56 protein-coding genes and 1 tRNA gene (1 of these 57 running past the window's edge) are annotated in these 54,998 nt (G+C 69.5%); 33 read left to right on the plus strand and 24 right to left on the minus strand.

Going from position 1 to position 54,998, the window contains the following annotated elements; genetic code table 11:
- Positions 1-233: 233 nt before the first annotated feature.
- From WAE60_RS11385 to WAE60_RS11395, 3 genes are all read left to right on the plus strand, one after another.
- The gene (locus WAE60_RS11385; protein WP_029908252.1) at positions 234-548 is read left to right on the plus strand and encodes a hypothetical protein; all 315 of its coding nucleotides are present in this window, start codon (positions 234-236) and stop codon (positions 546-548) included.
- 261 nt (positions 549-809) lie between these two features.
- Positions 810-1,730: an intradiol ring-cleavage dioxygenase gene (locus WAE60_RS11390; protein ID WP_337686503.1), complete on the plus strand. Its 921-nt coding sequence runs from the start codon at positions 810-812 to the stop codon at positions 1,728-1,730.
- Positions 1,731-1,879: 149 nt separating this feature from the next.
- Positions 1,880-3,046, plus strand: coding sequence for a DUF3089 domain-containing protein (locus WAE60_RS11395; protein WP_337686504.1), 1,167 nt, complete (start codon positions 1,880-1,882; stop codon positions 3,044-3,046).
- 175 nt (positions 3,047-3,221) lie between these two features.
- Here WAE60_RS11395 and WAE60_RS11400 read toward each other — a convergent pair whose 3' ends face one another.
- A complete protein-coding gene (locus tag WAE60_RS11400; protein WP_029908246.1) occupies positions 3,222-3,401 on the minus strand; it encodes a DUF1328 domain-containing protein in 180 nt (59 codons plus the stop codon).
- Between the two features lie 138 nt (positions 3,402-3,539).
- Here WAE60_RS11400 and cobT point away from each other — a divergent pair, with 138 nt between their 5' ends.
- The gene (gene cobT / locus WAE60_RS11405) at positions 3,540-5,468 is read left to right on the plus strand and encodes a cobaltochelatase subunit CobT (protein WP_337686505.1); all 1,929 of its coding nucleotides are present in this window, start codon (positions 3,540-3,542) and stop codon (positions 5,466-5,468) included.
- Positions 5,465-6,523: an esterase-like activity of phytase family protein gene (locus WAE60_RS11410; RefSeq protein ID WP_337686506.1), complete on the plus strand. Its 1,059-nt coding sequence runs from the start codon at positions 5,465-5,467 to the stop codon at positions 6,521-6,523. Before cobT ends, WAE60_RS11410 begins: the two co-directional genes overlap by 4 nt.
- Before the next feature lie 276 nt (positions 6,524-6,799).
- Here the strand turns inward: WAE60_RS11410 and WAE60_RS11415 are convergent, their stop codons facing one another.
- A complete protein-coding gene (locus tag WAE60_RS11415) occupies positions 6,800-8,287 on the minus strand; it encodes a DUF1254 domain-containing protein (protein WP_337686508.1) in 1,488 nt (495 codons plus the stop codon).
- Between the two features lie 360 nt (positions 8,288-8,647).
- On the opposite strand from WAE60_RS11415, the gene WAE60_RS11420 reads away from it, so the two are divergent.
- The 3 genes from WAE60_RS11420 (at position 8,648) to WAE60_RS11430 (ending at position 12,023) form a co-directional block, all read left to right on the plus strand.
- The gene (locus WAE60_RS11420; protein WP_337686510.1) at positions 8,648-10,969 is read left to right on the plus strand and encodes an arylsulfatase; all 2,322 of its coding nucleotides are present in this window, start codon (positions 8,648-8,650) and stop codon (positions 10,967-10,969) included.
- A gap of 219 nt (positions 10,970-11,188) precedes the next feature.
- The gene (locus WAE60_RS11425) at positions 11,189-11,488 is read left to right on the plus strand and encodes a hypothetical protein (protein ID WP_337686512.1); all 300 of its coding nucleotides are present in this window, start codon (positions 11,189-11,191) and stop codon (positions 11,486-11,488) included.
- Between the two features lie 244 nt (positions 11,489-11,732).
- Positions 11,733-12,023 carry a hypothetical protein gene (locus WAE60_RS11430; protein WP_029908234.1) on the plus strand — a complete coding sequence of 97 codons (291 nt, stop codon included), beginning with the start codon at positions 11,733-11,735 and terminating at the stop codon, positions 12,021-12,023.
- A gap of 280 nt (positions 12,024-12,303) precedes the next feature.
- On the opposite strand, the gene WAE60_RS11435 is transcribed toward WAE60_RS11430, so the two are convergent.
- A complete protein-coding gene (locus WAE60_RS11435) occupies positions 12,304-12,849 on the minus strand; it encodes a hypothetical protein (RefSeq protein WP_337686513.1) in 546 nt (181 codons plus the stop codon).
- Between the two features lie 197 nt (positions 12,850-13,046).
- Positions 13,047-13,346, minus strand: coding sequence for a 50S ribosomal protein L28 (gene rpmB / locus WAE60_RS11440; protein ID WP_029908231.1), 300 nt, complete (start codon positions 13,344-13,346; stop codon positions 13,047-13,049).
- Between the two features lie 242 nt (positions 13,347-13,588).
- Here rpmB and WAE60_RS11445 point away from each other — a divergent pair, with 242 nt between their 5' ends.
- From WAE60_RS11445 to WAE60_RS11455, 3 genes are all read left to right on the plus strand, one after another.
- A complete protein-coding gene (locus WAE60_RS11445) occupies positions 13,589-14,041 on the plus strand; it encodes a DUF3617 family protein (protein ID WP_337686514.1) in 453 nt (150 codons plus the stop codon).
- A gap of 108 nt (positions 14,042-14,149) precedes the next feature.
- Positions 14,150-14,623 (plus strand): RebB family R body protein, encoded by a 474-nt coding sequence (locus WAE60_RS11450; protein WP_337686515.1) that lies wholly within the window; start codon positions 14,150-14,152, stop codon positions 14,621-14,623.
- A gap of 1 nt (position 14,624) precedes the next feature.
- The gene (locus WAE60_RS11455; RefSeq protein ID WP_337686517.1) at positions 14,625-14,903 is read left to right on the plus strand and encodes a hypothetical protein; all 279 of its coding nucleotides are present in this window, start codon (positions 14,625-14,627) and stop codon (positions 14,901-14,903) included.
- Positions 14,904-15,066: 163 nt separating this feature from the next.
- Here the strand turns inward: WAE60_RS11455 and WAE60_RS11460 are convergent, their stop codons facing one another.
- Positions 15,067-15,486 (minus strand): nuclear transport factor 2 family protein, encoded by a 420-nt coding sequence (locus tag WAE60_RS11460; RefSeq protein ID WP_337686518.1) that lies wholly within the window; start codon positions 15,484-15,486, stop codon positions 15,067-15,069.
- A 68-nt stretch (positions 15,487-15,554) separates the two neighbouring features.
- Between WAE60_RS11460 and WAE60_RS11465 the strand changes: the two genes are divergently transcribed.
- Positions 15,555-16,478: a LysR family transcriptional regulator gene (locus tag WAE60_RS11465; RefSeq protein WP_337686519.1), complete on the plus strand. Its 924-nt coding sequence runs from the start codon at positions 15,555-15,557 to the stop codon at positions 16,476-16,478.
- Positions 16,479-16,672: 194 nt separating this feature from the next.
- Here WAE60_RS11465 and WAE60_RS11470 read toward each other — a convergent pair whose 3' ends face one another.
- Positions 16,673-17,260, minus strand: a complete 588-nt coding sequence (locus WAE60_RS11470) for a methylated-DNA--[protein]-cysteine S-methyltransferase (protein ID WP_337686521.1) — start codon at positions 17,258-17,260, stop codon at positions 16,673-16,675.
- A gap of 78 nt (positions 17,261-17,338) precedes the next feature.
- On the minus strand, positions 17,339-17,629 hold the full coding sequence (locus WAE60_RS11475; RefSeq protein WP_337686523.1) for a DUF1330 domain-containing protein: 291 nt from the start codon (positions 17,627-17,629) through the stop codon (positions 17,339-17,341).
- A 131-nt stretch (positions 17,630-17,760) separates the two neighbouring features.
- On the opposite strand from WAE60_RS11475, the gene WAE60_RS11480 reads away from it, so the two are divergent.
- Entirely contained in the window at positions 17,761-19,392 is a 1,632-nt protein-coding gene (locus tag WAE60_RS11480) for an amidohydrolase (protein WP_337686525.1), read from the plus strand.
- A 136-nt stretch (positions 19,393-19,528) separates the two neighbouring features.
- On the opposite strand, the gene WAE60_RS11485 is transcribed toward WAE60_RS11480, so the two are convergent.
- The 3 genes from WAE60_RS11485 to WAE60_RS11495 all read right to left on the minus strand — a co-directional run bounded on the left by WAE60_RS11485 (position 19,529) and on the right by WAE60_RS11495 (position 21,242).
- Positions 19,529-19,957 (minus strand): nuclear transport factor 2 family protein, encoded by a 429-nt coding sequence (locus WAE60_RS11485; RefSeq protein ID WP_051695190.1) that lies wholly within the window; start codon positions 19,955-19,957, stop codon positions 19,529-19,531.
- 76 nt (positions 19,958-20,033) lie between these two features.
- The gene (locus WAE60_RS11490) at positions 20,034-20,639 is read right to left on the minus strand and encodes a hypothetical protein (RefSeq protein ID WP_337686528.1); all 606 of its coding nucleotides are present in this window, start codon (positions 20,637-20,639) and stop codon (positions 20,034-20,036) included.
- Positions 20,640-20,675: 36 nt separating this feature from the next.
- Positions 20,676-21,242 (minus strand): hypothetical protein, encoded by a 567-nt coding sequence (locus WAE60_RS11495; RefSeq protein ID WP_337686529.1) that lies wholly within the window; start codon positions 21,240-21,242, stop codon positions 20,676-20,678.
- A gap of 88 nt (positions 21,243-21,330) precedes the next feature.
- Here WAE60_RS11495 and WAE60_RS11500 point away from each other — a divergent pair, with 88 nt between their 5' ends.
- Positions 21,331-23,880 (plus strand): helicase-related protein, encoded by a 2,550-nt coding sequence (locus WAE60_RS11500; protein ID WP_337686530.1) that lies wholly within the window; start codon positions 21,331-21,333, stop codon positions 23,878-23,880.
- Positions 23,877-24,164, plus strand: a complete 288-nt coding sequence (locus WAE60_RS11505) for an RNA-binding S4 domain-containing protein (protein WP_029908213.1) — start codon at positions 23,877-23,879, stop codon at positions 24,162-24,164. Before WAE60_RS11500 ends, WAE60_RS11505 begins: the two co-directional genes overlap by 4 nt.
- 50 nt (positions 24,165-24,214) lie before the next feature.
- On the opposite strand, the gene WAE60_RS11510 is transcribed toward WAE60_RS11505, so the two are convergent.
- On the minus strand, positions 24,215-26,293 hold the full coding sequence (locus WAE60_RS11510) for an EAL domain-containing protein (RefSeq protein WP_337686532.1): 2,079 nt from the start codon (positions 26,291-26,293) through the stop codon (positions 24,215-24,217).
- Positions 26,294-26,536: 243 nt separating this feature from the next.
- Between WAE60_RS11510 and fdxA the strand changes: the two genes are divergently transcribed.
- The 7 genes from fdxA (at position 26,537) to WAE60_RS11545 (ending at position 34,320) form a co-directional block, all read left to right on the plus strand.
- Positions 26,537-26,878 (plus strand): ferredoxin FdxA, encoded by a 342-nt coding sequence (gene fdxA, locus WAE60_RS11515; protein ID WP_029908209.1) that lies wholly within the window; start codon positions 26,537-26,539, stop codon positions 26,876-26,878.
- Between the two features lie 458 nt (positions 26,879-27,336).
- The gene (locus WAE60_RS11520; protein WP_029908206.1) at positions 27,337-27,843 is read left to right on the plus strand and encodes a CarD family transcriptional regulator; all 507 of its coding nucleotides are present in this window, start codon (positions 27,337-27,339) and stop codon (positions 27,841-27,843) included.
- Positions 27,844-28,004: 161 nt separating this feature from the next.
- A complete protein-coding gene (locus tag WAE60_RS11525; protein ID WP_337686534.1) occupies positions 28,005-28,823 on the plus strand; it encodes a hypothetical protein in 819 nt (272 codons plus the stop codon).
- A gap of 148 nt (positions 28,824-28,971) precedes the next feature.
- Positions 28,972-30,528, plus strand: coding sequence for a retropepsin-like aspartic protease (locus WAE60_RS11530; protein WP_337686536.1), 1,557 nt, complete (start codon positions 28,972-28,974; stop codon positions 30,526-30,528).
- Between the two features lie 97 nt (positions 30,529-30,625).
- On the plus strand, positions 30,626-30,883 hold the full coding sequence (locus WAE60_RS11535; RefSeq protein ID WP_029908201.1) for a hypothetical protein: 258 nt from the start codon (positions 30,626-30,628) through the stop codon (positions 30,881-30,883).
- A gap of 57 nt (positions 30,884-30,940) precedes the next feature.
- Positions 30,941-32,182: an HlyD family efflux transporter periplasmic adaptor subunit gene (locus WAE60_RS11540; RefSeq protein ID WP_337686538.1), complete on the plus strand. Its 1,242-nt coding sequence runs from the start codon at positions 30,941-30,943 to the stop codon at positions 32,180-32,182.
- Complete coding sequence (locus WAE60_RS11545) at positions 32,179-34,320, plus strand: peptidase domain-containing ABC transporter (RefSeq protein ID WP_337686540.1); 2,142 nt, start codon at positions 32,179-32,181, stop codon at positions 34,318-34,320. Before WAE60_RS11540 ends, WAE60_RS11545 begins: the two co-directional genes overlap by 4 nt.
- A 21-nt stretch (positions 34,321-34,341) precedes the next feature.
- Here WAE60_RS11545 and WAE60_RS11550 read toward each other — a convergent pair whose 3' ends face one another.
- A complete protein-coding gene (locus WAE60_RS11550) occupies positions 34,342-34,734 on the minus strand; it encodes a response regulator (protein WP_029908189.1) in 393 nt (130 codons plus the stop codon).
- 77 nt (positions 34,735-34,811) lie between these two features.
- Positions 34,812-37,268 (minus strand): ATP-binding protein, encoded by a 2,457-nt coding sequence (locus tag WAE60_RS11555; protein ID WP_337686542.1) that lies wholly within the window; start codon positions 37,266-37,268, stop codon positions 34,812-34,814.
- 190 nt (positions 37,269-37,458) lie between these two features.
- Here WAE60_RS11555 and WAE60_RS11560 point away from each other — a divergent pair, with 190 nt between their 5' ends.
- From WAE60_RS11560 to WAE60_RS11575, 4 genes are all read left to right on the plus strand, one after another.
- Positions 37,459-37,833, plus strand: coding sequence for a GFA family protein (locus WAE60_RS11560; protein WP_337686543.1), 375 nt, complete (start codon positions 37,459-37,461; stop codon positions 37,831-37,833).
- 87 nt (positions 37,834-37,920) lie between these two features.
- Positions 37,921-40,902: a VIT domain-containing protein gene (locus WAE60_RS11565; RefSeq protein ID WP_337686546.1), complete on the plus strand. Its 2,982-nt coding sequence runs from the start codon at positions 37,921-37,923 to the stop codon at positions 40,900-40,902.
- Positions 40,903-41,072: 170 nt separating this feature from the next.
- Positions 41,073-43,415 (plus strand): TonB-dependent receptor, encoded by a 2,343-nt coding sequence (locus WAE60_RS11570; RefSeq protein WP_337686548.1) that lies wholly within the window; start codon positions 41,073-41,075, stop codon positions 43,413-43,415.
- A 79-nt stretch (positions 43,416-43,494) separates the two neighbouring features.
- Positions 43,495-44,997 (plus strand): esterase-like activity of phytase family protein, encoded by a 1,503-nt coding sequence (locus WAE60_RS11575; RefSeq protein ID WP_337686549.1) that lies wholly within the window; start codon positions 43,495-43,497, stop codon positions 44,995-44,997.
- Here the strand turns inward: WAE60_RS11575 and WAE60_RS11580 are convergent.
- The 3 genes from WAE60_RS11580 to WAE60_RS11590 form a co-directional block, all read right to left on the minus strand.
- A complete protein-coding gene (locus tag WAE60_RS11580; RefSeq protein WP_029908176.1) occupies positions 44,994-45,368 on the minus strand; it encodes a response regulator in 375 nt (124 codons plus the stop codon). The genes WAE60_RS11575 and WAE60_RS11580 overlap by 4 nt on opposite strands.
- Complete coding sequence (locus WAE60_RS11585) at positions 45,365-46,528, minus strand: HWE histidine kinase domain-containing protein (RefSeq protein WP_337686551.1); 1,164 nt, start codon at positions 46,526-46,528, stop codon at positions 45,365-45,367. Before WAE60_RS11585 ends, WAE60_RS11580 begins: the two co-directional genes overlap by 4 nt.
- Before the next feature lie 130 nt (positions 46,529-46,658).
- On the minus strand, positions 46,659-47,945 hold the full coding sequence (locus WAE60_RS11590; protein ID WP_337686706.1) for a dicarboxylate/amino acid:cation symporter: 1,287 nt from the start codon (positions 47,943-47,945) through the stop codon (positions 46,659-46,661).
- A gap of 124 nt (positions 47,946-48,069) precedes the next feature.
- On the opposite strand from WAE60_RS11590, the gene WAE60_RS11595 reads away from it, so the two are divergent.
- The 4 genes from WAE60_RS11595 (at position 48,070) to WAE60_RS11610 (ending at position 49,159) form a co-directional block, all read left to right on the plus strand.
- A tRNA-Arg gene (locus WAE60_RS11595) sits at positions 48,070-48,146 on the plus strand.
- 161 nt (positions 48,147-48,307) lie between these two features.
- Positions 48,308-48,553, plus strand: coding sequence for a hypothetical protein (locus tag WAE60_RS11600; protein WP_337686552.1), 246 nt, complete (start codon positions 48,308-48,310; stop codon positions 48,551-48,553).
- Between the two features lie 3 nt (positions 48,554-48,556).
- Positions 48,557-48,943, plus strand: a complete 387-nt coding sequence (locus WAE60_RS11605; RefSeq protein ID WP_337686554.1) for a hypothetical protein — start codon at positions 48,557-48,559, stop codon at positions 48,941-48,943.
- A gap of 3 nt (positions 48,944-48,946) precedes the next feature.
- Positions 48,947-49,159, plus strand: coding sequence for a hypothetical protein (locus WAE60_RS11610; RefSeq protein ID WP_337686556.1), 213 nt, complete (start codon positions 48,947-48,949; stop codon positions 49,157-49,159).
- A 152-nt stretch (positions 49,160-49,311) separates the two neighbouring features.
- Here the strand turns inward: WAE60_RS11610 and WAE60_RS11615 are convergent, their stop codons facing one another.
- Positions 49,312-49,872, minus strand: coding sequence for a metallophosphoesterase family protein (locus WAE60_RS11615; protein ID WP_337686557.1), 561 nt, complete (start codon positions 49,870-49,872; stop codon positions 49,312-49,314).
- An 87-nt stretch (positions 49,873-49,959) separates the two neighbouring features.
- Positions 49,960-50,232, minus strand: coding sequence for a hypothetical protein (locus WAE60_RS11620; protein ID WP_337686559.1), 273 nt, complete (start codon positions 50,230-50,232; stop codon positions 49,960-49,962).
- A 55-nt stretch (positions 50,233-50,287) separates the two neighbouring features.
- Between WAE60_RS11620 and WAE60_RS11625 the strand changes: the two genes are divergently transcribed.
- The gene (locus WAE60_RS11625) at positions 50,288-50,488 is read left to right on the plus strand and encodes a hypothetical protein (RefSeq protein ID WP_337686561.1); all 201 of its coding nucleotides are present in this window, start codon (positions 50,288-50,290) and stop codon (positions 50,486-50,488) included.
- Positions 50,489-50,542: 54 nt separating this feature from the next.
- The gene (locus WAE60_RS11630) at positions 50,543-50,722 is read left to right on the plus strand and encodes a DUF3606 domain-containing protein (RefSeq protein ID WP_337686563.1); all 180 of its coding nucleotides are present in this window, start codon (positions 50,543-50,545) and stop codon (positions 50,720-50,722) included.
- Here WAE60_RS11630 and WAE60_RS11635 read toward each other — a convergent pair.
- A complete protein-coding gene (locus WAE60_RS11635) occupies positions 50,719-51,006 on the minus strand; it encodes a hypothetical protein (RefSeq protein WP_337686565.1) in 288 nt (95 codons plus the stop codon). The two genes, WAE60_RS11630 and WAE60_RS11635, sit on opposite strands and share 4 nt — an antisense overlap.
- A gap of 204 nt (positions 51,007-51,210) precedes the next feature.
- Here WAE60_RS11635 and WAE60_RS11640 point away from each other — a divergent pair, with 204 nt between their 5' ends.
- A complete protein-coding gene (locus tag WAE60_RS11640; RefSeq protein WP_337686567.1) occupies positions 51,211-51,780 on the plus strand; it encodes an SOS response-associated peptidase family protein in 570 nt (189 codons plus the stop codon).
- Here the strand turns inward: WAE60_RS11640 and WAE60_RS11645 are convergent.
- From WAE60_RS11645 to WAE60_RS11665, 5 genes are all read right to left on the minus strand, one after another.
- Positions 51,773-53,797: a hypothetical protein gene (locus WAE60_RS11645; protein WP_337686569.1), complete on the minus strand. Its 2,025-nt coding sequence runs from the start codon at positions 53,795-53,797 to the stop codon at positions 51,773-51,775. The genes WAE60_RS11640 and WAE60_RS11645 overlap by 8 nt on opposite strands.
- A 69-nt stretch (positions 53,798-53,866) precedes the next feature.
- The gene (locus WAE60_RS11650) at positions 53,867-54,385 is read right to left on the minus strand and encodes a hypothetical protein (RefSeq protein ID WP_337686570.1); all 519 of its coding nucleotides are present in this window, start codon (positions 54,383-54,385) and stop codon (positions 53,867-53,869) included.
- The gene (locus WAE60_RS11655; RefSeq protein ID WP_337686572.1) at positions 54,382-54,765 is read right to left on the minus strand and encodes a M15 family metallopeptidase; all 384 of its coding nucleotides are present in this window, start codon (positions 54,763-54,765) and stop codon (positions 54,382-54,384) included. Before WAE60_RS11655 ends, WAE60_RS11650 begins: the two co-directional genes overlap by 4 nt.
- Positions 54,762-54,923, minus strand: coding sequence for a hypothetical protein (locus tag WAE60_RS11660; protein WP_337686573.1), 162 nt, complete (start codon positions 54,921-54,923; stop codon positions 54,762-54,764). Before WAE60_RS11660 ends, WAE60_RS11655 begins: the two co-directional genes overlap by 4 nt.
- Positions 54,920-54,998 carry the 3' portion of a hypothetical protein gene (locus tag WAE60_RS11665; RefSeq protein ID WP_337686575.1) on the minus strand. 227 nt of this gene lie beyond the right edge of the window, so 79 of the gene's 306 nt are visible here — the last part of the coding sequence; its start codon lies off the right edge, out of view; the stop codon is at positions 54,920-54,922. The genes WAE60_RS11660 and WAE60_RS11665 overlap by 4 nt, the downstream gene beginning before the upstream one ends.

Consider the following 54,998-nt stretch of genomic DNA (forward strand, 5'->3'; position numbering starts at 1 on the left):
CCATCGGCGGCGTCCGGCGCTCCAGGGTCAGCAGGGCCAGCAGGCCGACATTGATCGCCAGGCCCGCTCCGCCCGCCGCCAGCCGCGTCCGCCAGGGTCTCCGCGCGGCCATCGGTCGCCTCCGCCCGCCTTGCGTCCGAAGGTTGTGGCGCTCGGCCCGGCCGATTTGCGGCGCCGCTTGGACCAATTGCGGCGAAGCTTGAGCCGCCGCGCGAAATCGCTAAACCGGTCGCATGTTCCGCCAGCGCCCCGACGCCGATCTGATCGTTCAAGGCTGGGTCGTCGGCGTGATGGTCGAAGTGGCCGGCGAGCGCCTGCCCGTCCGCCACTACTTCGCGGTCGGCAAGCCCGACCGCGCCCAGGCCGAGTGGGCCGCCGTCGACCTGGCCATGCAGGCCGGCCCCGTGGCCTCCAGCCCGTCGGGCGGCCGCGAACCGGTCGAGGCCCTGCGCGAGGTCGTCGCCTACCGGATGCGCGAACTGGGGTTGAAGCCCGGCGAGGCCCGCGCCCTGGGCGACAAGTTCCCGAGGCGCTGGCTGCCAGCGTGACGGGCTGAACCCGGTCTTTCAAATGCGGCCGTCATCCCGGGCCTTGTGCCCGGGACCCCTCTATCCGCCGCAGGTGCGGGAGGGTGGCGCGCTGGCGCGCCATGGGCGCTTCACGTGCGAGCTGAACCAGGGGTCCCGGGCACAAGGCCCGGGATGACGAGGGGGGAGCGTCGGCGCCTAGCCGAGGTCGCCCCAAGCGTATCGGCCTCTGATATCTTTCGGAAACACGCCCGTAGCGTGCGTCCGTCAGGACCCGTCGTCATGAGCAAGACCGCCGACCCCGCCCTCACCAACCCCGCCCGCCGCCGCCTGCTGACCCTGGCCGGCGCCGCGCCCCTGGTGCTGAGCGCGACATCCGCCTGCAGCGAGCCGGCCCCGGCGCCCGTCTCCGGCAAGGTCTGCCGCCTGACGCCGCAGGTCACCCAGGGACCCTACTGGTTCGACCCGAAGCTCGACCGCTCGGACGTCACCGAGGGCCGGCCCGGCGTTCCCGTCCGGGTGGCGGTCACCGTGGTCGACGGCGGCTGCCGGCCGATCAAGGGCGCGCGGGTCGACCTCTGGCACTGCGACGCGGCGGGGATCTATTCCGGCTACGAGGGCCCTAATAACGAGGAGGGGGGCGACGACCACCGGACCAGCGCCAAGGGCACGAGGTTCCTGCGCGGCGCCCAGGTCACCGACGCCGAGGGCCGCGCGACCTTCCGCAGCATCTGGCCCGGCTGGTACGAGGGCCGCACGCCGCACATGCACCTGAAGGTGTTCCTGGACGCCCGCACGGTGCTGACCAGCCAGCTGTTCGTGCCCGACGCGCTGTCGGAATGGCTGTACGAGAACGTCCCGGCCTATCGCCGGCCCCGCAGGCGCGACACCTTCAACCGCCAGGACGGCATCGCCCTGCAGGGCGGCGAGGCCATGGTCGCGGCGGTCCGGGAGCTGAAGGACGGCTACGAGCTGGCCCTGACCCTGGGCGTCGACCCGGCCGCCGACTGGAAGGACCAGGGCTTCGGGCCCAATGGACCCCGGGGCGGGCCGATGGGCGGTCCGCCGCCCGGCGGTTTCCCGGACGGCCCTCCGCCCGGCCCGCCGCCCGAAGGCGGTCCTCCCGAAGGCGGCTTCGGTCCGCCGCGCCGCGAGGCCCCGACCGGCGAGGCGCGGCTGAAGGCGATCGTGCCGGGGAGCTAGCCTCCTCTCTGACATCCAAAACAGTTGTCATCCCGGACAAGCGCTGCGCGCTTTCCGGGATGACAACGATATTTGGGCGGGAAAGGCGCCTTCCCTTATCCCGCTACCCAAGCCATCCTCCGCGCCAAACAAACGTTGGAGGGGTAGGGATGTCACGCAAGCAGTGGGCCGCGCTGGGCCTGATCGCGACCTTGGGCCTGAGCACGGCGGCCTGCGCCCGCAACTCGGCCACGCCGCCGCCGGTACCGAACAATTACGCCAAAGAGGAAAACTGGCTGTGCCGTCCCGGCCGCCAGGACGCCTGCGCCGCCGACCAGACGGCCACGGTGGTCCAGGCCGACGGCAAGACCAGCGTCGAAACCTTCAAGGCCGACCCGAACGCCCCGATCGACTGCTTCTACGTCTATCCGACCGTGTCCAGCGACCCGGGCGGCAACAGCGACATGACGCCGGACCTGCCGGAAAGGGCCGTGGCCGACCAGCAGTTCGCCCGCTTCGGGTCGGTCTGCAAGCTGTACGCCCCCAGCTATCGCCAGGTGACCATCGCGGCCCTGCGCAAGATGATGATGGGCGGCGCCTCGAACGGCGACGGCGAGCTGGCCTATGCCGACGTGCGCGACGCCTGGAAGGACTACCTGGCCCGCGACAATCACGGCCGCGGCGTGGTGCTGATCGGCCACTCCCAGGGCTCGCGCATCCTGCTGCGGCTGATCAAGGAGGAGATCGACGGCAAGCCGGTGCAGAAGCAGCTGGTCTCGGCCCTGATCCTGGGCATGAACACGCCCGTCGACCCGGCCAAGGACGCCTACGGCTCGCTGCCGCTGTGCCGCAAGGCCGGCCAGACCGGCTGCGTGATCAGCTACGTCTCGTTCCGCGCCGACGCGCCGCCGCCGCCGACCAGCAAGTTCTTCGGCAAGGTCGCCGAGCCCGGCATGAAGGCCGCCTGCGTCAACCCGGCGGCCCTGGCCGGCGGCTCGGCGACGGTGCGCAGCTATTTCAGCGACCGCACGATCATGGGCACGGCCATGCGCCCGGCCACGGTCTGGGCCAAGGACGTGACCGTCTCGACGCCCTTCGTCGAGCTGCCGGGCCTGGTCTCGGCCGAGTGCGTCAGCAAGGACGGCTTCGACTACCTGGCCGTGACCGTGCACCCCGACAAGGCCGATCCCCGCGCCGACAACATCCCCGGCGACCTGCTGGTGCTGGGCCAGCCTCTGAAGGACTGGGGGCTGCACCTGGTGGACGTGAACCTGACGATGGGAGACCTGGTGTCGGTCGTCGGGGAGCAGTCGAAGGCTTACACCGCCGCCAAATAGGTCGGCGGCTCACCCACTTGCCCCCACCTGACCGCTACGCGGTCTGTCCGCCCCCGTAGGGGGCGGAGCCGCGAGGCGTCGAACGCGAAGGCTCTTCCCCCTCCCGGGGGAAGACGACCGCGAAGCGGTCCGTAGGGGGCAAGTGATCGGTGCGCGATCGCTTGCCCCTTGGGCCTCACTCCCTGGTCACGCTCTTGAACACCGTCACGCCCAGCACGGCGAAGATGATGAAGCCGATCAGGAACAGGAAGAACAGGATCTTGGCGATGCCCGCGGCCGCGCCGGCGATGCCGGTGAAGCCCAGGGCGCCGGCGATCAGGGCGATGACCGCCAGGATGATGGCCCACTTCAACATGGTCGTTTCCTCAAGCAACTCGGCCCGCCCGTCGCGAGCTTCGCCAAGGCAAACGCGGCCTGCACTTTCAATGTTCCTTTGTTGCAGTTCCCCTTGCTCCGCCTTGTCTTCGCCGCCGCGGGTCGGTAACCCATTTCCATGGCCTCCAAGCCCGAAAGCCCGACGGAACCCTTCAAGCGCGCCCTGGCCCACGCGGCGCGGTCGCTCGCCGAGACGCCCGACCTGGAGGTGGTGTTCTCGGGCGAGGGACCCAGCCTGGTCGGCAACCGGGCGGTGCTGCCGCATCCGCCGCGCGACCTCAATTCCAAGGAAGCCGCCCGCATCCGCGGCCTGGCCGACCAGATGGCCTTGCGGCTGGCCCACCACGACCCGGTCTCGCACGCCCGCGCCCGGCCCGGCTCGCCCGACGGCCAGGCGGCCTTCGAAGCCATCGAGCAGGCCCGGATCGAGGCGATCGGCTCCAACAACCTGGGCGGCGTGCGCGCCAACCTGGCCGCCGCGCTGGAGGCCCGCCTCGAAAAGCAGGGCCTGACCCGCGCCGTCGCCACCGACCGCCAGTCCGCCCCCATGGCCGAGATCCTGTCGCTGATGGTGCGCGAGCGCCTGACCGGCGACGCCCCGCCCGACGGGGCCAAGGCGCTGGTCGACATCCTGCGCGCCGACATCGAGTCCAAGGCCGGCAAGGACCTGGACCGCCTGGCCGCCGCCATCGACGACCAGCAGGCCTTCGCCAAGGTCACCCGCGAGATTCTGCGCGACCTGGACCTGGGCGAGGACATGTCCGACGCCACCGAGCAGTCCGACGAGGACGAGGGCGACGAGGACCAGAACACCGAGGCCTCGGAGGACGACAGCGGCGAAGGCGAGGGCGAGCAGTCCGACGGCGCCCAGCCCGAGCAGGCCGAGACCTCGGACCGCGAGTCCGAGGCCGGCGACGAGGAGATGGTCCAGTCCGAGCAGGACGGAGACCCCGAGGACACCGAGGAAGCGCCCGAGATGGGCGACGGCGCCAAGCCCGCCCGTCCCGATCCCGGCCAGGGCGGGGCCGGCGAGCCGCCCTACAAGGTGTTCACCACGGCCTATGACGAGGTGGTGCCGGCCGAGGAACTGTGCGACGCCGACGAGCTGACCCGCCTGCGCGCCTATCTGGACCAGCAGCTGGCGGCCTTCTCCAGCGTGGTCTCGCGCCTGGCCAACAAGCTGCAGCGCCGCCTGCTGGCCCAGCAGAACCGCGCCTGGACCTTCGACCTGGAGGAGGGAATGCTGGACGTCGCCCGCCTGACCCGGGTGATCGTCGACCCCACCGCGCCGCTCTCCTTCAAGCAGGAGGAGGACATCGAGTTCCGCGACACGGTGGTGACCCTGCTGATCGACAATTCCGGCTCGATGCGCGGCCGGCCGATCATGGTGGCGGCGGTCTGCGCCGACATCCTGGCCCGCACGCTGGAGCGCTGCGCGGTCAAGGTCGAGGTGCTGGGCTTCACCACCCGCGCCTGGAAGGGCGGGAGCGCCCGCGACGAGTGGATCAAGGCCGGCAAGCCGCCCGCGCCCGGCCGCCTGAACGACCTGCGCCACATCATCTACAAGTCCGCCGACGCGCCCTGGCGCCGGGCCCGCAAGAACCTGGGCCTGATGATGCGCGAGGGACTGCTGAAGGAGAACATCGACGGCGAGGCCCTGATGTGGGCCCACCAGCGCCTGGTCGGCCGGCCCGAAGCCCGCCGCATTCTGATGGTGATCTCCGACGGCGCGCCGGTGGACGACTCCACCCTCAGCGTCAATTCGGGCCACTATCTGGAGCGCCACTTGCGGCAGGTGATCGCCGAGATCGAGACCAAGAGCCCGGTCGAGCTGATCGCCGTCGGCATCGGCCACGACGTCACGCGCTACTACCGCCGCGCCGTCACCATCGTCGACGTCGAGCAGCTGGGCGGCGCCCTGGTCGACCAGCTGGCCGGGCTGTTCGACGAGGAGCCCAAGGCCGTCAAGCGGGCCCGGGGCCTGCTGGCCGCGCCGCCGACCGTGCAGCCTTCGCAGCCTAAGGCCGCACGCAAGGTCCCCGCGTGATCGGACTGCGCGGCTTCCTCGTCCTGGGTCTGGTCTCGCTGGCCCTGGGCCAGTGCGCCAAGGCCCCGCCGCAACCGGCCGTCCTGCCGGTCGCTCCGGTCAAGGTCGGGCCCGAGATCAACCTGACGACCACGCCCGTGCCCCTGAGCTCGGCCAATCCGCCGCCGGTTTCGATCGGCCGCTTCGTCTACGCCGGCGGCATCGCCATCAGCAGCCCCGACACCCAGCGCCTGCACGGCCTGTCGGACCTGAAGTTCGGCCCCGACGGCGGGCTGGTGGCGGTCAGCGACGACGGCGACCTGTTCGAGGCGAAGCTGAAGCTGGACGAGGCCGGCCGCCTGGTCGGCCTGACCGACGGCAAGCTGCAACCGCTGAAGGGCCTGGACGGCCAGCCGCTGCAGGGCAAGGCCCAGTCCGACGCCGAGGGCCTGGCCATCCTGGCCAACGGCGACCGGCTGGTCAGCTTCGAGCGCGAGCACCGGATCTGGCTCTATCCGCGCTTGGCCGACGGCTCCTACGGGACGCCGCGCGCGGTCAACAAGCCGGCCACCACCTTCCCCGACAACGAGGGCATGGAGGCCCTGACCGCCTATCCGATCGCCGGGCCCGACGCCTATCTGGTGGGCGGCGAGGAGGGCGAGGTGTGGCTGTGCAAGCTGTCGGCCCCGTGCGTGGGCCTGGCCCCGCAGTCGCCGCCGGACTTCACCTGGGGCCTGACCTCGTTCGCGGCCTTCCAGGGCCAGGCGATCGCTGCCCTCTACCGCGCCTACGACCCGATTCGCGGCTGGCGCGGCCAGGTGCGGTTCGTCGTCGATCCCCGCGCCCCGGCCGCCAAGCAGTTCCTGGCCGCGACCCTTACCCTGGACGGGGCGACCACCCGCGACAATTTCGAGGGGATCGCGCTCAGCACCGGCCCGTCCGGCGCGACGCGGATCTACATCCTGTCGGACGACAACGACGCCCCGCAGGAACGCACCCTGCTGATGGCCTTCGACTGGACCGCGCCGCCCCCGCCGCCGCCGGCCCCGCCCAAGCCGGTGAAGCGGCGGCGCTAGGGGACCAGGACCCTCTCTCTTAGAGAGAGGGAGGGGCCCATGGCAAAGCCATGGGAGGGTGAGAGGTTACACTCTCACCGAATGAAACGCGGTCGTTCAGCAGGCCTTCGGGTAGTCGCCCGATCCACGGCGGCGGTGCGATCCGCTTCATCGGAAGGGCCCGAAAGCGAGGTTGAACGTCTGGAGGTTTGCCGGCCGACGGTGAAACCTCTCACCCTCCCACCGCTTCGCGGCGGGCCCCTCCCTCTCTCAAAGAGAGAGGGTTTCAGAGGGCCGCTACCCCGCCCGCGTCACCTCGGGCAGGACATACGCCCCGCTCAGGATCGCCTCGGTCGGCACGTAGGTGCGGACCAGCAGGGCGAACTGTCCGGCCGGCGCGGGCAGCCAGTTGGCGCGGGCCGCCGGGTCGGCCGGCTCGCGGTTCGACAGGGTCAGGGTCAGCGAGCCGTCGGCGTTGAAGACCAGCTCGTCGGCGTCGAGATTGACCGTGCCCAGGTTGTTGCGCCCGTTGGGGCTGGGCGTCAGGAAGTAGTAGTCCTGGTCGTACATCGACAGCGACCAGAAGCCGCCGCGCGCGCGGTCCACCGGCGGCAGGCCGCCCTTGGGGAAGGTGACGGCGTAGGTGTAGCGGCCCTGGAGCAGGGCGCCCTTCGCGTCGGTGCCGCGCACGAAATAGACCGCCTCGTGGAAATCGTTGACATAGATGTAGATCACGGCCGCCTGGGCGCGGCCGAACCAGTCGGTCCCCCAGGCGCCGCCGTTCTCCTGCCGCTGCCAGCCGCCGCCGGCCCCGACGCCGACCTGGTGGTACTTGGCCGACTCGAACAGCTCGCTCTCGGCGACCAGGGCGACGCGGTCGATCAGCGCCTTCCAGGCGGGGTCCGCGGCGCGCAGGGCCAGCAGGGTGCGGGCCTGGTCGACCATGGGGGCGTCGTCGGGCGCGACCTTGGGATTGGCGTCCAGGGCCTTTTCCAGGTCGTCCCAGAACCGTTCGGCGTGGACGGGGCGGATGCGCAGGATGTCGGGATCGGAGGCGATGATCTCGGGCGTGATCGGCGGGGGATAGACCTTGTTCCGCGCGCAGGCCTCGCAGTCGAAGACGCGCAAGCCCGGCGCGTCCTGGCTGAGCGGGTAGACGCCGATCTGGTTGAGCACCGCCCGCGCCTGGGCCTTGGACTCCGCAGAACGGGCCATGAAGCTGCGCCCCATCGCCAGGACGATATTGGTGGGCGAGCGCAGCACCTCGACGAAGCCTTCGGGCGTCTCGCCCCGCCAGTCCGGGCCCACCAGCAGGAACTTGCCGCCCGGCGTGCCCGAGGCCGAACCGAGCTGGCGGATCACCGTGGTGAAGAGGTCGGCGATCTGGATCGTCCAGTAGTGCCCGGGGGGAGCCTCGGTCGGCGTTTGGATCACCACGCCTTCGTCCGCCAGATCGACGACGGAAACGCCGTAGATGGTGTCGCTGTTGGGGGTGACGACCTTGCGCTGGGCCGGCGACATGTAGTCGTCCAGATAGCCCATCACGTTCTTGGGCGACCCGGGGAACAGGCCCATGGTGGCGCCGGGACCGTCCTTCATCACCTCCCAGGCGTCGGTCCGGCTGAAGGTGTCGACGGCCGGATAGCCCCAGTAGAAGACGACTTTTGCCAGGGCCTCGACATAGGCCTGGTTGGCCAGCTGGGCGGCCACGCCCCCGGAATTGGCGAGGTGGGGATGGGCGGCGTTGAACTGTCGCGCGACGTAGGGGACGGCGGTGTCGGGCATGGCGGCTCTCCTTGGCGGCGGGCAGCCTAGGGCGCGGGCGCAGGGTCCAAAATCCAGCGATGCCCGGTGTCCAAGGGCGGGTTTGCCCTAGCGGGGCCGCCGCGCGCCGGACGTCTTCGCGCCGTGACGCGGTCGTCTTGGCCGGCGGCCGTCCCCCTAGCGGCGGCCCGGCGGACCCGCCCTACGGAAATATCGGTTTGCCCGCCCTTCGAACGGGGATCATCGGAAGCCTCGCCGAGGGATTCCGCCCATGGCCCAGTCCGCGTCCGCATCGCCAGGATGCTCCGCCGACGAGGGCCGCCGCCGGGGGGGGGCGGGCGGACCGCCGGCGCGTGAGAACTCGAACCCCCGGAGGCTCTCGTGGCCAAGAAACCGTTCAACGGCGTCATCAAGCTCGACATCCGCGACTCCAAGGCGGACTGGGAGCCGTTCCTGCCGCCCAAGGCGCCCGACGGCGCGCCCAACGTGCTGATCGTCCTTTATGACGACACCGGCCAGGCGGCCTGGCAGCCGTATGGCGGCGCGATCAACATGCCGACCCTGCAGAAGCTGGCCGACAACGGCCTGACCTACACCCAGTGGCATACCACGGCCCTGTGCTCGCCCACCCGCTCCTGCTTCCTGACGGGCCGCAACCACCACCTCAACGGCATGTCGTGCATCACCGAGGGCGCCAACGGCTTCCCGGGCTGGAGCGGCCGCGTGCCCGAGGACTGCATGACGGTCGGTCAGATGCTGCAGGACAGCGGCTACAGCACCTTCTGGCTAGGCAAGGACCACAACGTGCCCGAACAGGACATCTGCGCGGGTGGTCCCAAGTCCGAATGGCCGCTGCAGAAGGGCTTCGACCGCTACTACGGCTTCCTCGGCGGCGAGACCAACAACTGGTACCCGGACCTGACCGAGGACAACAAGTTCATCGACCAGCCTTACGGTCCGGAGGACGGCTATCACCTGTCCAAGGACCTGGTCGACCAGGCCATGCAGATGATCCGCGACCAGAAGGCCAGCAATCCGTCCAAGCCCTGGTTCATGTGGCTGTGCCCCGGCGCCAACCACGCCCCGCACCACGCGCCCAAGGAATATGCCGACCGCTACAAGGGCAAGTTCGACGAGGGCTACGACGCCTATCGCAAGTGGGTGGTGCCGCGGATGATCGAGAAGGGCCTGCTGCCGGCCGACACCAAGCTCGAGGACTTCAACCCTATGCGGGAGGACCAGGCCAATCCCGGCGACTATGTGCGCCCCTGGGAGGAGCTGAACGAGCAGGAACGCAAGCTCTTCTCGCGCATGGCCGAGGTCTATGCCGGCTTCTCGGAATACACCGACGAGCAGGTGGGCCGGCTGATCGACTATCTCGAAAAGAGCCACCAGCTCGAAAACACCATCATCCTCTACTGCTCGGACAACGGCGCGTCGGGCGAGGGCGGTCCGAACGGCTCGGTCAACGAGAACAAGTTCTTCAACAACTATCCCGACGAGCTGAGCGAGAACATGAAGTATCTCGACGTGCTGGGCGGGCCAGAGACCTACAACCACTATCCCACGGGCTGGGCGGCGGCGTTCTCGGCGCCCTACAAGATGTTCAAGCGCTATTCGGAATACGCCGGCGGCACCGCCTGCCCGATGGTCATCTCCTGGCCCAAGGGCATCAAGGCCAAGGGCGAGGTGCGCAACCAGTACCATCACGCCGTCGACCTGGTGCCGACGATCCTGGAGTGCATCGGCATCGAGATGCCCGACACCTATCGCGGGGTGAAGCAGCACGCGCTGTCCGGCGTGTCGATGAAGTACAGCTTCGAGGCCGACGGGCCGACGAAGAAGAAGCGCCAGTACTACGCCATGCTGGGCACGCGCGGCATCTGGGAGGACGGCTGGAAGGCCGCGGCCATCCACGCCCCGCTGACCGGCAAGGGTCACTTCGACCACGACGACTGGGAGCTGTACCACGTCGACGTCGACCGCTCGGAATCGATCGACCTGGCCGACAAGCATCCGGAAAAACTCCAGGCGCTGGTCAAGGCCTGGTTCGAGGAGGCCGAGGCCAACAACGTGCTGCCGCTGGACGACCGCAGCGCCGCCGAGATCCTCGGCGTCGAGCGTCCCGGGGCCGAACCGCCGCGTGAACGCTATGTCTATTATCCCGACACCTCGCCGGTGCCGGAAGGCGTGGCGGTCAACGTGCGCGGTCGATCCTACAAGATCATCGCCGACGTCGAGATCACCGATAAGGCCGAAGGCGTGATCTTCGCCCACGGCTCGCGCTTCGGCGGCCACAGCCTGTTCATCAAGGACGGCAAGCTGCACTACGTCTACAACTTCCTGGGCATCAAGCCCGAGCAGAAGTTCGTGTCGGGCAAGCTCAAGCCCGGCAAGCAGACGCTGGGTGTGGAGTTCATCCGCGAAGGCGAGGGGCCGAACGGCGAGTCGACCGGCAAGACCACGCTCTATGTGGGCGAGGAGGTCGCGACCCAGGGGCCGATGAAGACCCAGCTGGGCAAGTTCACCCTGTCGGGCGACGGCCTGTGCATCGGGCGCGACAGCGGCGACGCGGTCAGCGAGGACTATGTTACGCCCGGAACCTTCAAGGGCGGGACGATCTTCGGCGTCGGCGTCACTGTCGAGAAGGAGCAGTACCTGAATCTGGAGAAGCTGGCCGCCGCCGCCATGGCGGTGGACTAGGCCGCACGACCAGGCGCCGCGGCCGGATCGACCCGGTCGCGGCGCCTGCTTTTCGAGCTTCCGAGATAGTTTCCTTTGAAACTCAATATTTTACTTCAAACGACAGCGTTGTCATGTTACCGCTACCTTCGATGGTTTGAGCGGGCGAGATCCCAACGGCCGTCAGAGGAACGCACCGGGAGGTGGTTGAACCCCAACCCCCTTTCGGAAGTATCGATCATGAAGACTCTGTTTGTCCTGGCCGCTTCGGCCCTGGCCCTGTCCACCGCCTCGTCGGCCTTCGCCGCCGAACAACACGTCAAGGTCCGCGGCCGCACCGACGCCGCCATCCACGCCGACATCGTCGCCGCCGCCTCGTCGATCTGCCGCGAGGACGTGGGCAGCCATGCCGACGACCTCTACGCCTACTGCGTGCGCGAAGTCACCCGCGACGCCGTCCTGAAGGTGGGCAGCCCCACCCTGAAGGCCTATGACCGCCAGGCGTTCCGCGCCAACGGCCTGATCAAGGCCAGCTACTAGGACCCCGCGTTCCGGCCCGGTCCCGCGCGGCTTCGGCGGCGCGGGACCGGGTTGCGGCCTCGCTTTCCCGCGACAATTCGTGTCAACCGGTTTTGCGTCCGCACTGCAACATAACCGTTGATAAGTGACGCGCGACAAGTTACAGCTTGAGCAAAGGCGGCAGAGCGGGCGAGATCCTGGACCAGCCGCCAGGGGAAACGTGTTTCGGACGGGTTGAAATCAACGCTGTCCCGGAATCCGTCCCATGATCCGCACCATCGTCCTGGCCGCCTCGGCCGTCGCCCTGTTCGCCGCCGCTCCCGCCGGCGCCGCCGAAGTCCGCATCAAGACCGCCGGCAAGGCCCCGGCCGAGCTGCGCGCCGAAATCGTCAAGGCCGCCTCGACCGTCTGCTGGCAGAACGTCCGCGGCGAGAGCCTGGCCACCTACCTGTACCCCTCGTGCGTGCGCGCCTCGGTCAACGACGCCGTCAGCAAGCTGAACAACCCGGAACTGGCCTCGTACAACGACGCCAACCCGGCCATCCGCGCCCGCTAAGGCCGGACAACCCCTTAGTACCGAGGCGGCGGCGTACCGGCCGTCTCACCAGTAAGCGTTGAAGAAGCCCTCTCCCGGCGACGGGGGAGGGCTTTTTCGTGCGTGGAATCCAGCTCTTGAGCCCGTTGAGCATAGGGTGTCATCCCGGAAGCCTCGCAGAGGCTGTCCGGGACCCAGGGGACTGGGCGAAGGCTTTGCGGTTCACCAGGGTCCCGGACCACGCTTCGCGTTTCCGCGATGGCAACGGATTTGGAGCTTCGACGCTGAAGGCCCCCGGCCGCTACTTCGCCGACGTCTGGGTCTGCAGGATCGGCAGCATCGAGGCCAGCTTCAGGTCGATGGCCATGCTGAGCCGGCGGTCGATCTGGAAGAAGGTGGCCGCCTTCACCCCCGGCAGGGTCTTGCCGACGATCGGCACGTACTTGGACCGCAGGGCGGCCAGGCGGGTGTCCTGGTCCAGCCAGCGGCCGATGAAGTCCATCGCGCCCTTGTCGTCGTACTGGCCGTACTTGTTCACGTAGTCGGCGACCAGGGCGTACTGGTCGTCCTTGATCTTGGTCCGCTCGGCGGCGTAGCGGTCGTAGACCGGCCAGAAGCGCGTGGCCTCGGCGTCGCTGAGGGTCAGGGTCGCCGCGATGATCTGCTTGCGGGACGAGCGCAGCTCCTCGCGCATGCCTTCCAGATCGGCGGCGGTCAGCGGCTTGTCCGGCGCGGGCATGGCCTCGGCGGCGGGCGCCGCCTGGGCCTGGGCGGCGTGGGCCGGGACCGGGGCCTGGGCGAGGCTCGCGCCCAGCAGCAGCGAGACGGCGAGGATTCTGAAGGTCATGGATGGGCTCCTGGTCGGCGGGCTCGGACCGAGCGTGGCCGCGGGGCAGCATCCGCAAGGGGCGGGGGCGTCGCAATCGGGGCTAACCCGGCCAGGCTCCCAGGGTTTTGCCCGGTGTGGACACCGAGGATCCAGACGCGAAAAGGCCCGCGAGGCGAACCTCGCGGGCCTTTCGTTCGGCGTAAACCGAGAAAGTCTTAGGCGGCGACCGCGGCGGCCTTGGCCTTCGCCTTCACCTGGGCCTTGATCTTCAGGGCGCGCGGCGACAGCTGCTCGTCCTTGGCGCCCAGCAGGAACACGTCCAGGCCGCCCTTGAAGTCCAGGGTGCGCAGCGCGGCGTTGCTGATGCGCAGCTTGAAGGTCTGACCCAGCGATTCCGACTGCAGCGAGGCGGGAGCCAGCGCCGGCAGGAAGCGGCGCTTGGTCTTGATGTTCGAGTGGCTCACATTGTGGCCGACCATCGGACCGACCCCAGTGAGTTCGCAACGGCGCGACATGTGGATACCTTGGGCTTAGGCGAAGCCGAAGGCTCCGCAACATGAATTTCGGCGCGCGATGGGCGGACCGCCGCGCGAGAGCGGGCGATATAGGCGAAGGGGCCTTGCCGAGTCAAGCCGCGCCTGACGGTCGATGGACGTCTTGGGCGCGTGACGGGCGCGGGCGCGGCCCCAACATCGCCTTCAAACGCGGTTCATCTGCCGCTCTATATATAGAGCCGTCCCTGAAGGAGATCGACCGCATGCGCCTGTTCGCCCCCGCCCTGATCGCCGGAACGCTGATTCTGGGCGCCGTGGCGGCCGTCGCGGCCCCCCAAATCGCCGGCGCCGCCGGCGCCGCCGGCGCGCGGACGACGATTCTGCCCGGCCAGTGGGAATACAGCTACCGCGTCGGCCCGATCCCGGCCGGCAGCGAGGACCGCTGCCTCAAGCAGGCCGACGTCGAGCAGTTCGCCAAGGGCATCTGCACCCGCAAGTACACCTGCGACTACGACACCCGGGTGGTGCAGGACGGCAAGGTGCAGCTGAAGGGCACCTGGACCGACAAGAAGGGCCGCGTGGCGCCCGTGGACGCCAAGGGGACCTACACCCCCGAGAGCTTCCGCCTGAACGTCCACATGAAGACCATCAACGGCATCCCGCTGGCCGGGGTGATGGAGGCCAAGCGCGTCAGCGCGACCTGCACGCCGGAGTAGGGAGGGCGCGCGCGTTTCGCATAACGCCGATTGCCAAGCTGAGGGCCGCGCGTGAAGAATGCCGCCGCACGACCGGAGGATGATCTCCGGCAGTCCGGAGAAGACGCCATGGCCCTCGACACTCCCGTCAATTCCCAGATCACCGACGCCGTCACCCAGGCCAACGTCAAGGTGCTGGGCGACGCCCCGGCCATGGCCATGGGGGCGATCTATCAGAGCCTGGCCCACTCGACGGGCATCCTCTACGAGAACGCCACGGCCGCCCAGCAGAACCAGGCGATCCTGGCTCAGGCCGCCATCACCCAGGGGGTGATGCAGCTCTACAGCTTCGACACCGCGGCCGCGGCCGCCACCGTGGCCAAGCTGGGCCAGTCGGACGTGCCGGACAACATGCTGTCGCTGCTGGCCGCCCTGCGCGCCTTCGGCGGGGGCGACGTCCAGGCCCAGGCCCAGGCGATCGACGCCGCCCTGGCCGCCATCAAGGGCCTGACGCCCGCGCCCGCCCAGCCGTCGTCGGCCAAGCCGGCGACCGCCGCCAGGCCCGCCACGTCCCGGCGCCCCGCCGCCAAGCCGAAGGGCTGACATGGCCCCCGCCTCGGGAGAGGCCGTGGACCCGACGGCGGTCGCCCTGCGCGCGGCCGCCGTCCACTCCGCCGCCCTGGTGCTGGTCAGCGCCGCCCAGCACGTGCAGCGCACCACCGTGCTGGTCGAGGCGGCGACGGTCCGGGCGCTGATCGGCGCGGCGGGCGAGGTCGACCGCGAGCTGGCCGTCGCCCGCGCGGCCCTGGCCGAGGCCATGGGCCTGTTCGAGGCCGCCCAGGCCCAGGCCCGGACCCTGACGGCCGAGCTCGGCGGAACATGATTTGTGGTTAATCCGAATTAAGCTACAATAGCTTGTAGGGAACAAACACTGAATCGGGCGAAGTCGCTGATTCGGTCATGATTCGTTTCGCTCGTGTTCGACGAACGGTGAACCGGCGTTAACGCTGCAGCTTCCCGCCCGCCCTGCCCGGCGCCTCTTCCTTTCAGACGGCGCCCCGTTGGGGCGCCTCCAGGGCCTCGGCGACCAGCTGGGTGTCCATGTATTCGGTCAGCGAGGCGATCTTGCCGTCCGCCAGCCGGCACACCCAGCAATAGGTGTTGTCGTAGCGCTTGCCCGTCTTGGTCGTGACCTTGCCCCGGCACTCGACCACCACCGTGTCGCCCTCGGCGACAATGGCGTCGGCCGTGTTGACGTACTGGTCGGCGAACTGGGCGAACAGCGGGGTCAGCAGGTCGCGGCGGATGGCGGCCTTGCCGGTGTAGACGCCCGACCAGGGCGTGGTCCCGATCATCCGCCAGACGGTGGTCTCGTCCAGGCTGTCGAGGAACAGCCTGGCGTCGCCGCGCGCCAGGCCGTCGAAGATGGCCTGCATCAGTCGCTTGTTGTTTTGGGTCGCGCTCATGGCGGCTCTCCGTTCAAGGGTGGAGCCTCATCATCCGGCCGCGTGGATCATTCATCCAATCGATGCTGATGATGGTCTATATTCACCGGATGAACCTCGCCAAGCTGGACCTGAACCTGCTGGTGGCGCTGGACGCGCTGCTGGCCGAAGCGAGCGTCGGGCGCGCGGCCCTGCGCCTGAACCTGTCGCAGCCGGCGGTCAGCCACGCCCTGCGCCGCTTGCGTGAGGCGACCGGCGATCCGCTGCTGGTGCGGGTGGGGCCGCGCATGGCGCTGACGCCCCGCGCCGAGGCCCTGCGCGCGCCCCTGGCCCAGGCCCTGGACCAGGTGAGGGGGCTGTTCCAGGACCAGGGCTTCGACCCGGCGACCAGCGCGCGCGGCTTCCGGCTGATGATGCCCGACCTGTGCGTCGACCTGCTGATGCCCGCCGTGCTGGACCAGGTCGCCGCCGCCGCGCCCGGCGTGCGGCTGGACGTTGTGCCCTGGCGCGGCCCGGCGGTGCTGACCCCCGACTTCACCCGCACGGTCGACCTGGTGATCGCCTGGACCGGCGAGGCCTATCCCGGCTTCCACCGCCAGTCGCTCTACACAGACCGAGACGCCCTGGCAGTGCGGCGCGGACATCCGGACGGGGCGAGGCTGTCGGACCTGTCGGCGTTCAACGCCGCCCGGCACGTGGCCGTGGTCGGGGCGGGCGAGCGCGACGACGCCATCGAGCCCTTCCTGCGCCAGAACGGCATAGAGCGCCGCATCGCCCTGGCCGTGCCCAGCTATCTCCAGGCCCTGCGGATGACCGCCCGCTCCGACCTGGTGGCCTTCGTGCCCGGCCGACTGATCGCCGCCCTGGCCGGGCCGCTGGACCTGCTGCGGGTCGAGCCGCCGATCGATCCGGGCGAGGACCAACAGTACCTGTTCTATCCGGTGGAGGCGCGGATGGACCCGGGGTCGATCTGGCTGCGCGAGCTGGTGCTGCGGGTGGGGCGGGGGTTGTAGGGCGGAGAGGTTGGCCGCCATCGGTTCGGCCGATAGAAATCGCGCCCCAAAACCGTTGTCATCCCGGAAGCCTCGCAGAGGCTGTCCGGGACCCAGGGGACGGGGCTGGCGCGTTACGGTTCACCTGGGTCCCGGACAAGCGCTCCGCGCTTTCCGGGATGACACCAAAATTTAGGGTGCAGGCGGGTTCGACCCTACCGCCCGCGCTTCGGCGCCACCGAGAATTCCAGGTCGAACAGGGTCGGGACGTCGTTGGTCCGGGCCCGCTCGATGGTCAGCATCCGCGCCTTGGTCTGCAGGCCGCCCGGCGAGGAAAAGCCGCCCGGCTTGCCGTCGGCGCCCAGCACGCGGTGGCAGGGCACGATGATCGGCCAGGGGTTCTCGCCCATGGCCTTGCCGATGACCCGGGCCGCGCCCGGCTCGCCGACGGCCTTGGCGATCTGGCCGTAGGTGATGGTCTCGCCCGGCGGCACGGCGCGGGCGATCTCGTAGACACGGCGGTTGAAGGGCGCGACCACGTCGTAGTCCAGTTCGACGTCGGTCAGGTCGTCGCGGCCGCCGGACAGCAGGTCGTTGATCCGCTCGATCACCTGCTGGACCTCGGGCGGCGGGGCGGCCTCGACGGCGTCGGGATAGCGGCGGCGCAGGCGGTCCCACGAGGCGCCGGGCGTCGGGTCCGGGAGTTGCGCGCCGACCAGCCCCCGCTCGCCCCAGGCCAGGCCGCACAGGCCGATCGGCGTGTCGAAGAGCGCGAAGCCCTGGGTCGGGGAGGGGGCGGTCATGGGGGCAATATAACAGCGCGACGCGACGGTTGGAGAGGGGGGCGCGATGTCGGAGTCCGTTATCCGCTATCGTCCCGCTCAGTCACAGCCGTCGACCAGGACCAGCTTGCTGTCGGTGGTGGCGTGGCGCACGGCGAACAGCGGCTGGGCTTCGGGGTCGTCCAGGAACGCCTGGGCGTCATGGCGCGAGGGGAACTCCAGGATCACCATCCGCTGCGGCGCCCAGTCGCCCTCCATGACCGTCGGCTCCGTTCCCTGGACGACATACTTGCCGCCGTGCTTGGCGATGAAGGCCGGGATCTGGGCCACATAGGGCATGAAACCGCGCAGGTCGCGGATGGCGAAGTCGAGCACGAGGTAGGCTTTCATCGTCTTTCCCGGCGCCGCTGAGGTCAGGGTGAGTTTCGCGACCGGGCGGCCGACGGCAAGTCCAAAGGTCAAGGTTCCAACGCCGCCGTTCCCGGCCTAGATTTCCCGTTTCTTGCTGTCGGGAGATCGTCGTGCGCCGCATCCTCACCCTCGCCGCCCTGCTGGCCACCACCAGCGTCCCGGCGTTCGCCGGCGACATCCTGATCCACGGCGGGCCGATCCATACCGGCGTCGCCGCCGCCCCGACGGCCCAGGCCGTACTGATCCGCGACGACCGCATCGCCTTCGTCGGCGACCTGGCCGCCGCCAAGGCCAAGGCGGCCAAGGACGCGCGCGACATCGACCTGAAGGGCGCGGCGGCCTTCCCCGGCTTCGTCGACGCCCACGCCCACCTGACCGGCATCGGCCTGCGCGAGCTGACCCTGAACCTGGACCAGACCACCTCGGTCGAGAGCCTGGTCGCCGCCGTGAAGGCCTATGCCGACGCCCATCCCGAGGGGCCGATCTACGGCCGCGGCTGGATCGAGACCCACTGGCCCGAGAAGCGCTTCCCCAATCGCGCCGACCTCGACCGCGCCGCGCCCCGCCGGATCGTGGTGCTGGAGCGCGCCGACGGCCACGCGGTGGTCGCTTCGACCGCGGCCCTGGCGGCGGCGGGCGTGACCAAGGACACCGTCGCCCCGGCCGGCGGCCAGATTCTGAAGGGCCCGGCCGGCGAGCCCGACGGCATGCTGATCGACCACGCCCAGGGCCTGGTGGCCGGGGTGATCCCGCCGCCGTCCGACGCCCTCAAGCGCCAGGCCCTGGAAAAGGCCGGCGCCCTCTACGCCTCGCGCGGCTGGACGGGGCTGGACAATATGAGCGTCGACAAGGCCGACGTGGTGATCCTGCAGGGGCTGGCGCGGGAGAAGAAGTTCAGCCTGCGCGTCGACAACTACATGGATCCGGCCAGCGCCGACGTGGTCCTGCCCATAGGGCCTTCCCAGGACGGCACGGGCCTGATCCGGGTGCGCGGGATCAAGCTCTACATGGACGGCGCCCTGGGCTCGCGCGGCGCGGCGCTGCTCGAGCCCTACAGCGACGCCGAGGGCCTGGGCCTGCAGCTGACACCGCGCGACAAGGGGCTGGACCTGATGAAGCGGGCCAAGGCCGTCGGCGCCCAGGTGGCCATGCACGCCATCGGCGACCGGGGCAACCGCATGACCCTGGACTGGTTCGAGGAGGCCCTGGCGGGCGACACGACGGCCCGCTGGCGCATCGAGCATTCGCAGATCGTCACCGACACCGACGTGCCGCGCTTCGCCAAGCTGGGGGTCATCGCCTCGATGCAGCCCAGCCACGCCATCGGCGACCTCTATTTCGCCCCCGCCCGCCTGGGCAAGGCGCGGCTGCACGAGGGCTATCGCTGGAAGGACTTCCTGGACAGCGGGGCGGTGATCGCCGCCGGCTCGGACGCCCCGGTCGAGGTGGGCGACCCGCGCATCGAGTTCTACGCCGCCGTCTACCGCCACAGCCTGGACGGCTTCGCCAACGCCGACTGGAGCCTCAACGAGGCCGTCAGCCGCGACCAGGCCCTGCGCATGCTGACCTGGGCCCCCGCCTACGCCGCGTTCGCCGAACAGGACCGCGGCACGCTGGAGGCGGGCAAGAAGGCCGACGTGACGGTGTTCAGCAAGGACCTGATGACGGTGGCCCCGCCGGAAATCCTCAAGGCCGACGCGGTGCTGACCATCGTCGACGGCAAGGTGGTGTTCGAGAAGTAGGAGCCCTGTTCCGCCGGCTCTCCACGGGGTATCATCCCGGAAAGCGCGGAGCGCTTGTCCGGGGCCCAGGTGAACCGCAAGGCCTCTGCCCAGTCCCCTGGGTCCGGGATGATAACGGTTTTGCGTTCGGGGGAAGTTACCGCACCACCGTCGCCTGGCGGGCCGTCAGCAGCCACTTCTCGCCGTCGGGCCGCCACAGCTCGGTGAAGCGGCGGTGCACGGTCTGGCCGGCCAGCGGATTGGGCGGCTTGGGCACCACGGTCTCCTCGCCCATCAGCAGCACCATCTCGCCGCGCAGCGAGGCGTGTTCGAGCAGGCGCTCGTACTGGCTGTAGGCGATCTTGCCGTCGGCGTTCAGCTGGCGGACCACGGCGCTGGCGGCGACGATGTTGCCGGGGTTGTTGACCACCAGCTCGGGCGCCAGGGCGGCGGCGAACACCGCGTATTCGTCGGCGATCAGGGCCGCGTCCACCTTCTCGACGGCGTGCATCACCGCCGCGATCTTCGCGTCGCGCAGGGCTTCGTGCACCTCGGCGCTGGCGGCCTTCCATCGGGAGTTCTGCACGGCTGGAGCCTCCTCCTCGGACAAGATCACAACGCGCCGGACGGGGGCGGCGTTGCCGGTCCGGGGCGCCGATCCGTCAGGCGAGGATCGCCGCCCGCCTCCTGTCCGCCTCCAGGGCGCGGAGGTGGTCGTGCAGGGTCTGGACCTCCGCGCGCAGGTCGCGCCTCAGCTCGGCCTCCACGGCGGCGGGATCGGCGACCATCAGCTGCCCCTCGAGGAGATCGTCGAGCTCCCAATAGAGGCTATAGGCGTACTCCAGGCCCAGGTTCTGCTCGGCGAAGGTTTCGTCCGGACGGTCCGTCAGCCGCGCCGGATGGATCACCAGCCGGCGCTCGCTGACGTGGGCGAAGCGGATGACCGCCAGGTCCACGGCCCCCATGAACCGCGCGTCGGGCTGGACGAGGGCGACGGCCAGGTGCAGGCGCAGGGCGATCAGCAGGGCTTCGTCGCGGGTGAGCACGGGGCCGGTGAGAGCGGCCAGGGCGCGCTCGAAGCGGGGGCGCAGATCGTCGAGGCGGGGATCGATCTCGCCGGCCAGGACGGCGATGTCCGGCGACGCCTCGTCGAGGCCCTGTTCCAGCCAGGCCTGGCAGACCTGGACCACGTCCCGCGCCGTCAGCAGGTCGAGGCGCCAGAGGGCGGCCAGTTCGACGGGGGAGGCGGCGGCGACAAGGGCGGACATGCGCCATCGTTGGACGATCGCCCGCGCGGCGTCCAGTCAGGCGCAGCGCGCGAAGGCCTCGGCCAGGGCCTTGCCCAGGTCTTCCAGGCTGGCGTCGGCGGGCAGCTCCAGGTTGGCCTCGGGCGGCATGCCCGAAAAGCCGCGTCGCGCGCCCTCGTTGCGCCAGGGCGTGAAGCGGAGGGTGTCGGCCGCGCCCTCGATGGTCACAAACTTTCCGCCCTTGGCCATCTCGGCGTTGGTCCTGGCGTCCAGCAGCTTCAGGAAGTCCAGGTATCGCGCCTTGGCGGCCGGGGAATCGGCGGGCGGAAACCGTAGCCGCTCGCGATAGGCGGCCAGGCCGGCCAGCACGGCCGCGCCGATCTCGGCGGCGTCGGCGTCGGCCTCGAAACGCTGGACCGGCGGCATGTGGTGATGGACGCCCGCGACCGACGCGCCCATGGCGTGGACATAGGTGACGCCCTTGCGCCAATGCGCGGCGGCGTGGCGGACCTGGGGCGGCGGCAGCAGGCCGAGCCGCGCCCGCACTCTCATGACCGCCGCGACCAAGTCCGCCCGCGCGTTCTGGATGCGAAGCGCCGCCATGCGGGTGAGGATGAGCGTCATGCATCCTGCATGGCCCAGCGCCGCCGTGACGTCCAGTCGCCCTAGGCCCCCGCTTGCCTAAGGTCGATTCCCATCCCACCTTTGAGTCATGAGTGACCGTTCGACAGGCCTGGCCCCTTCCAAGCTGACGGCGGTGCTCGGCCCCACCAATACCGGCAAGACCCACCTGGCCGTCGAGCGGATGCTGGGCCACGCCTCGGGCATGATCGGCCTGCCGCTGCGCCTGCTGGCCCGCGAGATCTACGACCGCATCGTCAAGCTGCGCGGCAAGGCGTCCGTCGCCCTGATCACCGGCGAGGAGAAGATCGTCCCGCCGCGCGCGGCCTATTTCGTCTGCACGGTCGAGGCCATGCCGCTGGGCCGCGAGGTCGAGTTCGTGGCCATCGACGAGATCCAGCTGTGCGCCGACCCCGAGCGCGGCCACATCTTCACCCACCGGCTGCTGCACGCCCGGGGCCGGTTCGAGACCATGCTGCTGGGCGCGGGGACCATGGCCCCCCTGGTGCGCCGCCTGCTGCCCGACGCCGAGATCGTGACGCGCGAGCGGTTCTCGACCCTCACCTACACCGGCTCCAAGAAGCTGACCCGTCTGCAGCGCCGCACGGCGGTGGTCGCCTTCTCGACCGACGCCGTCTACGCCATCGCCGAGCTGATCCGCCGCCAACGGGGCGGGGCGGCGGTGGTCATGGGCAGCCTCTCCCCCCGCACCCGCAACGCCCAGGTCGCGCTCTACCAGAGCGGCGAGGTCGACTTCCTGGTGGCCACCGACGCCATCGGCATGGGCCTGAACATGGACGTCGACCACGTGGCCTTCGCCGGCCTGCGCAAGTTCGACGGCAAGCGCACCCGCTGGCTGCATCCGCAGGAGGTGGGCCAGATCGCCGGCCGCGCCGGACGCTTCACCCGCGACGGCAGCTTCGGCGTCACCGGCGACTGCGAGGAGATGGACGAGGATCTGGTCGAGGCCGTCGAGCATCACCGGTTCGAGCCGGTGATGGGGGCGGAGTGGCGCAACGGCCGCCTCGACTTCGGCAGCCTGCAGGGCCTGCTGCGCTCGCTGGCCGAGCCGCCGCATCGCAACGGCCTGAGCCTGTCGGAAGAGGCGCTGGACGAGCGCACCCTGCGCAAGCTGGCCCAGCAGGACGACGTCATCGCCCGCTGCAAGGCCGACCGCTCGGCCCTGATCCGGCTGTGGGACGTCTGCCAGACGCCGGACTTCCGCAAGACCACCGACGACGACCACCAGCGCATGGTCCGCACCCTGTTCGACGACCTGACCACGGGCCGCAAGCGCCTGCCCGAGGACTGGATCGCCGGCCAGTTCAAGGCGCTGGACCGCACCGACGGCGAGATCGACAGCCTGGCCGCCCGCCTGTCGGGCGTGCGCACCCTCAGCTACATCGCCAACCGCGGCGACTGGCTGCACAACCCGGCCCACTGGCAGGGCGTGACGCGGCAGCTGGAGGATCGCCTCTCCGACACCCTGCACGAGAAGCTGATGGCCCGGTTCATCGACCGGCGCACCAGCGTGCTGATGCGCCAGCTGGGCGACCGCGAGACCATGCTGGCCGGCGTCGGCGCCGACGGGGCGGTGACGGTCGAGGGTCATATCGTCGGCCGGCTGACCGGCGTCACCTTCGTCCAGGAGAAGGGCGCCAGCGCCCTCGAGGAGAAGGCCCTGCGCAACGCCGCCCAGCGGGCGGTCACCCCCGAGGTCGCAAGACGCCTGGGCCAGCTGGCGGCCGAGGCCGACGCCGCCTTCACCCTGACCCCGGACGGGGCGGTGCTGTGGAAGGGCGAGACGGCGGGCGCGGTGCGGGCGGGCGGCAATCTGATGCAGCCGCGCGCGCGCCTGCTGGGCGAGCTGGGCGAGGCCTCGGTCCGCGAGCGGGCCGAACGGCGGCTGGACGCCTTCCTGGCCGGCGAGGTCGACCGCAAGCTGCACGGCCTGCGCAAGCTGGAGCGGGCCCTGGGCGGCGGCGAGCTGAAGGGCCTGCCGCGCGGCCTGGCCCACCGGCTTCTCGAAGCCGGGGGCGTGCTGGATAAACGCGCGGTCGACACCGACCTGAAGGCCATGAGCCAGGCCGAGCGGCGGACGCTGAAGAGCCTGGGCGTGCGGATCGGGGCGTTCAGCCTGTTCCTGCCCTCGGTGCTGCGGCCCGAGGCCCTGGCCACGGCCCGGGCCCTGACGCCGGGCGGCTGGCGCGGCGAGAGCGAGCGCCTGGCGGCCGCGCCAAGCCCGACGCCGGACGCCCGCGCCCTGGCCGCCAACGGCCTGCGCCTGGTCGGCAGGCACGTGGTCCCGGTCGAGATGCTGGAGCGCCTGGACGCCCTGCTGCGCGAGGGCCAGCGGCCCGGCGGGGTGGTGCTGGCGGACGCCGCCCGCGACGCCCTGGGCTGGACCCCGGCCGAGGCCGCCGCCGTGCTGCGGGCCCTGGACTACACCCCGGCCATCCGCCCCAAGGAAGGCGACCCGATCGTCTGGAAGCGGCGCGGAGCGGCCCTGCCCGAACCGCGCGTCAAGGCGCGCCCGGACTCGCCCTTCGCGGCTCTCGCCAAGCTGACCGAGCCGCCGCCGCGCCGGAAGAAGCCGCGCCGCCGCAAGCCGGCCGCCGGCGCCGCCAAGGCTTCCGCATGACCGACGCCGATCCCGGCCACTGCCGCGCCGACGTCTGGCTGTGGCGCGCGCGGTTCTTCAAGACCCGCTCCCTGGCCGGCCGCTTCGTCGAGGAGGGCCGCATCCGCCTGACCCGCACCGGCGTGGAGAGCCGGGTCGACAAGCCCTCGCGCGGCCTGCGCATCGGGGATGGGCTGGTGTTCGCGATCGGCGGGCGGGTGGTGTCGGTGCGGGTGCTGGGCTTCGGCGAACGCCGCGGACCGGCGACGGAGGCGCGGGAGTTGTACGAGGCGGTGGAGGGCTAAAGCTCCTCCCCCTCTGGGGGAGGTGGCCCGAAGAGCCGGAGGGGGAGCATCTACTCCCCGAACCGCTCCAGGAACCCCGGCACCATCCCCGCCGGCATCGGCCGGCTGAAGTGATACCCCTGGATCTGGTCGCAGCCGTAGTCGGCCAGGGCGTCCAGCTGGGCCTGGTCCTCGACGCCCTCGGCCACCACCTTCATGCCCATGGACGAGCCCAGGGTGATCACCGCCTTCACGATGGCGGCGTCCTCGGCGTTCTGGACGAAGGACTTGTCGATCTTCAGCCGGTCGATCGGGAACTGGCGCAGGTTGGCCAGGCTGGCGTAGCCGGTGCCGAAGTCGTCCAGGGCGATCATCACCCCGGCCCGGTGCAGCTGGCGGACGGTCTCGCTGACCATCTCCGAGCCCCAGCCCATATAGACGTTCTCGGTGACCTCGATGGTCAGGCGCTCGCAGGGCACGTTCCAGCGCTTGAGACGGTCCTGGACCTCTTCGGCCAGGCGTCCGCTGCGGAACTGGGCGGCCGAGATGTTGACGGCCACGCGGCCGAACTCCACGCCCTGGTCCAGCCAGTCGCGCATCTGCTTGAGCGCCGTCTCGAAGGCCATGTCGCCCAGCTTCAGCGACAGGTCCTGGTCCTCGAAGGCGGCCAGGAAGCGGTCGGGCGTCAGCACGCCCTGTTCGGGATGGTCCCAGCGCATTAGGGCCTCGAAGCCGCTGACGCTGTGCGAGGCGATGTCGACGATCGGCTGGTAGTAGAGCACGAACTCCTTGGCCGCGATCGCCGCGCGCACGTCGCGCAGCAGCTCGACGCGCTGCTCCAGGGCCGAGCGCATCGAGGGGTCGAAGACGACGCTGCGGTTGCGGCCCTCATCCTTGGCCCGGTAGAGCGCGATGTCGGCGTTCTTGATCATATGGCTGGGGTCGGCGTCGGGATCGCCGTGCAGGGCCGCCCCGATGCTGGCGCTGACCGAGAAGCTGCGGCCGCCGTGCTCGATGGGCCGGCGCAGCAGGTCCTGCAGCGCGTTGACGGGCCGCATCATGTCGGCCTCGGAATGCAGGCCGCGCAGGATCACCGCGAACTCGTCCCCGCCCAGGCGGGCCACCGTGTCGCCCGCGCGGAAGGCCGCGTGCAGCATCTCGGCCAGGCGCTTGAGCAGCGCGTCGCCGGCGTCGTGGCCCAGGGTGTCGTTGATGTCCTTGAAGTGGTCGACGTCGATCATGATCAGGCCGAACAGCTCGCCCATCATCTCCGAGGCGTCGACGGCCTCCTGGAACTTGCGATTGAAATAGGCGCGGTTGGGCAGGCCGGTCAGGCTGTCCTTGAAGGCCAGGTTCTCGACGGCCTCGGTGTGGCGGCGGCGGTCGGTGATGTCCTTGAACAGGTTGACCAGGCGCTCCGGTTTCCCATCCGCCCCCAGGAACTTCTTCCCGACCGAGCGCACCCAGGTCTCGACGCCGTCGTCGCGGTTGAGGCGGAACTCGAAGACCTGGGCCTCGCCGTCCTTCCGGTTGCGGACCAGCTCGGCCATCTTCTCGCGGTCGTCGGGATGGACGATCTCCAGCGGGTCGTCCTTGAACAGGCACCACTTCTCCAGCTCCGGCGAGGTGCCCGAGCAGTAGATCTCGCCGGTCCGCAGGTCGTATTCGCGGACCATCAGCTCGTCGAGCTCCAGCGCCATCTTCAGGCGCTGCTGGTCGCGCTCGGCCTTCAGGGCGGTCTCGGCGTAGCCGCTGACGTCGCGGGCGGTGACGATCACCGCCAGGGTGCGGCCGGTCTCGGTGAGGGTGGCGGCGAATTCGGTGCGCCAGATGCGGGACTCGGCGCCGTTGAGCGAGATGGCCCGATAGCGCGAGAACGGCTCGCCGAACGCCACGCAGCGCTCCAGGCTGTCGACGTCCTCGGGGTTGAACAGGGCGCGGCGGAAGTCGTCGCCGATGTGGAGGTCGGGGCTCAGGCCGTGGCTTTCCCAGTCGGGGCTGACGGCGGTGAGGCGGAAGGCGTTGTCGACCAGGGCCGCCGCGAAGGGGGCATGACGCACGAACGTCTCGAAGGCGTCCATCTGGGCGCCTGGCGTCTTGGTCTCGCGGTCGGTGATCGAGACGTGGGGGCGCACGGCGGTTCTCGTCATGGGTCGGGTTGTCGACTTCTTGTTTGTTTTCCTCGGCTTGGTTGTGACCGAGCTTCGATAAGAAAGGGTAACGTAACGACGGTATATGGAGATCCGAGCCTATTTAAGGTGGCGCCAGACGCCCATCTCAGGGCAGGTGTCAGAAATCCTGCGCTCCCGCGCAGCCAAGCCGCATTGACATTCGGCCGCCCGGCTTCGAAAACGCGGCCTCTCTAGACGACCCGGAACCGACCAGAGCCTTCGATGACCTACATCGTTACCGACGCCTGCATCAAATGTAAGTTCATGGACTGCGTCGAGGTGTGCCCGGTCGACTGCTTCTATGAGGGCGAGAACTTCCTGGCCATCAATCCGGACGAATGCATCGACTGCGGCGTCTGCGAGCCGGAATGCCCGATCGACGCCATCAAGCCCGACACCGAGGACGAGCCGGACGGCAAGTGGCTGCGGATCAATTCCGAGTACGCCAAGATCTGGCCGAACATCACCGTGAAGGGCACGCCGCCCGCCGACCGCGAAGAGTTCGAGCGCGAGACCGGCAAGTTCGAGAAGTACTTCAGCGAAAAGCCCGGCAAGGGCAGCTGAGCCGGCCGGCGCCGCGGCGCCGGACCCGAGGCGGCGTCCCGATTGCGGGGCGTCCCGACTCGCCCGGCGGGCCCTACGGCCCCGCTCCGCGCGCGAACGCCAAAACCGGCGGATTCGACGAAAAATTCCGCGAAAAACCTCGGGAAGCTTGTCCGAACGGGTCGGATCGGGCGGCTAAACAGGTCGCAAGCCTTTCATCAAGCTGAATTTTATGATATTGTCGCTCCCGACGTAAAGGTCGCGATCTCCCGCGCCTGCCCGTCATGTGGACGATGTCAGCCGGGAAACCGGCGCGCCCGATCGAAGGCGAAGGGTGACTTAAGAACTATCCCAATCCCGACCGGTCTTGGCCCCGCAAGCATTTCGCGGACGGGTCCCTGTCGCCGTTTGGGACGCCCTTTGGATGCTTTCGAGACGCGGTGTTTTGGGCTTTGCCCGAACTTATTGAGGACGAACGAATGAGCAAGAGCGGTCTGGAATTCTCGGTCGGCGATCACGTCGTTTACCCCGCGCACGGCGTGGGCAGCATCCAGGGCGTCGAGACCCAGGAAGTGGCCGGGATGTCGCTCGAGGTCTACATCATCACCTTCGACCACGAAAAGATGACCCTGCGCGTGCCGACCAAGAAGGCCAAGACCGCGGGCCTGCGCCCGCTGGCCGAAGGCAATGTCGTGTCGCAAGCCCTGACCACCCTGAAGGGCCGCGCCCGCGTGAAGCGCACCATGTGGTCGCGCCGCGCCCAGGAATACGAAGCCAAGATCAACTCCGGCGACCTGATCTCGATCGCCGAGGTGGTCCGCGACCTGCACCGCGCCGAGAACCAGCCGGAACAGTCCTATTCCGAGCGCCAGCTCTATGAATCGGCCCTGGACCGCATGGCCCGCGAAGTCGCCGCCATCGAGCGCATCGACCGCGAAGCCGCCATCGGCATCCTGACCAAGTCGCTGCTGAAGAACGCCGCCTAAGCGTCCTTCGCCATCGATCTCGAAGCGCCCCCGGACCCGCGTCCGGGGGCGTTTTCGTTTCGGGCGTGCGGCGGGGTCGCCGGACTGCAACATTGGACTGCCAGACTGGGCGGCCAAGGCCGCGCCGACTCGGCGGCCGGCCTGTCGATGAAGGAAGACCGATGCTCCCGCTGCTCCTGGCCGCCCTCGCGCTTCAGGCCGCGCCGGCTCCCGCGCCCGCTCCCGCGTCGTCAGGCGACGCGCCGGCCCGCAAGGCCGAGACGCTCCGCCGCTACGACGGGGGCGCCACCCAGGGCGCGGCGGTCGGGCCCGGCGACATCTATTCTGTCAGCAATTCCAGGCTGGTCCGCTTCGACAAGAAGACCGGCGAGAAGCGCGCGGAATGGACGGGCGACAAGGCCCGCTTCCCGCACATCAACGCCTGCGCGGTGATCGACAAGGACCTGGTCTGCGCCAGCTCCAACTTCCCCGCCACGCCCCAGGTCAGCACGATCGAGATGTTCGATCCCGCAAGCCTGGCGCACCGGCGCAGCGTCTCGCTGGGCCTGGGCACGGGCTCGGCCACCTGGGTCGACCGCCACGACGGCTTCTGGTGGGTGATGTTCGCCAACTACGACGGCAAGGGCGGCGAGCCCCCGCGCGACCATCGCCACACCACCCTGGTGAAGTTCGACGACCAGTGGCGGCGGCTGGAGGCCTGGGGCCTGCCGGCCTCGGTGCTGGAGCGCATCGCGCCGATGAGCATCTCGGGCGGCGGCTGGGGCCCGGACGGCAAGCTCTATCTCAGCGGCCACGACCGGCCGGAGCTCTACGTCATGCAGCTGCCGATGGGCGGCGGCGTGCTCGACCACCTCGACACCGTCGGCATGGAGGCCGAGGGCCAGTCCATCGACTGGGACGAAAGCCAGCCGGGGGTGCTGTACGGGATCACGCGGCAGACGCGGGAGATTCTGGCGATGCGGGTTCCGGTGGGCCGCTAGGGAGCCGAGATCGCCCCTCAACCAACGGGAGTGTTGACGCACTTCTGTCGCGTGGGCAGTTTGGCTGGAAGCACGACGGAACGCCGCGCGCTTTTGGGGGCATTCAGTGCAGTTGGAGAGAGACTTGCCCGGTCGACGGCGGCTGCTGATGGGCGTGGCCCTTGCCGCGATCCCCGGCTGGGCCAAGGCCTTGGTCTCGTCCCCGCCGCTTCTGGAGCGCTATCGCGCCTGGCGCGGCGGGCGCGCCTTCGACGCCGTCAGGCTGATTGCCGCGGTGGCGAGGGTCAGGGTCGCCGACCTCGACGCGATCCGCCGGACCTGGGTGGACGCCGAAGGGCGCTCTTCGGAAACGGTCGAGGCCGGTCCCATCAAGACCAGGCTCGTCACGGCGAAGGCGGACGCTTGGGTCCAGGGCGTCGACGGCCGTGTCGAACGGTCGACGACGGGCGAGCGTCGCTATCCCGCCGCCAGCGTTCTCTCCCCGTGGATCCTGGGCGCCGGCTGGCGATCCGACGAACCGCAGCGCCGCTACGGACAGACCTGGGGCGTGCTGACGGCGAAATTTCCGGGTCCGGTGACGATCAGTCTCTTCATCGCGCCCGAGACCGGCGCGCTGGGCGGAATCCGCGTCGTCGAACCGGAAGGCAGCCACTTCTCCCGCTACGAGGATTGGCGGTTGATCGATGGGGTCCGCTGGCCGTTCCTCGAGAAGACGGAAGCCGTGGACCTCGAGCAGGACGGTTCCGAAGCGCTGGAGACGTTCGCCTACATCGGGGTGAGCTGCAACGCGCCGCCGCCGGCCGAGGTGTTCTCGCCGCCGCGGCCCCGGACCACGGTGAGCTTCGAGACGGCCGCCCAGGGGACAGGCCCCATAGCCTTCGGCCCCGGGACCGACCTGATATTTCCCGTCGAGATAGCGGGACGCCAGGTGCTGGCGCTGCTGGACAGCGGTTCGTCCGCGACCCACCTCGACCTGGCCTTCGCCCGCGGCGTCGGCGTCCGCGGCGCCGGGGCCTTCAAGGCGCCGGGCACGAGCGGCGCGACGATCGACGTCCAGGCGGCCGAAGGGCCGCCGATCAGGATCGCGGGCATGACCGTCGCCGGGCAGAGCGTGGGCCTCAGCGATCTTTCCGCGGTCCGCCGGTCGGTGGGTCGCGCCATCCAGGTCATCCTGGGCCAGGATGTGCTCGACCAGGTGGCGGCGGCGATCGACTTCCAGGCCGGCGAGCTCGAATTCATCGCGCCCTCCCGTTTCCAGGCTCCGGCCGGCGCGCGATCCCTCCCGATCCGCAGGGTTGGGACCATCCCCACCGTGCAGGTGCGCCTGGAGGACATCGGCCTGGTCGACTTCGCCATCGATCTCGGGAACGCCGCGGCGCCGCTGATCCTGTACGGCTCCTTCTGGAAGCCTCGGCGGATGCTGACCCGTCGTCCGTGGACGACCGCCAGCAGCGTCGACGTATCGGGTTCGCACGCGTCCCGACAAGCCAGGATCACGACGGCGGCGCTCGGCCCGTGGACGTTTCGCGACGTGCCGGCGCTCTTCGTCGATCTCGACAAGGGACGCGGGGCCGAAAGCCTCGCCGGCAATATCGGCCTGCCCCTTCTCGCGCGCTTCGGACTGACCCTCGACTATCCCTCCGGGCGGATCCTCCTCACACCGGGTCCGGGCCTCGATCGCCCCTTCGTCCCGGCGGTGTCCTAGTCGTGATTGATGATAATGTATATTTCCGATTGATTGAAATAAAATATTGTACCTATGGTTGATTGCCCAGTTTCGGGGTAATCACTGGAGGTCACAAATGCGTAGTTCGAACCTGGCCCACGCCACGGACAACGATTTCCGCCCGCTGAACGACGACGAGATCGATTTCGTCTCCGGCGCGGGCACCACGACGACCGTGAAGATCACGATCCCCACGCCCTTCGGCACCATCGAGGTCACGCGCACCAAGACGGGCGGCGAGGCTCCGGCCGGCGGCGGTGGCGGCGGCGGCGACAGCGGCGGCGGCTCCCCGCACTCGGACGGGAACAAGGAACCGGGCGGAAAGGAAAACTAGCGGCGAGGCCGGCGGGAAACCGCCGGCCGACCTTCCCGAGCGTGGTGATCCACCAAAGTGAATAGCGACCTGTTCCGGCCTCAAGCCGTCGCCCACGCCAGCCGGCGCCTCGAGGGCGAGGTCATCCTCGCTTCGCGCCCTTCCACACGCGTGCTGGCCTGGGGCTGCGTGGCCGTGGTCGTCGCGGTCGCGGTGTTCTGCGTCACGGCGACATACACCCGGCGCGAGACCGTGACGGGCTGGCTCGTTCCGCAGGCCGGCCTCATTCGCGTCACCGCGCGTCAGGCCGGCATGGTGGAAGCCCTGGATGTCACCGAAGGCCAGGTCGTCCGCCAGGGGCAGGCCCTGGCCGTGCTGCGGACGTCGATGGACGTTCCGGAAGGCGACGCGGGACGGGCGATGGTGCGCGACGTCGCCGCGGAATCGGATGCTCTCGAAGCCCAGGATCGCGCGACCCAGGCCCGGCTGTCGGTCCAGGCCGCGCGGCTCGCGAGCCAGCGCCTGGCGCTCGAGCGGGAACTCGCCGAAACCCGCGCTCGGCTGTTGGCCCTCGAAGAACGGACGCGACTGGCGAACGTCAATGTCGAGCGCTTCGAACGCGTCGCGGCCGAGGGATATCTCAGCCGCCGGGACCTCGATGCGGCCCGGTCGACGGCGTTGATGATGGCCCAGGACGCCGCCGAGGTCCGTACCCTTGTCCTGACCTACGAGCGCCAGATCGGCGACCTGGACGCCCAGTTGAGGACCGTCCCCCTGGACGCCCGGGCCGCCACGGCCCAATCGAAGGCCGCGATCGCGGAGGTCCGGCAGAAGGGCACCGCCGCCGCCCTCCAGTCCACCTACGTGGCGACCGCGCCGATCGCCGGCCGGGTGGGGGCGATCCCGGTGGATGTCGGCCAGACCTTGCCCTCGGGCGCCACCATCGCCGTCGTCTCGTCCGGCGACGGGATGGAGGCCGAACTGTTCGCGCCCTCCCGGGCGGCGGGCTTCATACGGCCGGGGCAGGAGGTGCGCCTGATGTACCAGGCGTTCCCGCATCAAAAATTCGGCGCCGCCCGCGGAAGGGTGCGCACGGTTTCCAGGACGGTGCTCGCGCCGGGCGAGCTTTCCATCCCCGGCCTGGCCCTGCAGGAGCCCGTCTTCCGGGTCCGCGTGAAGCTCGATCGGCAGAGCGTGCGGGCCTACGGCCAGGACATGCCGTTGCGCCCGGGCATGTTGGCCAACGCGGACGTGGTGCTGAGCCGGCGCTCGCTGGTCGAATGGCTGCTCGACCCGATCTATGCCGCGGGCCGCCGATGATCGACCTGCTGGACGCCCTGAATTTCGAACGCCGCCGAAAGTTGCCGGTCGTGCTGGCCTCCGAGGGCGCCGAATGCGGCCTGGCCTGCATGGCCATGATCGCCGCGTATCATGGCCACGAGATCGATCTGAACGGGCTGAGACAGCGCTTTTCGATCTCCCTGGCCGGAGCGACCCTGCGGAATCTCATGTCGCTGGCCGACCAGCTGGCGTTCGAGAGCCGCCCCCTGCGCATCGGCGTCGACGCCCTCGCCAAGGTGCGGACACCCGCGATCCTGCACTGGGACCTCAATCATTTCGTCGTGCTGAAGGCCGTGGAGCGTGATCGGGTCGTCATCCACGATCCCGCGCGCGGCGTCCGGACGCTCAGTCGCGAGGACGTCTCGAACCACTTCACGGGCGTGGTGCTGGAAGTCGTCCCGAAGGCGGATTTCCAGAAGACCGAAGCGCGCGTGGATGTGCGCATCTCAAGCCTGTGGTCGCGACAGCGAGGCTTTGTTCCGGCCTTCGTCCAGATCCTGTCGCTGTCCCTGGCGCTCCAGATCGTCGCCTTCGCGGGGCCGTTCCAGATCCAGCTTGTCGTCGACGAGGCGATCGGGCGGATGGACGAAAACCTCCTGACCGTCCTGGCGCTGGGGTTCGGCGGTCTCATACTGCTGCAACTGGGCATGACGGCGATGCGATCGTGGATGTTGCAGGTGTTCGGCAGCATGCTGACCTACCAGATGGTGGGGAACCTGGTGCACCACCTGCTGAGGCTGCCGTCGAACTTCTTCGAAAAGCGCCACGTCGGCGACATCCTCTCTCGTCTGGGGTCCACCTCGCCGATCCAGGACGCGCTGACCCGAGGCCTTATCGCTTCGGTCATCGACGGGGTGATGGCGCTGCTCGCCGCCGTCATCCTGTTCCTCTATTCGCCGTTGCTGGCCGGCGTGGTCTGCGCGTCGATCCTGCTGATGCTGATCCTCGCGGCCGTCTTCTATCCATTCCTGCGGTCGAGGACCGAGGAGCAGCTGATCGCTTCGGCCAAGGAGCGATCGCATTTGATGGAGACCGTGCGGGCGGCCGTGACGATCAAGTTGATGGGGCGCGAGATCGAGCGCGAGGCGGCCTGGCGCAACCGCTACGCCAGCACGATCAACACGTCGGTCTCCGTCGCGAAGTTCAACATCCTCCTGGGGTTCTTGCAGAACAGCGTCATGGCGATCCAGTTCGTCCTGGTCGTCTTCTTCGGCGCGCGCCTGATCATCGACGGGGCCGGCCTGTCGGTCGGCATGCTTCTGGCCTTCCTTTCCTTCCGCCAGACCTTCACCGACCGTTGCTTCTCCCTGATCAACCAGGGCATGGAGTTCACGCTCCTGGGCCTGCACCTGCAGCGGTTGGGCGACATCGTCGGAGCGGCGCCCGAAACGACCGGACCGGCGGTGCTCGGCGCGCGGGTCGCGGGGGGGATCGAGGCGCGCGACCTGTCTTTTCGCTACGCCTCGGCGGATCCCCTGGTCTTGCGCGAGGTCAGCTTCGACATCGCCCCCGGTGAATTCGTGGCCCTCGTCGGACCTTCCGGCGGCGGCAAGACAACCACCCTGAAACTGCTGCTGGGCCTGCAGTCGCCGACGGGAGGCGAGGTTCTCCTCGACGGCCAGCCGGCGACGCCCGAGTACGTCAGGGCGTGGCGCGCGAGCGTCGGCGTGGTGGCTCAGGACGATCGCCTGCTTTCCGGCACGATCGCGGACAACATCGCCTTCTTCGATCCGGATCTCGACATGGCGCGGGTGATCGAGGCGGCCGAGGCGGCCTGCATCCATGCGGACGTCGTTCGTATGCCGATGCAGTACCTTTCCCTGGTCGGCGACATGGGCTCGTCGCTTTCCGGCGGCCAAAAGCAGCGGATCCTGTTGGCGCGGGCGCTGTACCGCCAGCCGGCGGTCCTGTTCCTCGACGAAGGCACCGCCAATCTCGACGAGGACACCGAGAACGCGATCGGCGACCTCATCGGCGCGTTGCCGATCACCCGGGTGGTGGTGGCGCACGGCCCGGCGCTGGTGCGTCGCGCGGATCGCGTGCTGGAAGTGCGCGAAGGCCGTGTGGTCGAATCCGTTCGGCCGGACCATCACAAACGAGCGCGCGTCGTCCGCTAGAGACGCCAGGCGCCCCGCCGCCTACCCCAGCACCAGCCCCGCGTCCCCCCGCCGGGCGATCAGGTCGCCGATGGTGGTGAACAGGGTGGAGAGGTCGACGGGCTTGCGGATGACGTCGTCGGCGCCGGCGGCCTGGCAGTCGGCTTCCAGTGTGGCGCCGCCGTCGGCGGTGACGACGATCACCGGCAGCTGGGCCTTGGCGTCGGAGCGGGTGCGGATCTCGCGGATGGCGGTCAGGCCGTCCATGCCCGGCATGCGCAGGTCCATCAGGATCAGGTCGTAGGCGTTGGCGTCGATCATCGCCAGGCCGGAGGGCCCGTCCTCGGCCTCGTCCATGTCGACCCCGCCGGCCCGCAGCATCTCGGCGACGACCCGGCGGTTCATCTGGTTGTCCTCGACGAACAGCACCCGCATCGCGGACGATCCCCGGTTTCGTGAAAAGGCGGCCCGACCTGGCCCGCCCCCAGACCAAACAAGAGTTTAGACCGGGTTCAGACGGTGGCAACCGTCCTGGCGTCGGGTTCGTCGGCCGCCCGCGTCTCGAGCAGGCCGCCCAGGGCCTCGACCAGGCCCGCGGCGGTGACCGGCTTGCGGACGATCAGGGCGGCGCCGGCCGACAGCAGGGCGGCCTCCGCCTCGCCGTCCGGGCCTTCGGCGGCCTGGGGCAGCAGCACCGCGACCGGGGCCGGCGCCAGGGCGTCGCCCAGGGCGGCCAGGGCGGCGGCGCGCGCCTCGGGGCCGTCGCCCAGCCCCGCCGCCTCGACCAGGGCCAGGTCGAAGCGCTGGCCCTGGGCCGCGTCCAGGGCGTCGGCGAGGCCGGCCACGGCGGTCAGCTCGCGGACCTTTGGGCGCAGCACCGCGGCGACGACCGAGCGGGTCAGCGGGTTCGGATCGCAGAACAGCAAGGCGCAGTCGCCCAGCGCGTCCGGGGCGGCGGACGGGGCCGCGCCCGCCCGCCGCAGCGGCAAGGCGACGGTGACGGTCGAGCCCTGGCCCACCACGCTGTCCAGGCGGATCTCGCCGCCCATGGCGTCCGCCAGCCGGCGGCAGATGGCCAGGCCCAGCCCGGCCCCGCCGTGGGTCCGGGTGCGGCTGGAATCCACCTGGCCGAACGGCTCGAACACCTCGGCCAGCTTGTCGGGCGGGACGCCGGGGCCGGTGTCGGCGACCTGGAGGACCAGCCGCTCGCCGTCGGGGTCCTGCCGGACGCTCGCCGACAGCGACACCGTCCCCCGGTCGGTGAACTTCACGGCGTTGGACAGCAGGGCGAACAGGATCTGGCGCAGGCGGCCCGGGTCCTCGACGATCCGCGCCGGGGCCTGGCTGAAGTCGCAGGTCAGGGCCAGGCCCTTGGCGGCGGCCTCGTCCGACCACAGGCGGGCGGCCTCGCGGCCCAGTCCGGGCAGATCGAAGGCGGCGCGGTTCAGGGTGACGCCGTCGGTCTCCAGCCGCGCCAGGTCCAGGATGTCGTCGACCAGGGCCCGCATGGTCCGGGCGCCGGCGCCGACGACCGCGACGCGGTCGCGCAGGGCGGGGTCCAGGTCGGGTTGGGCCAGCACCACCTCGGTCATGCCCAGGATGCCGTTCAGCGGGGTGCGCATCTCGTGGCTGGTGGCGGCCAGGAACTCGGTCCGGGCCCGCACGGCCTTGGCCAGGGCCTGGTTGGCCTGGCGCAGCCGCTCGTTGGCGGCGCGGGCCAGGTTGCGGCCGCGGCGCACGCCCACCACGGCCGCCGCCAGGGCCGCGACCGCCAGGGCCGCGGCGGCCAGCAGCACGGCGGCGATCAGGTTGCGGGCCCGGGCCAGCTTGACGTCGCGCTCCAGCTGGCCGGCCTTCAGCGCGGCGATGCGCGAGGCCTGGTTGGCGGAGTCGAACTGGGCGGCCATCAGGGCGGCGTTGGTCGAGGCCGCCAGGGTCTGGGCCTGGTCGTCCAGGCGTTTGAACGCCTCCAAGTGGGCCAGGGACAGCTCGGTCTGGCCCAGCTGCTTGAAGGTCTTGTAGGCGGCCGCGTGCAGGTCGACATAGTCCGGCCCGGTGGTCTTCAGGTCCACGCCCGCGAACAGCGGGTCCAGCAGGGCGGCGGCCGCCTTGGGATGGCCGCGCGCCAGCTCGACCTGGACCGTGGCCTTCATCACCGACCGGCGGGCGTCGCGCGCGTCGGGCAGGGGGCGCAGCAGGGCGTCGGCCGCGCCGATCAGACGCCAGGCGGCGTCGGGATGGCCGCCGTGGACCTCGGCGATGGCCTGGTTGGCGGTGATCCGCGCCTCCAGCTGGGGGCTGCCCATCGCGTGGGCGATCTTGCGGCCGCGCTCGAACTCGACCACGGCCCGGCCATACTGCTCGCCGTCCATCAGGGCGTTGCCGATGTTGTTGGCCGCGCTCAGCTGCAGCAGCTGGTCGGCCGGATAGGCCTCGGCCGATTGGGCGTAGTAGTGCAGCACCTTCTCGTAGTCGTGGGCGTCCTGGTAGATCGAGCCGATGTTCTGCAGGGCCACGGCCTGGCCGCGCGGATGCCCGGCCTTGCCGAAGATGCGGTAGGCGGCCTGGAAGTCGCGCAGGGCCAGCTGGACCTGGCCGCGGGCGGCCTCCAGCGCGGCCTGGGTCATCACCAGATCGCCGTGCAGCTTGCTGTCGGGGGCCTTGGCGGCGGCCACGGCCAGGCCGGCGGCGATCACCGGCGCGGCCTCGTCGGGACGGTCCAGCCGCAGCAGCGCCTCGCCCTGCAGCCACTGGGCGGCGGCGATCTCCTGGTCGCGGCGGGGGCCGGCGTCGGCCTTGGCCAGGGCCAAGGCCTGGGTCGAGAGGGTCAGGGCGGCGCCGGGATCGCCCATCATGGCGGCCTTGGCGGCGTCCAGGCGCGCATCGACCGGGCCGGCGGCCGCCACGGGGCCGGCGACCAGCAGGACGGCGAGCGCCGCCGCCGATCCGATCCGCTTGCTGTCGATCATGCCCCGCCCGTTCGTCGCCGACGTCCGGCGAACCTCCGGAGGATGTTCGCGAGCGCGTGATGAATTCGTAAACCGGGACGATAGCAGGCCGGGCCGCGCTCCCGGGCCGTGACCGGACGTCGCATGCTGACCCCGCTGGCAGCAGGAGCCGCCTAGGCTGGCGGACGTTGTTCCCGCCAGGAGAAACGCCATGACCGACCTGCCCCTCAAGGCCCGCTGCCATTGCGGCGCCACCCAGTTCGAGGTGACGGAGGCGCCGACCGAGCTGACCGACTGCAACTGCTCGTTCTGCTCGCGGCGGGGCGCGCTGTACGCCTACTACAAGCCCGCCCAGTTCAAGCTGACCACGGCCCGCGACCGGGTCTCGACCTACCAGTGGGGCCACTATCTGGGCCAGCACCACCACTGCGCCGTCTGCGGCTGCCCGACCTATTCGGAGTTCCCCAGCTTCGACAGCGGCCAGCCCGACTTCGACGACCCGCGCATCAGCATCAACGCCCGCCTGTTCGTCGACTTCGACTGGGCCGCCCTGCCGGTGCGCAAAAACAACGGCAAGGCTTATTGAGGGGCGAGGCTCCGAACATCTCTTGTCTACACGTGTAATATGCGCCTAGGCTCCTCGTCATAAGGAAGAACGGGGAGACGTCGGGTCATGAAGGTTGTCCTGGTCGCGGCGGTGCTGGCCCTGTCCAGCGTCGGCGCATGGGCGGCGGAGACCGCCAATCCGCTGCTGGTCGCCCGTCCGCGCGGGGTGGAGACCGGGCAGCAGAGCCAGGCCCTGAAGATCGCCAAGCTGGACGTCGACGTCACCCTGGTGGGCGGCCTGGCCCAGACCACGATCTCGGCGCGCTTCGACAATCCGACGGCCCAGATCATGGAAGGCGACTTCACCCTGGCCCTGCCGGCCGGGGCGGTGGTCAACGGCTACGCCCTGGACGTCAACGGCCGCATGGTCGACGGGGTGCTGACCGGCAAGCGCCAGGCCAAGCTGGTCTATGAGGAGCGCGTACGGGCCGGGGTCGATCCGGGCCTGGCCGAGGTGACCGCCGACAACAGCTTCCACACCCGGGTGTTCCCGATCCTGCCGGGACGGGGCCGCACCATCCGCCTCAGCTATGTCAGCCCCCTGGCCGCCGACGGAAGCTTCGACCTGCCGCTGTCGTCGTCGGCGGTGGTGGGCGAGATGAAGGTCGCGGTCGCCGCGCCGTCCGCCGTCGCCGCGCCGTCGCTGGCCGCGCCCGGCGGCCTGAAGCTGGACTGGACCAGGGACGCCGCCGGCGGCTGGACCGCCTTGGTCGCGGCCAAGGACGTCGCCCTGTCCGGCGCCTTGCGGGTGGGTCCGTGGAACGCGGCGGGTCCGCTGGAGCTGAGCCGCCACGCCAACGGCGAGCGGTTCTTCGAGCTGCGCCTGCCGTTCGACGCCCAGGCCGCCACGGTGCGTCGCCTGCGCGTCTACTGGGACCGGTCGCGCTCGCGCACCGGCGATGACCTGGAGGCCGAGATCGCCGTGCTGCGCCGCTATGTCGAGGCCGCGCGCCCGGGGGCGGTGGACCTGGTGACCTTCGCCGACGACGCGCCGCGCGCGGTGACCCTGTCGGCCCCGACCGGCGAGGCCCTGGGGGCGGCGCTGAAGGCGGTGACCTACGGCGGCGCTAGCTCGCTGAAAGGCGTGTTCGCGGCCGGCGCCGGCCAGGCCGACACCTGCGTCGTGGTCTCGGACGGCCGCATGACTCTCGACGGCTGGGACGCGACGCCGCCGCCCTGCCGGACCTTCGCCCTGTCCAGCGCCAAGGGCGCGGACCGCAACTTCCTGGCCGCCCTGGCCGAGCGCGGCGGCGGGCGGCATGTCGACCTGTCGTCCGTGACCCCGGACGCCGCCCTGGCCCGCCTGACCGCGGCCGGGACGCCGGGCTTCAGCCTGAAGGCCGACGACGGCCAGGCCGTCGATTATCGCCTGGTCGCCGGTCCCGCCGGCCGCTGGTGGATCGTCGGCAAGGCACCGGCCGCCGGCGGCCTGGTGTTCACCGGACCCGGCGGCGCGCGCACTTTCCGCCTGGACGGGCCCGTGCGGGCCTTCGACGGCGCGGGCGTGCTGTGGGGCCGCGACGCCGTGGCCGGCCTGCTGGCCACCGACCGTCCCGACCGCGACGAGGCCCTGGCCCTGGCGCGGCGCTACAACGTGGCGACCGAAGAGGCGAGCTTCGTGGTCCTCGAGAACGTCCAGGACTATGTCGACGCCGGCGTCGCCCCGCCGTCCTCGGCCGGCGAGGCCCTGATCGACGGCTACCGCGCCGCCATGGTGGCGAAGAAGACGGCCGACGCCCAGGTCCAGGCCGCGCGCCTGGACAGGATCGTCGCGGCCTGGACCGCGCAGAAGGCCTGGTGGGACAAGACGTACAAGGCGCCGAAACCGAGCCCCGCGCGCGACGTCGTCCAGCCGCGCCCAGGCGTCGCCCCGCCCGCGGTCATGGCGGCGCCGATGGACATGGCGCCTTCGCTCCCGTCGCCGATGCCCACTCCGCCGCCTCCGCCGCCTCCGCCGCCGACGGCCTATTCGAGCGAGAGCGTCGAGGAGGTCGCCGTCACGGCCGCCCGGCGCCAGCAATCGCAGTCCGTGGCCGTGGCCCGCGCCGCGGCTTCCTCGGACGCCGCGTCGGCGGAGTCCGAGCCGACGGAAAGCCGCATCGTCGTAGCCGCCGCCGCATGGAACCCCGACCGGCCCTATCTGAAGGCCCTGGCCGCGACCTCGGGCGAGGCCTGGCGTCCGCGCTACGCCGAACTGGAGAAGTCGTACGGCGACGCCCCGGCCTTCTATTTCGACGTCGCCGAATGGCTGGCCCGCTCGGAACGCAAGACCCAGGCGGCCGCCGTCGTGGTCAGCGCCCTGGACGTGCCCGGCGCCGACGCCAAGACCCTGATCATCGTCGCCGACCGCCTGCAGGCCTATGGCGACCTGGACCGGGCGATCTGGCTGCGCGAGCGGATGCTGTTCCTGGAGCCCGACCGTCCGCAGCCCCGCCGCGACCTGGCCCTGGCCCTGATCGCGCGCGGCGACCGCACCAGCGGCAAGGCCCGCGAGGCCGACTACCGCCGGGCGCTTGACCTGCTGAACGCCGTCGTCGTCCGCCCCTGGAACCGCGACTATGACGGCGTCGAGGTCATCGCTCTGATGGAGGCTAATCGCCTGATCGCCCGGATGAAGGCCCTGGGCCTGACCCAGGAGGTGCTGGACCCGCGCCTGGTGGCCCTGCTCGACGTCGATATCCGCGCGGTGCTGGAGTGGAACACCGACAAGACCGACATGGACCTGTGGGTGGACGAGCCGACCGGCGAGCGGGCGATCTACAACAACCCCAACACCGCCATCGGGGGGCGGCTGTCCAACGACATGACCCGGGGCTTCGGCCCCGAGGAGTACCTGCTGCACCGCGCCCCGGACGGGACCTACGTGCTGAAGGTCAATGTCTACGCCGCCGACGTCCTCGACCCGAACGGCCCGAGCACGGTGCGGGTGCGCCTGTTCCGCGACTGGGGCCGCCCCAGCGAGAAGCAGGAGACCTTCACCATCGAGCTGAAGAAGGGCGACAACGGCCCGATGACGGTGGGCCGGTTCGAGATCGGGAAGAAGAAGTAAGGCCGACTCCGGCGAGCGGCGCCCCCTTCTCACCCGGGGGTTGTCGCTCGCCCGTGACAGCCTGCGGCTGCGGCAAAACTGTCATCAAGCTGTGAAATAGACGCGACGTCGGAACAACCGGCGCCGTGGAAGCGAGTCCCTGCGGCGCTCTTGCCTGTGGGGACGTCTGAATGTTGCTGAGATCCGCTAGCGTGGCGGCCATCGCCGCCTGCCTCATGTTCGCCGCGCAAGCGCACGCGGCGGACGCGCCGCCCGCGGCCGCGGACAGCAACGAAGTCGATCAACTGGTCGTCGTCGGCAGCGGCCAGACCCGCTCGGTCTCGACCCTGCTGCCGTCGCAGCTGGACGTGCTGCCGCCCGGGACCAGCCTCCAGAAGTCGCTGAACCTGCTGCCGGGCGTCAGCGCCCAGTCGATCGACGCCCTGGGCGTCAACGAGCAGTCGCTGTCCCTGCAGGTGCGCGGCTTCAACACCACCCACCTCGGTTACACCCTGGACGGCATGCCGCTGGGCGACGGCGCCTACAACAACTACAACGGCCTGACCGTCAGCCGCGCCCTGATCTCCGAGAACCTGGGCCGCGCCGATCTGGCGACGGGCATCGCCGGCCTGGGCATCGCCTCGACCAGCAACCTGGGCGGTGCGCTGCTCTACACCTCCAGCGACCCGCACAAGGACTTCGGCGTCTCGGTCAACGGCACCGTCGGCAGCGAGGACTCCGCGCGCACCTTCCTGCGCATCGACAGCGGCGAGCACGGCGGCCTGTCGGCCTATCTGTCGGGCCAGTACAGCCAGCAGGACCTGTTCGTGAACCAGGGCGCCTGGAACAAGTCGACCGGCAAGCAGCTGAACGGCAAGCTGGTCTACCGGATCGGCGAGGTCGCCAAGATCACGGCCTTCGCGGACGTCTCGCGCACCAACCAGGCCGACGACGCCTATCTGTCGAAAGACATGCTGGGCCGCCTCGGCTGGGACTGGGGCGGCTATGCGCCGGACTGGCAGTCCTATCTGGGCGTCGCCTACTGCTCGGTGACCGCCCCGACCGCGCCGACCAAGTGCGTTCCCGCGCCGTCGCCGCAGAAGAACGCCGACGTCACCTTCACCAACGGCCAGATCCTGCGTAACGACGAGCTGTACTACCTGGCCGGCGACTTCAACATGACGCCGTCGCTGCTGCTGCACGTGCAGGTCTACAACCACACCGACAAGGGCGCGGGCAACAACTGGATCACCGGCTGGTCCACCCAGGGCACGACGTCCACCGCCGACGACCTCCCGGTCCAGATCCGCGACACGCGCTACACCATCGACCGCACCGGCGTGGTCGCCAGCCTGGGCTGGACCGTCGGCGTCCACCACATCCAGGGCGGCCTCTGGCTGGAAGACAACACCAGCAGCGCCGCGCGCTACATCTGGACCAACGTCACCGGCCCCTTCAGCCTGGCCCGGTTCCTGGACGGCACGCCCAACACCGCCCAGTGGGTGCAGCAGACCGACTGGACCACCCAGCAGTTCTATCTGCAGGACACGGTGACCCTGCTGGACGACGCCCTGAGCATCGATTTCGGCTTCAAGAGCACCGACGCCAAGTCGGACGCCCAGGCCATCCGCGGCATCGCCCTGGCGGCCCCGCCGGCGTCCAGCCAGTTCGCCAGCGGGGTGCTGCACGCCAAGGACAACTTCCTGCCGGAAGTCGGCGCGCGCTGGCGCATCGCGCCCGGCCACGAGGTGTTCGCCAGCTACGCCGAGAACATGGCCATGTTCCAGGGCGGCTTCAAACTGGGCCCGCAGTCGGTCTCGCAGGCCGTCTGGGACGCCCAGGGCAAGTACCTGACGCCCGAGACCTCCAAGAGCTTCGACGCCGGCTATCGCTATGTCAGCGGCCCGCTGCAGGTCTCGGCCTCGGCCTACCTCGTGGATTTCGACAACCGCCTGCTGCAGTACAACCCCTGCCCGACCAACCAGCAGCAGAACCCGGGCTGCGGCAACTCCTTCCACAACGCCGGCAGCGTCACCAGCAAGGGCCTGGAAGTGGGCGTGCTGTGGAAGCCGCTGGCCTGGATGGACTGGTACAACTCGGTCTCGCTGAACAAGACCACCTACGACGACGACCTGAACTGGTGCACCACCACCTGCGTGATCAAGGAGACCTCCGGCAAGCAGCAGGTCGATACGCCCAAGCAGATGCTGGCCAGCTCGCTGACCCTCCGGCATGACGGCTTCTGGGCCACGCTGCAGGGCAAGTACACCGGTCGCCGCTACTACACCTACACCAACGACCAGAGCTTCGGCGGCTACACCACCTTCGACCTGGGCGTGGGCTACAAGTTCGACGGCGCCAGCTTCGCCAAGGGCGCGAAGGTGACGCTGAACGTCACCAACCTGACCAACAAGCGCTACGCGTCGAACTTCGACAGCAGCGTGTTCGCGCCGGACGACGCGGCGGGCAGCATCCTGGTGTTCCACGCCTCGGCCCCGCGGCAGGTCTTCGCCACGGTCGGCTTCGACTTCTAGGCGTCCACGCGCCCGCGCGAACCCACCATCGGCGGGCGGCTTAGCGGTCGCCCGCCGCTCCATGTTCAAGGAGACCCCGATGCGCCGTTCGATCTTGCTGGCTCTCGCCGCCGCGACGCTCGCCGGCGCCGCCCAGGCGCAATCCCCGACCTACCTCGTCAAGCACTGGAGCCAGGCGGCGGGCGACGAGACCGTCACCTTCCAGGGGCGGACCTTCGTCAACCACGGCCTGGTCGCCGTGGGGCGGCTGGACGCGGCCACGCGGGACTTCAAGGGCGACACCCTGGGCTCGTTCTCGGGCATGGCCCTGCGGTCCTGGCGCCGCCTGGCCGACGGGACCTACGAGGGCCAGCTGCTGACCCTGCCGGACCGGGGCCCCAACGGCGTCGGCTCGGTGGCCGGCACGGTCGACTACGCCAACCGGCTGCACGCCCATCGCCTGACCCTGGCCGGCGGCAAGCTGACGATCACCCCGACCGGGGGATTCCTGCTGAAGGACCGGACGGGCCAGCCGTTCACCGGCAAGGATCCCGGGCCCAACGTGCTGACCCGCGACGGCGTGCGCTATCCCTCGCCGGCCACTGGGGAGGGCGCGGGCAAGATCAGCCTGGACTCCGAGGCCGTGGCCTATCTGCCGGACGGCGCCTTCTACGTCTCCGACGAGTACGCGGCGGGCATCTACCTGTTCGACAGGACGGGCCGGCAGATCGGCGCGATCCAGGCGCCGCCGGCCCTGCTGCCGATGCGCAAGGGCCAGATGGACTTCACCGCCGAGAGCGCGCCGACCACCGGCCGGCGCAACAACCAGGGGCTGGAGGCCCTGGCGGTCACGCCCGACGGCAAGCGCCTGGTCGCCATCCTGCAGAGCGCCACGATGCAGGACACAGCCGGCTCGAACGCGGCCACCCGCAACAACACCCGCGTCCTGGTCTACGACATCTCCAAGAGCCGCACGCCCAAGGCGCCGATCGGCCACTACGTGCTGCAGCTGCCGGTCGTGCGCGAGAGCGGCGACGGCCAGGCCGCCGACGTCACCGCCGCCCAGTCGGAGATGCTGGCCCTGAACGACCACCAGTTCCTGGTGCTGGCCCGCGACGCCAACGGCCGGGGCAAGGGCTCGACCAAGGCCCCGGTGTTCAAGGCTGTCCTGCTGGTCGACACGACCGGCGCGACCAACCTGGCGGGCGGGCCGTACGAACAGGGCGTCCAGCCCGTCGCCGCCGACGGCGCGCTGGCGGCCGGCCTGAGGCCGGTCAGGCAGGCCGAGCTGGTGAACCTGCTCAACCCCGTCCAGCTGGCGCGGTTCGGCATGAACCTTTCGACCGCCCCGTCCGACCGGTTCAGCCTGTCGGAGAAGTGGGAAGCCATGGCGCTGGCGCCGGCGCTGGACCCGGCCGCGCCGAACGACGTCTTCCTGCTGGTCGGCAACGACAACGACTTCCTGACGGCCAAGGGCCAGGTCAACGGCCAGGCCTTCGACGCGGGCCTGACCAACGACAAGGGGGCGGGCGAGGGCGACAACGACAGCGTCATCCTGGTCTATCGCCTGACCTTGCCGGCCGGCGCGCCAGGCGCGCCCTAGGCGGCCTTGCCGAACGCCTCGACCGCATCCTTCAGCAGGACGGGATTGATCGGCTTGTTCAGCACCTTCACGTCCTCGAAGCCCTGGCGCGGCAGGGCGCCGTAGCCGGTGGCGAACACGAACGGGATGCCGGCGGCGCGCAGGCGCTCGGCGACCGGGAAGACCATGGTCCCGCCGATGTTGACGTCCAGCACTGCCCCGTCCAGGGCCGGCGGCGGCGCGACCGCGTCCTTCAGATAGGCCAGGGCGTCGTCGACCGCGCCGAACGAGCCGGAGATCTCGCAGCCGAAATCGGTCAGCAGGTCCTCGACCATCAGGGCCACCAGGGCCTCGTCCTCGACGATCATGATGCGCGGAGGATGGGCGGTCATTCGGGCGTCCTCGCGATCGGGCCGGCCACGATCCGGTCTGACAGCGGCGCGCGCAGCCAGTAGGTCAGGCCCTTGGGCTGGTAGGTCAGTTTGGCCTCGCCGCCCAGGTCGCGGGCCACCCCGCGCTCCAGCAGCTTGGTCCCGAAGCCCTGGCGCTTGGGCACGAACACCGGCGGGCCGCCGCGCTCGACCCAGTCCAGCACGAGGTTCCGGACCCCTTCCACGTCCTCGATCCGCCAGACCACGGTGACCTGGCCGCTAGCCGCCGTCAGGGCCCCGTGCTTGGCCGCGTTGACCATCAGCTCGTGCAGGGTCATGTGCAGCGCCACCGCGGTTTCCGCCGTCAGCGAGATGGCGGGGCCGCGCGCCGAGAAGCGCGGGTCGGCCAGGCCGCCGAACGGCTGCAGCGCCGCCTCCAGCACGTCGCGCAGGTCGGTGCGGCCCCAGGCGCGGCGGGTCAGCAGCTCGTGGGCCCGCGACAGGCCCATCAGCCGGGACTCGAAAGACTCGGCGAAGTCGGCGGGCGAGGGGGCGGTGCGCAGGGTCTGGCGGGCGATCGACTGCACCGAGGCCAGGGTGTTCTTCACCCGGTGGTCCAGCTCGCGCAGCAGGAAGGTGCGCCGCTCCAGGGCCTCGTTCAGCGAGGCGTAGAGATTGGCGTTCTCGATCGCCGCCGCCGTGGCCCGGGCCATGGCCTCCAGCTTCATCACCGTGTCGACCGACGGCGTCTGGCCCACGGCCCAGTAGGCGCCGATCGCGGCGATGGGGTCCTTGGCGCGCACCGGCGTCATCACCAGGCTTTTGACGAAGGTCGGGCGATAGGCGTCGTGCGGGATGCGGTCGTCGAGATAGATGTCGGGGATCACCACCGTCTGGCCGTGGATCATGGCCCAGCCCGAGATGCAGGCGGTCATCGGGAAGCGCTGGCCCTTCCACATCGGGCCGATGGCGTCCTCGTCCAGATACCAGCACAGGTCGCCGTCGCGCAGCACGAAGCAGACGCCGTCGGCTCCGGAGATGCGCCGGGCGGCCGAGCGGACGACCGCGGCGACATCCTCGATGGTGCGCGTGGCCGACAGCGCCTCGATCGTTTCGACCAGGGTGATCAGGGCGGCGTGGTCGGCCTGTTCCGAACGCTCGGCGTTCGCGACGTTTAGCACTCTTGGCGTCCCAGATACGCGTGTCCCCGAGCCGCCAGCCTAGCATCGGCCGATGTCGCGGCAAGGTGGAGTCTATGCTTAACGCTCGTCGAACGCGGTCATCCGGCGCCCCGCCGGAGAAACCGCGCGTTCAGTCGGCGGGCAGTTCCTCAACGACTTCAAGGCGCGAAGCGTTGGGACCCTGGGACAACTCCCGCGACAATCGGTCGCGATCCAGCGCCCCCTCCCAGCGGGCCACGACAAGCGTGGCCACGCCGTTGCCGACGAAGTTGGTCAGGGCCCGGCACTCGCTCATGAACCGGTCCACGCCCACCAGCACGGCCAGGGCGGCGATGGGGATGTCGGGCACGACCGCCAGGGTCGCCGCCAGGGTGATGAAGCCCGCGCCCGTCACCCCGCTGGCCCCCTTGGAGGTCAGCATGGCCACGCCCAGCAGGCTGGCCATCTGCAGGAAGCTGAGGTGGGTGTTGGTGGCCTGGGCCAGGAACAGGGTGGCCAGGGTCATGTAGATGTTGGTGCCGTCGAGGTTGAAGCTGTAGCCCGTGGGCACCACCAGCCCGACCACCGACTTCTTCGCCCCCAGCCGCTCCAGCTTCTCGATCAGCTGGGGCAGGGCGCTTTCCGAGCTGCTGGTGCCCAGCACGATCAGCAGCTCTTCGCGGATATAGGCCAGGAACTTCAGGATCGAGAAGCCGCAGGCCCAGGCGATGGCGCCCAGCACCACCAGCACGAAGACCAGGGCGGTGACATAGAAGGTGGCCACCAGGGCGCCCAGCTGGATCAGGCTGTGCACGCCGTACTTGCCGATGGTGAAGCCCATGGCCCCGAACGCGCCCAGCGGCGCCAGCTTGACCACCACGTGGATGATCCCGAAGAACAATCGGGCCAGGTCGCTCATGCCCGCGGCCATCCGGTCGCCGAACTCGCCCATGCGGGTGCAGGCGAAGCCCGTCAGGACGGCGATCACCAGCACCTGCAGCAGGTTGCCCTCGGCGAAGGCGCCGAAGAAGGTCTCGGGGATCAGGTGCAGCAGGTAGGCGACCAGCCCCTCGCCGTGATGGGCCTTCTCCAGGTAGCCGGCGGCGATCTTGGGATCGAGGTGGGCCGGGTCGATGTTGAAGCCGTGGCCCGGCTGCAGGATGTGGCCGACCAGCAGGCCCACGAACAGGGCCAGGGTCGAGACCACCTCGAAATAGACCAGGGCCTTCACGCCCACCCGCCCGAACGCCTTGATGTCGCCCATGTGGGCGATGCCGCCGGCCACGGTCAGGAAGATCACCGGGGCGATCACCAGCTTGACCAGCTTGATGAAGGCGTCGCCCAGCGGCTTCAGCTGCACCCCGACGTCCGGCCACAGCGCCCCGACCAGCACGCCCAGGGCGATGCCGATCAGCACCTGGACATAGAGCGTCTTCAGCGGCCGCAGCAGACCCATGGCGTATCCCCCCTTTGAACGACGCCGCGGCGACCCGTGAAGCTTTTCCGGCCCGGGGTTCGCACGCCCGGAAACTTGCGCTATGCACCCTGACCCGCGCAAGCGCGGCCCGGTAGCTCAGCAGGATAGAGCAGCGCTTTCCTAAAGCGAAGGTCAGGGGTTCGAGTCCCTTCCGGGTCGCCAGCTAACTAATTGAAATCATTCATCAAAATGGCTTTTGTCGGGCGGGTCGCACCGCTCGAGAAGCCGGAACAAACCGGGTAAAATCGGATGCTCCGGGACTCGATTCCCCGGAATAGTCCCGGATAATGTTCCGCCTCCGTTCTCACTGATGGAGGCTCGCGATGGTCCATCGCACCTACACCACGACAATGCGTGACGCCCCGGCGTTCTTCGAAAGCCTACGCCCGGCACGGGAGGCCTTGCTGTTGCGTCAGAGGTCCTTCCGGCCCTTCGGTCCCCACTACCACATGCTTGGCGTGATCATCGCTGGGCTCGACGTGGCCGCCGAGTTCTTCACCGGCAACCGAGCGTTCTACGCGATCGGCGACACAGCTAGGGTCGGGCCGGGTCCGCTGCACGGCTCTTGAGCCATGCCCGAACCTAGCGCCAGCGACCGCCGTAAAGCCGCCGACCTGGGCCATCAGCTCGCGACGACGCGCCTGATCGACTGCCTGGAGCACGGCGAGGACGTCCGGTTCAAATGCCAGTACTGCGGCACGACCAAGACCTGGGGCCGTTGGGAGCTGACCACTACCCATCGGGATCGGCTCGGGATGACCCTCGCCGAGGTGCAGACCAAGGCGCGTTGCCCGCGCTGCCCTGGGCGGATGCCGGTGCTCGCGCTGCTCAAGGGCGGCTATCAGGATCGGCCGATGCCGACCGAGAGCGCTCGGCGGTCATGGCTGATCGAGCTGCTTCTGGACTGCGGCATCGATCCCGGACCCCTGGGCTATGCCTGGCGCCCGCCGGGAGAGTGAACCGTGGCGATCATCTGGCCGACCCTTCAGCGGATAAAGTCCCCGCTCACGATCACTTGTCGCCGCTGCGGAAATCATCAGGTCTGGTCGCGTGAGAAGGCTGTCGTCAACCTGGGCGGCCATACCCAGCCCCACACGATCCGGCGAAAGTTTCGGTGCAGCCTTTGCGGCGCGCGCGGTCGCGAGGGCCTGATCGACATCGATGCGCGGATGTAGGTCGTCAACAGGTCCAGGGGCCGATGTCAGCATGCCACCCCTAGCTGACCTTCGCGATGTCCGCTTGCTGGACAATGGTCGAACGCCGCGTTTCGAGCGTGCGTGTGATTTCCGCTCCCGACCCAAGTCGGGCGTCTCGCGGCACCGGGCTATTAGGCGACCCAGATTATCTGCCCGTAGCACCCTTCCGAGGTGACTTTCAGACGGAGGAAGGTTGGCTGTGATCCGGGCGCCGGTCTGGCTGGGCTACCCGGGTTGAGCGCTGAGCCACGAACCCCGAATTTCGCTTCATCCGCTTTGTGAGTCCGGGCGTGAAGAAGCACGTCCACCGGCCCTCCAAAGAGCCGGTTGCAAATAGTCGATGCGCTCTTCGTTTCGACGAAAGGATCCAGCTCGTCCGCCAGGCCGGCGGCCTTCGCATCGTAGACGCACCCAATTCTGTAGCCACCGCCGGCCAAGGTGAGAGCTGTCCGGCGCGTGCGTAGGTCATCTGCGTCATCCAGCCCCTGAACACCGAGCACAGGCGCAATTTCCTCAAGCTGGTCGAGAGCGGACTTATCGCCCATGTCGCCTAGCGTGACGATCAAATCGACGCCCTGCAGCCTGGGCAGAAGCGCTGGCGGAAATTGTGGGCCGTCCCGAAAGACATGGCATCCTGCGAGGACCGCCAGGTTCGTTCCGCTGAGCGGCAAGCTCCACACCGAGTCCGACAATGGCCGCCTCCCACTCGTTTTACGCTACCGTGTCAAAGGTCTGACTTCCACCCCTAGCGGACGCTCACTCAGTCCGTTCAGGACCGATCACGGTGCGGGCGTGATCGGCTCGAACTCGCCCACATCGAGCTGGAGATCTACCCGAGCCACCACCTTGCTCTCGAATTCGCGCGAGACCAGGACGCGGACGCCGCGATAGCGGATGCCCCGGCCGATGGTGGTCATCTCGGTCTTCAGCGTGCTCCCGACCCAGTGATCCGGATGCAGGAAGATCGCTCCCGGTAGATGGTTCTCATCGCCCGTTTTCGCGGCCTCGGCGACCATGGCGTCTATCATCTGATCGATTTCGGCGGGTTTCATGGACGGCGGCATAGCTGAGTCGGAGCGTTCTCGCGCGACCCGCCGTTGTCGCACCATGCTTACCCCTCACGGATACACCTTCAGCGTCGACGCCCGTGGTCAGAAGTGGCGCGGCACCTGGGAAGAGGACGGCAAGGACGTCTGCGTCACGAGTGCGTTCGGCTCCAAGCGAGCGCCGAAGGGGGGCAAGCAGCCGGCGGAGGTCGCGGCCCAGGCGTTGCGCCAATTGGTCGACGAGTGGGCGGCGCGCCAGTAGGCGGCGGAACCCTGCTGCGTTCTGGCGGTTCCCCTCGCCCACAGGGAGACCAACATGGCCGACAATCTGCAGGACCGCGGCACCCAGGACCGGGCGCGGGTGAACGTCAACGAACCGCATGAGGTCCGCTACTGGACCGAGAAGTTCGGCGTCAGCGAAGAGGACCTGGTGCAGGCCGTCACCGTCGTCGGCGTCAGCGCTGCCGAGGTCGAGCGCTACCTGAAGAAGGACTAGAGCAGCGGCCCGAGGCCGCCACGTCGCATGCGATCGGCGCGCCGCCGCAACTCGGCCGCCACGGCGTGCGCGAGGGCCGGGCCACCGTCGTAGGCCTTGGGATTGACCTCGGCCCCGCGCGCCAGACGCTCAAAGTCTTCCGGCGTGCTGGCCGGCCCGTACTCCGCCAATATCTCGGAGACTTCCTTGGCGACCAGGCTGGGGTGCGGGTCGGGAATGTCGGGCATGTCAGCCATGACGAGAAGGTAGGCGAGCGCAAAGCCTGACGCTAGGGTCGCCGTCATGACCGATCGAACCATCAGGCCTGACCGCGAACCCGACTTCACCGCTCATGGCGAGGGCCCTCCGCCCGAAGACATCGTAGCGCGCGCCGAGGCTGCCTATCATGCCGAGCTAGCGATCGACGCCATGGGCGACCCGGAACACGCTCCAAGGGGGTGGTGGAACCTGAAGCTCTGGGACGGCCCCTGATGTGTAACCTCTACAGCTTGAAGACCGGCGATCTGTTCGCCACCTGGAACAAGGTGCTGAAGCTGCCCGTCGTTTGGGAGGGCCAGGCCTCGAACTTCGAGCCACGGCCCGAGATCAAGATGACCGAGCTTGCGCCGATCGTGCGCCATATCGGCGACCAGGCCGTAGTCTCGATGACCAAATGGGCATGGCCGGGGCCGAAGGGGCCGGTGTTCAATTTCCAGTCCGATGGTCGCGACTTCTCGAAGAGCGACCGGGTCCTGATCCCGGCCGACGCCTTCTACGAGTTCACCGACAAGCTGCCCGGCCAGAAGCGCAAGACGCGATGGAAGTTCACGATGGTCGACAACCCGCTGTTCTGGGTCGCCGGCATCGTCAAGAACGGCTGCTGGACCATGCTGACGACCGAACCGGGGCCGGACATCAAGCCCTACCATGACCGGCAGATCGTCGTTCTGGCGGCCGAGGGCGGGCGGGACTGGTTGGACCTGTCGCGGCCCCAGGCCGAAATCTTGTCCCCAGCACCGGTTCGGACGCTCACGGTCGTGCGTGATTTCCCGTCCGAGCCGGCAGATCTCTTCAGCTAGCGCGCGGGGCGCTCTCCAACGCCTGCACTCGCGCGTTCAGCGCCGCCATGTTCGTGGCCTGGCTCTCGATCACCACGTCCAGTTCCTGCACAATCTTCCACAGGATCGGGGTCAATTGCTCGTAGCGCAGGCCCTCGAAACCGTCCTGGCCTAGCACCCAGCCGCCGAAGTCCTCGCTAAGCCGATCAAAGGCAGCCTTGACCTCGTCTGACAGGAAGCCGCGATGCAAGCGCACGCCCGGGCGCTCGGCGTAGCGCGTCTCCTCGACCTCGCCCTCGACCATGCGCATCACCGCCTTGGTCTTCAGGAACTTCGGAGCAAGCTTGCGGCTCAGTCCTAGGAAGCCGGTCCGCACCCAGCGCGGCGCGCGCGTCTTCGGGTCGATCGGCTGCAGCCAGATCTCGTTGCCCTCGGCGTCCAGGTCCGGCATCTCGTCGTAGATCGGCTCGCCCTTGTCATCCAGGACCGGGACCATGCCGGGGACCATCACCGTGTACGGAGTCAGGCCGCCCACCTTCATGCGATACTTGCGCGGATTGATCTCGTGCAGCAGCGCGCGCATTGGGGCCAGGGTCTCGATATCCACCTTCAGCCGCGGATCCGAAACCACGGTCACCGCCGTTTGCGATGTGATCCCCGCCCAGGCGAACCCGGCTTGGCCTAGATAGAACAGGTTGTTCTGACCCGGATTGGTGGTCGCGCCCATGTTGACCAAGTTGCAGCCATAACCCACGTCGAAGGCCGTGCCCTGGGCGCCCAGCACCTGCTGCACGGTCCCACCCACCACCCAGCTCAGATAGCAGTTGGCCGGTAGCCGGATCGCGTCGCCGGACGAGAAGGTGGCGCTGGTCAGGTCCATGCCCATGACCTTGTTGCCGCCCATCTTGTAGCCGGCCACGCCGCTGGTGGTGTCCTCGATCGCGAACAGCCGCACGCAGTCGCCAATGATGGCGATGCCTCGGTTCAGCAGCTTCGTATAGCCGGGCGGCAGCTCGATATGCAGGCCCGACATCAGCCGCACGGCGCCGGCGCAGATCAGGTTGAGGATCGTCGTCCACACCGAAACGCCATAGACGCTGTTGTCGCTCAGCCCGTCGCCGCTGTTGGCGCCCAGGGCGTCGTGGTTCAGCTCCAGCACCGTGGCCGGCGGGCCGTAGCTGCGCGTGACGAAGTTGGCGCAATAGCCGGCCGCCGTTCCCACCGCTGCGCTCAGCGCGGCGAACAGCCCCACCACATAGGCCTTGCCGCCGCCGACCGGCACGCTGTTGCTCATCTCGATGTTGACGCCGATCTCGTTGGTCGTCGTCGAGCTGCCGGTGAAGACGTGGCGCACGCCCATCAAGGCCGTCACCCCGTCGCCTACGAAGGTGGCGGCGATACGCATCGCTCCCAGGATCGACAGGCCGCCCATCGTCGGCGCGGCGTCGGCGTCCACGTCGGTCATGTCTCGACCCACGGCCTCCAGCACGTCCCGGCCCGTCGTTGGCGTGGTCTTGGCCACCAGGCTGGCGCCTTGGGTGCTGGCAGGCACGCCGCCGAGACCGCCGGCCACCCCGTAGAGGTCGCCCGTATCCGGATCGCCGCCGAGAAGCTTGCCCTTCAGATCCTCACGCGCGGGAACAACCTGGCCGGCCTCGCCGAGCGGAGACAGGGCAGCTCGGCCCACGTCACGGTCCAACTCCTGTGAAACCAGCATCGCCTTGTCGAGCGCACGCTCGTGCGTCGCGGCCGGGAACGGGCCATTGGCCACGTATTGCGCCGTCTGGGTGCGGGCGGTCGCGCGGTAGATCTTCAGGGTTTCGCCGACTTCGACCGCGGCGGCGGTGTAGAGCGTGCCGCCCGCGTTATCGCCGGCGCCGGTGATGGTGTTGCCGGTCAGGTTGGTCTCGACGCCGTCGGCATCCACCTTCACGACGACGATGTCGGCGTTGGCCAGGAACTTGAACGGGATCGCGTACGGGCCCGTCAGGCCCGCGCCGGCATAGGAGATGTAGGGAACGGTAGCGGAGGCGGTCATGGCGGCTCTTTCGAGTACCTGACGGCTTGTCCGCGCCACGCGGGGCCAATCGAAGCGGCTAGACCGATTTTACCGCTTGAACGCCGGGCTGACGCCCGCCCACCAGGCCTGCCAGCCTTTCAGGGCTTCGCGGTCTTCCCGGCATCCGCCGTAGTTTTCGGCGACGGTGGCGGAGACGGTAGAGAGTGCAAGGCCCGAGGGGGCGTCAGCAGGTTGGCTGGCGGCGCCGGCAGGGTCGGACAGAAGTCCGGTTGCGGCGGCGTCGTGGAGGCGCACGAAACCAGCAGGAACGACGCACTGAGCGTCAGCAGTGACCGTGACATAGTGCGGAACCTCGCGGATGAGGGTTTGGGTGACGGTGCGAACCTCGACCTTCGCGGCCTCGACTTTCGTGCCCACCTTGGCGCTGGCCTCGGCGGCCTGGTCGGTCTTGGCCCGGGCCTCCGCCGCGGCTTTGGCATTGCGGCCGGCCTGAGCGGCGATCTCGTCGTTCTTCCCACGCTGGTAGCCGGCGTGATCGATGAACGGCACGGCGAGGATGACCGCCAGCGCGGCGCCTGCCTCCACTCCGGTGCGCAGCGAAATCATGGGTATTCGCTCCATGGAAGCTGGAAGTGCGGCCCGTCCTTCAGCGTCTTCCAATCGCCGCCCCATTCCAGCGGCACGTTGATCTGGAGCGCGGCGGCCTTCATGGCCGTGGCCAGCTTGGCGTAGAGCGGCCAATCCCAGCGCACTTCGCCGCCGACCAGCGCCGCCAGGTCGACGGCGTGCCCGGTGATGTGGCGGGACTTCATCGTTTGAGAGGCGCCGGCCCTTACCAGCTCCGCTTGCCGTTCCCGGGTGCGAAGCCCCTCGGTCACGGTGAAGTCGATGTCCGTCAGAGCGATGGCCCGTTTGACGACCGCGACGAGATCGGGGTGGACGCCTTTCAGACGTTCCAGCGACTTGGCGCCAAGGACGAAGGTCATGGCTCTTTCCCCGGATCGTGCTTGGTGAAGTAGAAGGTCAGGATCATCAGGAGGCCGTCGTGCCAGTCGAAGGCCTTGGTCCAGAAGCAGCCGGCGAGAACGCCTAGCGCCAGAAGCGTTTGGGTCTTCGGGAAGTTGACGATGCGCGGCAGGCTCATCGGCCAAATCCATCTCGCGCGGCCTGGCGCTCTTCGGCGACCGACACGCGCCGGTCGATCCTGTCGATGGTCGCG

The organism is Caulobacter sp. CCG-8 (assembly GCF_037402475.1).
In the GTDB taxonomy this organism is placed as follows: Bacteria; Pseudomonadota; Alphaproteobacteria; order Caulobacterales; family Caulobacteraceae; genus Caulobacter.

Bases quoted from the DNA above. Each gene is read 5' to 3' on its own strand.
- WAE60_RS11385 (WP_029908252.1), top strand. From the start codon at position 234: ATGTTCCGCCAGCGCCCCGACGCCGATCTGATCGTTCAAGGCTGGGTC.
- WAE60_RS11390 (WP_337686503.1), top strand. From the start codon at position 810: ATGAGCAAGACCGCCGACCCCGCCCTCACCAACCCCGCCCGCCGCCGC.
- WAE60_RS11395 (WP_337686504.1), top strand. From the start codon at position 1,880: ATGTCACGCAAGCAGTGGGCCGCGCTGGGCCTGATCGCGACCTTGGGC.
- WAE60_RS11400 (WP_029908246.1), bottom strand. From the start codon at position 3,401: ATGTTGAAGTGGGCCATCATCCTGGCGGTCATCGCCCTGATCGCCGGC.
- cobT (WP_337686505.1), top strand. From the start codon at position 3,540: ATGGCCTCCAAGCCCGAAAGCCCGACGGAACCCTTCAAGCGCGCCCTG.
- WAE60_RS11415 (WP_337686508.1), bottom strand. From the start codon at position 8,287: ATGCCCGACACCGCCGTCCCCTACGTCGCGCGACAGTTCAACGCCGCC.
- WAE60_RS11425 (WP_337686512.1), top strand. From the start codon at position 11,189: ATGAAGACTCTGTTTGTCCTGGCCGCTTCGGCCCTGGCCCTGTCCACC.
- WAE60_RS11430 (WP_029908234.1), top strand. From the start codon at position 11,733: ATGATCCGCACCATCGTCCTGGCCGCCTCGGCCGTCGCCCTGTTCGCC.
- WAE60_RS11435 (WP_337686513.1), bottom strand. From the start codon at position 12,849: ATGACCTTCAGAATCCTCGCCGTCTCGCTGCTGCTGGGCGCGAGCCTC.
- rpmB (WP_029908231.1), bottom strand. From the start codon at position 13,346: ATGTCGCGCCGTTGCGAACTCACTGGGGTCGGTCCGATGGTCGGCCAC.
- WAE60_RS11445 (WP_337686514.1), top strand. From the start codon at position 13,589: ATGCGCCTGTTCGCCCCCGCCCTGATCGCCGGAACGCTGATTCTGGGC.
- WAE60_RS11450 (WP_337686515.1), top strand. From the start codon at position 14,150: ATGGCCCTCGACACTCCCGTCAATTCCCAGATCACCGACGCCGTCACC.
- WAE60_RS11455 (WP_337686517.1), top strand. From the start codon at position 14,625: ATGGCCCCCGCCTCGGGAGAGGCCGTGGACCCGACGGCGGTCGCCCTG.
- WAE60_RS11460 (WP_337686518.1), bottom strand. From the start codon at position 15,486: ATGAGCGCGACCCAAAACAACAAGCGACTGATGCAGGCCATCTTCGAC.
- WAE60_RS11465 (WP_337686519.1), top strand. From the start codon at position 15,555: ATGATGGTCTATATTCACCGGATGAACCTCGCCAAGCTGGACCTGAAC.
- WAE60_RS11470 (WP_337686521.1), bottom strand. From the start codon at position 17,260: ATGACCGCCCCCTCCCCGACCCAGGGCTTCGCGCTCTTCGACACGCCG.
- WAE60_RS11475 (WP_337686523.1), bottom strand. From the start codon at position 17,629: ATGAAAGCCTACCTCGTGCTCGACTTCGCCATCCGCGACCTGCGCGGT.
- WAE60_RS11490 (WP_337686528.1), bottom strand. From the start codon at position 20,639: ATGTCCGCCCTTGTCGCCGCCGCCTCCCCCGTCGAACTGGCCGCCCTC.
- WAE60_RS11495 (WP_337686529.1), bottom strand. From the start codon at position 21,242: ATGACGCTCATCCTCACCCGCATGGCGGCGCTTCGCATCCAGAACGCG.
- WAE60_RS11500 (WP_337686530.1), top strand. From the start codon at position 21,331: ATGAGTGACCGTTCGACAGGCCTGGCCCCTTCCAAGCTGACGGCGGTG.
- WAE60_RS11505 (WP_029908213.1), top strand. From the start codon at position 23,877: ATGACCGACGCCGATCCCGGCCACTGCCGCGCCGACGTCTGGCTGTGG.
- WAE60_RS11510 (WP_337686532.1), bottom strand. From the start codon at position 26,293: ATGACGAGAACCGCCGTGCGCCCCCACGTCTCGATCACCGACCGCGAG.
- fdxA (WP_029908209.1), top strand. From the start codon at position 26,537: ATGACCTACATCGTTACCGACGCCTGCATCAAATGTAAGTTCATGGAC.
- WAE60_RS11520 (WP_029908206.1), top strand. From the start codon at position 27,337: ATGAGCAAGAGCGGTCTGGAATTCTCGGTCGGCGATCACGTCGTTTAC.
- WAE60_RS11525 (WP_337686534.1), top strand. From the start codon at position 28,005: ATGCTCCCGCTGCTCCTGGCCGCCCTCGCGCTTCAGGCCGCGCCGGCT.
- WAE60_RS11530 (WP_337686536.1), top strand. From the start codon at position 28,972: ATGGGCGTGGCCCTTGCCGCGATCCCCGGCTGGGCCAAGGCCTTGGTC.
- WAE60_RS11535 (WP_029908201.1), top strand. From the start codon at position 30,626: ATGCGTAGTTCGAACCTGGCCCACGCCACGGACAACGATTTCCGCCCG.
- WAE60_RS11545 (WP_337686540.1), top strand. From the start codon at position 32,179: ATGATCGACCTGCTGGACGCCCTGAATTTCGAACGCCGCCGAAAGTTG.
- WAE60_RS11550 (WP_029908189.1), bottom strand. From the start codon at position 34,734: ATGCGGGTGCTGTTCGTCGAGGACAACCAGATGAACCGCCGGGTCGTC.
- WAE60_RS11555 (WP_337686542.1), bottom strand. From the start codon at position 37,268: ATGATCGACAGCAAGCGGATCGGATCGGCGGCGGCGCTCGCCGTCCTG.
- WAE60_RS11560 (WP_337686543.1), top strand. From the start codon at position 37,459: ATGACCGACCTGCCCCTCAAGGCCCGCTGCCATTGCGGCGCCACCCAG.
- WAE60_RS11565 (WP_337686546.1), top strand. From the start codon at position 37,921: ATGAAGGTTGTCCTGGTCGCGGCGGTGCTGGCCCTGTCCAGCGTCGGC.
- WAE60_RS11570 (WP_337686548.1), top strand. From the start codon at position 41,073: ATGTTGCTGAGATCCGCTAGCGTGGCGGCCATCGCCGCCTGCCTCATG.
- WAE60_RS11575 (WP_337686549.1), top strand. From the start codon at position 43,495: ATGCGCCGTTCGATCTTGCTGGCTCTCGCCGCCGCGACGCTCGCCGGC.
- WAE60_RS11580 (WP_029908176.1), bottom strand. From the start codon at position 45,368: ATGACCGCCCATCCTCCGCGCATCATGATCGTCGAGGACGAGGCCCTG.
- WAE60_RS11600 (WP_337686552.1), top strand. From the start codon at position 48,308: ATGGTCCATCGCACCTACACCACGACAATGCGTGACGCCCCGGCGTTC.
- WAE60_RS11605 (WP_337686554.1), top strand. From the start codon at position 48,557: ATGCCCGAACCTAGCGCCAGCGACCGCCGTAAAGCCGCCGACCTGGGC.
- WAE60_RS11620 (WP_337686559.1), bottom strand. From the start codon at position 50,232: ATGAAACCCGCCGAAATCGATCAGATGATAGACGCCATGGTCGCCGAG.
- WAE60_RS11625 (WP_337686561.1), top strand. From the start codon at position 50,288: ATGCTTACCCCTCACGGATACACCTTCAGCGTCGACGCCCGTGGTCAG.
- WAE60_RS11630 (WP_337686563.1), top strand. From the start codon at position 50,543: ATGGCCGACAATCTGCAGGACCGCGGCACCCAGGACCGGGCGCGGGTG.
- WAE60_RS11635 (WP_337686565.1), bottom strand. From the start codon at position 51,006: ATGACGGCGACCCTAGCGTCAGGCTTTGCGCTCGCCTACCTTCTCGTC.
- WAE60_RS11645 (WP_337686569.1), bottom strand. From the start codon at position 53,797: ATGACCGCCTCCGCTACCGTTCCCTACATCTCCTATGCCGGCGCGGGC.
- WAE60_RS11650 (WP_337686570.1), bottom strand. From the start codon at position 54,385: ATGATTTCGCTGCGCACCGGAGTGGAGGCAGGCGCCGCGCTGGCGGTC.
- WAE60_RS11655 (WP_337686572.1), bottom strand. From the start codon at position 54,765: ATGACCTTCGTCCTTGGCGCCAAGTCGCTGGAACGTCTGAAAGGCGTC.
- WAE60_RS11660 (WP_337686573.1), bottom strand. From the start codon at position 54,923: ATGAGCCTGCCGCGCATCGTCAACTTCCCGAAGACCCAAACGCTTCTG.